A 57,487-nucleotide genomic window follows, 5' to 3' on the forward strand; every position below is an offset into this window, starting at 1 on the left:
CCAGTCGTCTTTGCCAACGTGTTGCCCTCTGCCAAGATCGCCCAAGAAGAAATTTTCGGGCCGGTTCTGGCTGTCATGAAAGCGCAGACGTTTGACGAAGCCTTGACGATCGCCAACAGCACGCCCTTTGCGCTCACAGGCGGACTCTATTCGCGAACGCCCTCCCACATTGAGCAAGCCCAAGCAGAATACGAAGTTGGCAATCTGTATATTAATCGCGGAATCACAGGGGCGATCGTCGCTCGTCAACCCTTTGGCGGCTTCAAACTGTCAGGCGTTGGCTCCAAAGCAGGCGGCCCTGATTATTTGCTGCAATTCCTGGAGCCTCGCGTCGTCACCGAAAATGTGCAGAGACAGGGATTTGCGCCGATCGAAGGAGCAGAGTAGAAGGGAGGAGGGAGGAGGGAGGAGGGAGAAGGGATGAAATAGATTCGGATTGGTGTTGGGATGGGGCGATCGCAGGTAAAGGTCATCTCTCCGTGGGTGTTCTGAATACAGGAAGAGGGGTAAGCACGGGGGCATTGCCCCTACAATGGATGCTCATTACACCCTGCCTGATAACTAGCCCTCTTTTTTCATCCCTCATCCCTCATCCTTTCCTTTTATGGCCGTGGCAAACTCTAAATCTTTTCCCGCCTGGGCGTTGATATCATTAGTGACGAATGGTTTGCTGCTGGCGACGGTGGCTTTATTGTTGTTGAGAAATGAGTCTCCGAGCAATTCATCGCGGATCAAAATTACGCCGCTTCCTGCTTCGACAACGGATGCTCAAGAAGCTGCTGACATCGTTTCTAAGCTGGAGTCACGACAACAATTGACCTATGAACAATGGGTTGATTTGTTAGACAAAGAAGCGAAGGCTGCGGTCAAAAATAAGCCCGATCGCTTAACCGTTTTGGTTGGGGATTCGCTGAGTTTGTGGTTTCCACCGGAGTTGTTGCCCAGCGATCGTACCTGGCTCAATCAAGGGATATCAGGCGAAACCTCTGCGGGATTGCTCAAGCGCTTGAATCTTTTTGAAAAAACAGAGCCTCAAGCAATCTTTTTGATGATTGGTATTAATGATCTTGTCAAAGGCGTATCTGACCAAGACTTGTTAGAAAATTATCAAAAAATCGTTCAGGATCTCAAAGAGGCTCATCCCAAAAGTAGAATTATTGTTCAATCAATCCTGCCTCACGCTAACAAGTCAACCAACGAAAAACGCGATCGCTTACTCGATATTTCTAACGAGCGAATTCATGACTTAAATCAAAAAATTGCTGCGATCGCTCAGTCCGCCAACGTTTCTTATCTGGACTTACAACCACTTTTTGTAGACAACGAAGGTTACCTGCGATCAGAACTAACTACTGATGGACTGCACCTGAGTTCTCAAGGTTATCTGGTGTGGCGATCGGCGATTCAAACCTTTAGCCAGTTGGAATTGGACACCTCAAAATCCGAAAGCTAGTCCCTACGCTCAATTCGTCCTATGATCATCACTAGTCGCGTCATCTCAAGGAAGCCCGATGGACACCAAAGCATTTAAGCGATCGCTCAACAGTTCTGAAAACTACCACCGCAAAGGGTTTGGTCACGATGCCGAAGTTTCAGACGTGATGGATTCTGAGTACCAGAGCGACCTGATTCAGCAGATTCGCGAGAGTCAGTACACCTTAAAACGCGGCAACGTGACGATTCGATTAGCGCAGGCGTTTGGGTTTTGTTGGGGAGTCGAACGAGCCGTGGCGATGGCGTATGAGACGAGGCAGCACTTTCCCACTGAGCGGATTTGGATTACCAATGAAATTATTCACAATCCCTCGGTCAATCAGCGTTTGCGCGAGATGAATGTGCATTTTATTGAATTGATCGCGGGTGAAAAAGATTTTTCTGGGATTGAGCATGGCGATGTTGTCATCCTTCCCGCGTTTGGGGCAAGTGTGCAGGAAATGCAATTGTTAAATGATCGCGGCTGTACGATCGTCGATACGACCTGTCCCTGGGTTTCAAAGGTCTGGAATACCGTCGAAAAACATAAAAAAGTTGCTCACACATCAATCATTCACGGCAAATATAACCACGAAGAAACGATCGCCACTAGTTCCTTTGCGGGCACTTACTTAATCGTGCTGAATCTGAAGGAAGCGGAATACGTCGCGAACTATATTTTGAATGGCGGCGGTTCGCAGAGCGAGAGGCTTCGCCAACGCACAGAATTTCTCAACAAATTCAAGAATTCAACGTCATTAGGATTCGACCCCGATCGCGATCTACAACAAATTGGTATCGCTAACCAAACCACGATGTTGAAGGGCGAAACAGAGCAGATTGGCAAGCTATTTGAACACACCATGATGCGGAAGTATGGCCCCGATCAACTCAGTCAACACTTCCTCAGCTTCAACACGATTTGCGATGCGACTCAAGAGCGTCAAGATGCCATGTTTGAGTTAGTGGATGAAAAGCTAGATTTGATGATTGTGATTGGCGGCTACAATTCTTCAAACACAACCCACTTGCAAGAGATTGCGATCGATCGTTCCATTCCCTCTTATCACATTGATTGTGTGGATCGAATTTTGTCGAGCGATCGTATCGAACACAAACCTTTGCATCGGGATCTCGAAGTCACCAAAAATTGGCTTCCCGATGGTGAAATCGTGGTAGGCATTACGTCTGGCGCTTCGACACCCGATAAAGTTGTGGCTGATGTGATTGAAAAAATCTTTGCGCTCAAAGCGGCTGTTTCGATGGTTTAGAAGAAGTTTGGAAAGTTGGGGTGATCCGGGGAAAATGAGTCTTGTCACCCCAATTTTTGCTGCATGAATGCTTTAGACTCGCCTCGATCGTTTTACACTCATGCCAATGGAGAAATTTGGTTAGGAGACGCGATCGTTTGGCTAAAATCGCTAGATTCCAACTCGGTCGATCTGGTGTTTGCTGACCCTCCTTACAATCTTAAAAAAGCAGAATGGGACACCTTTGAATCCCAGCAGATCTACGTCGAATGGTCACTAAAATGGATCGAACAAGTTGCCCGAATTCTCAAACCGACGGGCACCGTTTATATTTGTGGATTCTCTGAAATTTTGGCGGATTTGAAGTTGCCTGCTTCTCAATATTTTCAGGGTTGTCGCTGGCTAGTATGGCACTACAAAAACAAAGCAAATTTGTCTAACGATTGGGGGCGATCGCACGAAAGCATTCTGCATTTTAGGAAGACCAAAAAGTTTTATATGAATGTAGAAAACGTGCGGATTCTCTATAGCGAACACACGCTAAAGTATCCCGATCGACCTCAAGCCGAGACGAGTCAATATGGAAGTCATGAAAAAATTTGGCACCCTAATCCCAAAGGCGCAAAACCAAGAGACGTAATTGAGATTCCGACAACTTGTAATGGAATGGATGAAAAAACAAATCATCTGACTCAAAAACCAGAAGAATTAGTCAGAAAGTTTTTGTTAGCGTCTTCTCAAAGAGGCGATGTGATTGTTGATCCCTTTCTAGGCTCCGGAACGACCGCCGTCGTCGCCGAACAATTGGGACGAAAATGGCTAGGCTGTGATCTCAGTGCCGAATATTTAAGTTGGGCAGTTCAGCGTATTCAAATTGCAAAATCGATGTCAGATGAAGAGTGGTTCTGGTTCGATCGCAAAAATGAGGCGCGCAGAAAAAAGATCCGGTGAACGGTAAAGTGAGGGTAATCGATCGCATCCGGACTGCTATGGGCCCTCAAGACGCTAGAACGGTCAGAAGATTTATTTACAGCCTCATTTTTGCCTTTCTCTATTTGATCTGGAGTTTTCCGGCTCAGGCGGGTGTGTTGTCCGATCGAGTGGCTGCTTTTCCTCAATGGCAGTCCAAACCGCCCATCCAAACGGCTCAGGGCGATCTGATCTATCCCACCTGGCTTAAAGGAACCTGGCACGTCACCAGTACGCTCGTCGATTTGGTTGCACCCCTCGCTCCAGAAGTGGTCACTCCCGGCTTTGAGAGCAATCGTGACTATTTAAATCAGCCCGTTAAGTTTGATGTGCGGTTTGTTAAACAAGGGTCTGCCAAAAATCGCATTGCTGCCGCCCTCAAATCGCTGCAACAACGGTCACGAACCCCAGAAGTTGTCGCCGATCGCGCCTTCAATGGTTTGAATTTGGCAAAGGCTTATCTGGGCGATCGAGCGGTTTTGGCGGTCAAAGTCGATCCAGAGTCTCCCAATCGGCAAATTACGCTGTTGAGGGATGATCGTCAGCTAGTGTCGATCGTCAACGCCAGATCTGTTGAAACGCCTGCTTTAAATCAATTCATCACGACAGAAATCTTTCAGCAGATTTTTCGCGGCAGTTCCCAACCCTATCTCAATCAGGTCGAGACGACGACAGCCTATCGGAGAAGTGAGGAGAGAGGAGAAAGTGAGGAGAGAGGAGACAGGAGTGAGGAGAGAAGAACGCCTGCGATCTCTTCGAGTTACCCGCAAGGGGTCGTCGCTGACCAGATGACGGCGGTCTATTTGTCTTCTCAAGATCCTGATTACTTCAAAACGGGCGAAAGACCTGTGGCGCTTTATCGCTATCGACTGGAATTTGTGCCTGTAGAAGCGGTGAGTCTGCCCTCAGAGTGATTTTTTGTAACGTTAGAAATTTGACTCTGTAAGCAATTTACAAGCAATGATTACAGAAGTTTGCAAGAATCGTCAGCAAAGTAAACTTTATTGTCTTTCGAGTCCATCCCAGAAATGCCTTTGCTATTGTCAGAATATTGACGGGTAATTCATCCGGTTCATTTGCTGTCTGAGAATTTACGAGTCATTGCGGCTCTTCCTCAAAAGCAACTCAACACTTTAGACAATCTATCTCAGTCAGCATTTCTGAAAGTCAGGAATCGCTAATCTCCAAATCCGCTCACTCAAACCACCTGTATTCCCTCTTTTTTAGAACCCCAGATGACCTCTTTTCTTAAGCCCTGGAACATAAATCACTATTGCGAACAATGGATTGCTGATTGGTGCCAAGATAACGGCTGGACTGATTGGTTTGTCGAGCGATCGAGCTATTGGGCGTTTCCTCCAAATGCAGTGATGCCTGTCCCGATTCCCACTCAGGTACTCAAGTCCATCAAGGCAGAAAAAGGTCTTAGCACCGAGGAAAGAATCTGGTGTCTCAGCGCTCTTGTAAGTACCGTCATTGCCGCTGCGTCAGGCTATTTTATGTCGTCCCCAATGCCTTTTGTTTTGGCGTTTGCTTTCTGCGCGATCGTCGTTGCTCGAATGGATGACGAAGAATCTTTTCCTTGTTTTGAGGAAGAAGAAATCTAGAATTTCTTAGCAAGTTAAAGCTAAAAAAAGGGGTGAGCCTGGTAGCTTATCCCTCTTTTTTTGGAACAAATTTTATTAGACTAAAGAATGTTTTAACCTTCGTCCTTAATCTTCATCTTTACCCTTCATCAATGACTTGGGCTGACACTTCTACTGCTTCGACATCGATCGTACCCGAAGGAGTCATTCGCTTAAAGCGTCCCTGCTCGACCTGCAACGGCTCCCCACAGCTAGGACATTGAATGTCAGCCTGATTGATGCCCGCAAACTCATAGCTACAAACCGGACAAGCCGCCTGAACCAGGTTTTTCTTGAGCCACCACTGAAACGCAAAAAACGCCACCACCGGAGCCAACAACAGCAGACCCAACAAAACAAAAAACGACTTAATCAACCATCCCAACCCCAGCGCCGTCAGCAACCAGACAAACCCAATCAGGGTCAGCAGGCGACCAAAGCCAGTGATACTCAGTTGAAGATTGTTGAGGCTGTTCTGGTTCACAGCAGACTCCTGGAAATGAAATAAACTATCTTAATTGAAGCAGATCCCATCGTCGCTCAGGGGACGGCTATCTCTACTCAAAGGGGATCAGGTTTCCGACTTGCGATCGACACTCTCTACAGCATAAGTTATCTGATCGATGGGCACACAAAACTGCTCCAAAGTTTAATCAGCGTAACCTTTACCAGGAATTGAGCATGACAATTTTTTTAGCAGGAGCCAGTCGAGGAGTCGGTCGAGAAATTGCCAAGGGTCTGACGGCGCAAAATCTCAGCCTAAAGGCACTGCTCAGATCTCAAGCCGCCGCCCCCGAATTGCAAGCCTTGGGAATTGAAGTCACGATCGCCGATGCCATGAGTCTCGATCAAGTTGAGTCAGCCATGAGCGGAACTTCCATCGACACCGTAATCAGCACGATCGGCGGCAAGCCCCAGGATGGAGAACGCGCCGACTATCTGGGCAACAAAAATTTAATTGATGCAGCCGTAAAAGCGGGCGTTCGCAGATTCATCTTAGTCACGTCGATCGGCAGTGGTGAAAGTGCGGTGGCTCTGCCGCCTCAAGCTCTGCAAACCCTGGGTGAAGTTCTCAAAGAAAAGGAGAAAGCCGAACAGCATTTAATCCAGAGTGGATTGATTTACACGATCGTTCGACCAGGCGGACTCAAATCTGAACCTGCGACTGGCAACGGCATCTTGACCGAAGATCCCAAAATTGCGGGGACGATTCATCGGGCGGATGTGGCGCAGCTAGTCTGTCGCTGTGTGAGTCGCGATCAGTCAAACAATCGAGTTCTATCGGCGGTCGATCGCGAAATGATCTACGGCACTCCAGACTTTGAGGAATTCAAACTGGACTAGCGATCGAGGAATGAGAAATCAAGGAATCAAACTCATTCCATTTTAGAACTTGCAACTCTGGCGCAAATTTTTGTCGAGGTCAAAGGCGATCGCCGCTCATTTCCTCAAAATTCCTAAGCCATCACCATGCCGCCATCCACGTTAAAGACCTGTCCCGTGATGTAAGAGGCTGCTGGAGACGCAGCCAAAAATCGGATCATTCCGGCGACCTCTTCGGGCTGACCATAGCGACCTAGCGGAATGTATTTGAGAATCTCATCCGACTTCAGATCATTCGTCATGTCGGTTGTGATGAATCCCGGTGCGACCGCATTGACCGTAATGCCCCGACTAGCAAGCTCTTTAGCCACAGTGCGCGTAAAACCAATCACTCCCGCTTTTGCCGCACTATAATTTGCCTGTCCCGGATTGCCCATCTGGCCCGCGACCGACGTAATGTTGACAATGCGCCCCGATCGCTGCTTCAACATAATTTTGCTGACGGCTCTGGTGCACAAAAACACGCCCGTTAAGTTTAAATCCATGACTGCTTGCCAGTCTTCTAGCTTCATTCTCAACAGCAGCGTATCGCGAGTAATGCCAGCATTGTTGACTAACACATCCACTCTGCCCCACTTTGTCATCGCAGACTCGACCAGCGCATCGACCTGATCCGCTTTAGAAACATCCGCAGCGACCGCGATCGCCTCACTTCCCAATGCAGAAATCTCCTCGACCACTTTTTCAGCCGCCCCGCTAGAACTGGCGTAGTTAACGACCACCTTCGCGCCCTCCGATGCCAACGCCAGCGCCGTCGATCGACCGATTCCCCGTGACGCACCTGTGACGATCGCCACCTTCCCCGACAACTGTAGCTCTGTTGGCAATGCTTCCATAACGGCTTCCTCTCAGTTCTGTGCGGATCTGATCATATCGGCAAAGGAGAACTAGAGAAGAAGGGATGAGGGATGAGGGATGAGGGATGAAGACCAATGTTCACGTCGGGTGTTGTTCCAAGTTCAAAATTTAGAAACCGAACCTTAACACCCAGAGGACTCCTCATATCTTAAGTTCAGATCTTAAGTTCAGAGTCCAAAACTCAACACCTAAATCCCCCTCTCATCCCCTCCTCCCTCCTCCCTCCTCCTCCCATCCCTCCAAAGTTGGCTTTTTTTCAAGATGAAGAGTAGGATTGCATCTATTGCTTTGCGGTTTAAGATATCCTTGGCAATCGCGCAGTTTTTACGGTGGCTATGACTAGAGATCGCGGCATTCCTAATCGGCGGATTCCGAAACCTTCGCAGCCTCAGCCCCGCAGGAAGGCGGCCAACTCATCGTCTCAAAATCTAGACCGTTCGCACAAGGCCTCTACAAGGCAAACGTCTTCCTCAGAGACCGATTCCTCAAAGCAGACGCTTGATCGAGATAGTCCGCCTGACACTCCACCCGAAGCGACCTGGAAACGGCTCCGCAACTGGAAGACGGCTGTCATTTTGGGATTGGTCATGACGACGGGGTTGACCGCTTTCTCGATCGGGTTCCTGTTTAAGCTACCCGCCGTTCCCAACTGTCCCGCAATTTTTTGGCCACTGGCCTCGGCCTCGCTGCGAATGCACTGTGCCCAGCTTGCCGCTAACAAACAAACCGTTAATGATCTGCTCGAAGCGATTAAATTAGTCAACAGTTTGCCGCCTGACCATCCCCTTCATGACGAAGTAAACCGTCTGGTCGAGCAGTGGGCCGAAGATATTTTAGGGCTTGCAGATGAAGCATTTCACGCCGGAAAACTCAAGGAAGCGATCGACGTGGCTCGCAAGATTCCCAACAACACCAGCGCCCACGACCAGATTGAGAAGCGGATTGAGAAGTGGCAGGGCATTTGGGCTGAAGCAGAGACTATCTATGGTCGAGTTGAAGACGCGCTGCGAAAACAAAACTGGCGTAAGGCTTCTTCGGAGGCGGCCCGGTTGCTGTCGATCGACAATAATTTCTGGCAAACCACCAAGTATCAAGAACTCACCACCATCATTACAGCGACTCGTCAGGACATTAGTAAGTTAGCCAAAGCAAAAGACTTGATCGATCGCGGCGGCGTAACCAATCTACTCGAAGCGGTCAAACTGATTTCTAGCATTGATGAAAAGAGCTATGTCTACCAGGAAGCTCAAGAAACCGTTGCCAAGGTAGGTCAAGAAATGATGGATTTGGCTCAGTCCAGACTCGATCGCAAAGACCTGTCAGGCGCGCTGGATATCATTAGCAAGATTCCACCGAATACAAAGTTGCAGCGTGAGATCGAAGATTTTGATGTGATTGCACGAGCGCAGTCAAAAGCCTGGGGTGGTACGGCGGCAGACATTGAGGCGGCGATCGCTCAAGCCCAAGATCTCCAATTGGGCCGCCCTTATTACGATAAAGCCCAAAAACTGATCGCCCGTTGGCAGCTAGAAAAGAGTGATGTGGCACAACTAGAACGAGCGCGGCAACTGGCTCAATCGGGTAGATCAGATGATTTAGCGGAGGCGATCGCGCAAGCGTCTCTCGTTCCGTCTGACAATCCTCGGTCTAAAGAAGCGCAACAACTGGTCAGTCAAGTTTCGAGTCAGATGCAAGAGATGCAGGATCGGCCGATTCTCGACCAGGCAACTCAAATGGCAAGCGCTGGCGATGTGAATGGGTTACAGTCGGCGATCGACGAGGCCAGACGGATCACATCAGGACGATCGCTCTACGACGAGGCTCAGGGCAAAATTGGGCAGTGGCGATCGCAGATTGCTCGACTGCAAGACCAGCCAATTCTCGATCAGGCGGACACGTTGGCGGATGCCGGAGATTTGCTGAGTGCGATCGCGGCGGCTCAACAGGTCAATTCTGGCAGTGCACTTTACGATAATGCTCAGGCAAAAGTGCAAAACTGGCAAAACCGCATTCAAGCCCAAAGCAACCTGCAAGCAGCCAGAGATGCGGCCAATGGGGGCACGCCGGATGCGTTGTCACAGGCAATTCGATTAGCAGATGGGGTGCCAGGGACGACTTCTCTACGAACGGAGGCTAATCAGGCAATCACTCAATGGAGTCAGCAGATTTTGCAGGCGGCGATCGTTCAAGCTGACACAGACGTTTTGGGCGCGATCGCCACGGCTCAAAAAATCCCCCCCCGCACCGAGGCCTACGCAGCCGCACAGTTACAGATTCAGGCTTGGAGAAAAGCGATCGGGCGCTAGACTAATCTTTCTCTGCGATGATTACTCCGGGCAGCTTTCTAGATTCCCCACCCGTGAGGGACTTTGAACCGGAATACGAAACTCAAGACTCCTTGAAATCGATCGCTAAAATAAGAAGAACTCTCCTCAGTCTCAGTCAACTATGGACATCTCACTCACCCCCGAAACTGAACAGTTTATTCAACAACAAATCGCGATCGGTAAGTTCTCCTCGGTTAGTGAAGTGATTGATGCTGGGGTCAAGCTTTTGGAAGAACGAGAACGCATCTACAAAGGACGATTTGAAGAACTTCAGCGCGAGGTCATGATCGGCATTGAGCAACTCGATCGCGGTGAAACAGTAGATGGTGAAACTTTTATGCAGGAGTTAAAAGTCAAACTCCAAAAGAGACAGGAGAAACTCTCTTAATGAGCGCAAGATATATCATTGCTGTGCAAGCAAGCCGAGATATTGAGCGGATCAGTGGCTATATTGCTGATCAAAGTGGAATGAGAGCCTCTGAGAAATTTATTGACAAGCTCAATCAGAAGTTTTTAACGCTCACTCAGTTTCCAAATATCGGACGAAAACGGGATGAACTATCGTCGGGTTTGAGAAGCCTCTCATTTGAAGATTATTTAATTCTTTACCGCTCAACGACCGAGGAAGTGGAAATTGCACGGGTGGTGAGTGGCTATCAAGACCTAGAAGCACTGTTCTCAAGCCCCGATGATCAATGATTCACGAAACTCAAGACTCCTGTTGGTCGATCGCTCCCCAGAAACCAGTATCGTTTTTTTAGAGAAGATCCTAATTCTGATAAACCCAACAAAATGGCTGAATCCAATATTGAATCCACTCTGCACGAAGATCGCGTCTTTCCTCCCTCGGCTGAGTTCTCACAAAAAGCCACCATCAAAAGTTTAGAAGACTATCAGCAACTGGTCGATCGCGCTCAAGCCGACCCGCAAAAATTTTGGGCAGATTTAGCCACTCAAGAATTGCATTGGTTTCAACCTTGGCATACGGTGCTGGACTGGAGCAATCCCCCTTTTGCCCGATGGTTTGTCAATGGTAAAACCAATCTGTCTTACAACTGCCTCGATCGCCATCTCACTACTCGTCCTGACAAGCCCGCGATCGTCTGGGAAGGTGAACCCGGGGATACCCTGACGCTGACCTATGCCCAACTCCACCAGCAGGTTTGTAAGTTTGCCAACGTTCTCAAACACCTGGGTGTTAAAAAAGGCGATGTGGTCGGATTGTATATGCCGATGATTCCAGAAGCGGCGATCGCCATGCTGGCCTGTACTCGAATTGGAGCCGCCCACACGGTCGTATTTGGGGGATTCAGTGCCGAAGCGCTGCGCGATCGCTTGATGGATGGTCAGGTCAAAGTCGTTGTCACAGCGGATGGAGGCTGGCGAAAGGATGCGATCGTGCCGCTCAAAACTCAGGTAGACAAAGCCCTTTCTCATCCCAATGTGCCTGTCGAAAAAGTTCTTGTGGTCAAGCGCACCGCTCAACAAATCGAGATGAAAGACGGCCAGGATTTTTGGTGGCACGATCTCGAAACAGAGGTTTCTGCCGAATGCCCTGCCGAACCGATGGATAGCGAAGATATGCTGTTCATTCTCTACACGTCCGGCAGCACGGGCAAGCCCAAAGGAGTCGTTCATACGACAGGCGGCTACAATCTCTACGCCCACATCACCGCCAAATGGATCTTTGACCTCCAGGAATCGGATGTTTATTGGTGTACTGCCGACGTAGGCTGGATCACAGGGCATAGCTATGTCGTCTATGGGCCACTTTCCAACGGAGCCACCACCGTCATGTATGAAGGGGCCCCTCGCGCCTCAAACCCAGGCTGCTTTTGGGATGTAATTGAAAAACACAAGGTCACGATTCTCTACACCGCTCCTACAGCGATTCGAGCCTTCATCAAAATGGGCGACGAACATCCCAAAGCGCGCGATTTGTCTTCCTTGAGGCTGTTGGGAACGGTCGGCGAACCCATCAATCCCGAAGCCTGGATGTGGTATCACACCGTGATTGGAGGAGAAAAATGTCCGATCGTTGATACCTGGTGGCAAACCGAAACAGGCGGCATTATGATCACCGCTTTGCCAGGGGCCATTCCGACCAAACCAGGATCTGCAACGCTGCCTTTTCCGGGAATTTTAGCGGATGTAGTCAATTTGGACGGCGATTCTGTGCCGACGAATGAGGGGGGATATTTAGCGATTCGGCATCCCTGGCCGGGCATGATGCGAACGGTCTTTGGCGACCCCGATCGCTTCCGCAAAACTTACTGGGAACACATTCCAGTTAAAGAAGGGCACTACACCTACTTTGCAGGAGACGGGGCCCGACAAGATGAAGACGGCTACTTTTGGGTGATGGGTCGCGTGGATGACGTGATCAATGTCGCCGGACACAGGCTAGGCACAATGGAAGTTGAATCTGCTCTGGTGTCTCATCCTGCTGTCGCAGAAGCCGCTGTCGTGGGCAAACCCGACGAAGTAAAAGGGCAAGACATTGTAGCCTTTGTCACCTTGGAGGGCGATCATCAGCCCAGCGACGACCTGGCCAAAGCACTCAAAAAACACGTGGTCAACGAGATTGGCGCGATCGCTCGTCCGGGTGAAATCCGATTTGCTGACGCTTTACCCAAGACGCGATCGGGCAAAATTATGCGACGACTCCTCCGCGATCTGGCTAGCGGGGTCGAAATTTCGGGTGACACCTCCACGCTAGAAGACCGCAGCGTTTTAGAAAAGCTTCGTCAAAGCTAAGATTTCTAATCTCAAGAAGATCCAACTTCCCAATGGGTAGGCGATTCGTCTACCTTTTTTAATGTGAATTGGGTTTAATGTGAACTTGATGAAGTCTTTCGCTTTGGTTTCAGAGTCGGATTGTCTCCTAAATCCTCCATAAGTGAGAAATTTTGAACGAGAAACCTTATCTAAACGTCAATATCTAAACGTCAATTCGATGAAGTTTTTCACTGAGGTTTTCTGCTTCGTTGTTCAATTCTTCTGCCCCTCAACTCCTCATTCTGAGAAACTTTTGCATGAGAATTCTAGATTAAAGTCTCTCACTTGTGCTGGTCATTACCAAGATCTCCTACGACATTAAAGAGCGCAAAAAGATTCATCGAATTCAGGTCTACTGGGGTGGAAGTGGCGAAGGCTCTGTGTTGGGTTGAGTTCCGGAGCCTGGAGGAAGGGTTGGCTGAGGAGAAAGGGGAGTTGGAGTCGTTTGTAAGCCGCCGGGATTGGGTGCGATCGGGTTTCCAAACAGATCGGTGCCGCCGGGAGCGACAGGAGGTTTGATGCCAGGGGTTACAAGAGGCGCGGGAGTGGTTGGAGTGGGAGACGGTTGACCACTTGGAGGGGGGGCTGTGGAGAGAGCAGCCCGATCGCCCCCCACCGTTCGTAAAATGTCTAGCACTTGAATCACATCGTTATAGAGTGCCGTTTGAGAAGCACTAAGAACCAATAAGCCTTCGGGTTGCTGCTGGTGATAGTTTTGCACGACCTGGAAGAGTTGGGCACGATCGACGGGTTGTTTATCCACGTAAATCTGCCCTGCGGGATCAATGTAGACCATGAGGGATTCTTGCGTCTGCACGGTGCCTGTGGCTGCTTTGGGCAGATCGACGTTGATGCCTTGCTGACGGGTTAGTTGCAGCGCCGCCAAAATAAAGAAAACCAGAATACAGAAGATCACGTCAATCAACGGAATGATCTGGATCTGCGCCTCGTCGTTGGGAGAATCTAGGTTGAGCTTCATAAGGGATGAGGGATGAGGGATGAGGGATGAAATAGTCACTTTGGTCGATTCATGGGTTGATTCATGGATATCAACGGCATTGCTGAACCGTGGGATGAATTGCCCCAAAGCGGCGGGAAACCCAAGGTTCAAAGCCCCCCAATTTTGGGGGATTTAGGGCGCGAAAAGCTTGACACTTCCCACGCATTCATCCCTCATCCCTCATCCCTCATCCCTCCTTTGTTTTGCCATTTTTGACGGTAGAGCAGTTCTAGATCATTGCCAGCGCGACGGAAGACCTTGGCCTGATTGAAAATGAGTGCCTGAAAAATTCTGTAGAAGCCAGCCGCAAGAATCGCCACGATCAAGCCTGTTGCGGTGCTGATCAAGGCTTCGCCGATCCCCGTTGTAACGCCTGCTGTAGATGCGGTGCCAATGTCGCCCAGTCGAATCGACCCCAGTGACGTAATCAAGCCAAGAACCGTCCCTAGCAAGCCCAACAGCGGAGCCAGGGCAATCACTGCTTCGAGAATCTTGTCGCCCCGCCGCATGGAGACAATTTCTTCGTCGGCAGACGATTCGAGGGCTAGGCGAAACAGTTCTGGGTCAGGGTCTTGGAGCCGCAGGGCAGCATAGAGAAATCGGGCGATCGGTTGGTCATAAGCCTGCCGTGCAATCTCAGTTGACATCCCCCAGTCTTTACGAGAGGCATCCAGAATCCGATTGACCGTCTCTTTTTCTTTGTTGAGGACATTGAACCAAAACCACGATCGCTCAATAATGGCGCTCAATGCCAAAATCGAGAGCAGCAGCAGCGGCACCATTGTCACGCCGCCCTTTTGAAATAGTTCTACGATGTTCATCGTCTGTTCTCTCCAGTCATGCCTCACACCTGATGGTGAATTTCCAGCCTCTCACAAATCTGAGGCATTTTAATTTTAGAGACTCGATGGATGGTTGATGCAGGCCGATCGTAATTTAGTGTGAATGATCCGGGTAGATGATTCAATCTAGATGCTCCTTGAACTTTCTGGATGCTCCTCGAACTTTAAGGATGGTTCGGTGAAGTCCTTTCGCTTCGTTGATCGCGTCTTCTGCCCCCAAGCTGCCAATTTTGGGGAACTTCAAGACCAGATTTCCGGTGGAAAGTTCTTGATTGGTGGAAAATTTAGAAGCGACTAAACACTGTAACCAAATCGAACAAGACTATCGAATTGACATTAAAAAAAGGCGTTGCTGAATCAGGGGATGAATTGCCCCAAAGCGGCGGAAACCCCAAGGTTCAAAGTCCCCCAATTTTGGAGGATTTAGGGAACTGATCGAGTTGATAATCCTAGCGAAAGACTCATCGGATTCAGGTTGATTTAGGATCGCCGTATAAACTTTTGGGAGCCGAAATGCTGAAAAAGAGCTTATTCGCAGTGTTTTTGGGAGGCAAACTGGCAAGCGATCGGTTAGGTGAAGATCATGAAGTCGTGTTTGTGATCGCTGGAAGCCAAAAAGAAGCGAGAACCTTGGCAAAGGCAAAATGGAAAGGCATTGCAGATGGGATACATGTTGATGCCATTCAAAAGTTAGACATCGTTGACGGACATCGCATTCTATTAACGGAAACTGAGGAAAGCGATCGGGCAAAAATTGACGACCGATACTCAGCTTAGATTTGTTTTTACAAAAAAGTGACCTATCAAATAAAGTGAACCACACAAAACAATCAGTTCGTTGTGGGTGTTTTGTAGCGCTGCTTCTAATCCTGAAAACACGTCTGTATAAACGTTATAGTCACCCAAATCAGGACAGATCCGTAGGGCTAACGTCGATAGTTTTTCAGGCTCGGCAGAACTGTGACCCGGAACAGGAACGAGGTAGAGAAAATCGCCCGATCGCAGCAGTTCTTTAAACACGTCCGCATGATCTTTAGTCGAAAGCATTCCCATCACCCAATGCACAGGAGAAGCGTCTAACGACTCTACAAACTGACGCAGCACTTTAGCGCTAGCGGGATTATGGGCCCCATCGATCAGGATTTGGCGCTCTTTGTATCTAAACCACTGCAACCTTCCTGCCCACTGAGTTTTAGCGATTCCATCCCTGATTGCCTGATCCGAAATCTTCCATCCCTGCTGCTGGAGAAGTTGTAGAGCGGCGATCGCCAACGCTGAATTGTGTCGCTGGATCGCGCCTTGAAGGGGAAGCTGATAACGGAGGGAGGAGGGAGGACGGAGGAGGGAGGACGGAGGAGGGAGGAGGGAGGACGGAGGAGGGAGGACGGAGGAGGGAGGGGTGTACTCTGCCCAACCGTTGCCTGAATCTGTGGCAGGGTCGGGGTAAATGACGGGGCAGTTGACTTCGACGATGCGGCGATCGATGACCTGTTTTGCCTCTGGGGGAATCTGACCAATTACGGCGGGACAGCCGGACTTAAGGATGCCAGCTTTTTCTCTAGCGATGTCTGCAAGGGTTGGGCCGAGTCGTTGCCAATGTTCCAGACTGAGAGAAGTAATGATAGTGACAAGGGGACGATCGCAGACATTTGTCGCATCCAATCGACCGCCTAATCCCACTTCGACCACGGCAATCTCTACCTGCTGTTGAGCAAAGTAAAGCCACATCGCCGCCGTAATTACCTCAAATTGAGTTGGACAAAAAGCAGGATCAATTGCCGCCTCAACTTCTGACAAAACCTGCTGCAAATCTTCTGGAGAAATCGATCGGTTGTTAATACAAATTCGTTCACACCATCTAACTAAATGTGGCGATGTGTAGCGTCCCACTCGATAGCCCGCTTCGGTCAAAACCGATGACAAATAAGCACAAACGGAACCCTTGCCATTGCTGCCTGCGACATGAATAATTGGAACGCGATCGTGTGGATTGTTTAACGCAGACAAAAGCCGCTGACTCGCCTCCAATCCTAAGTGAATTCCAAACCGCTCAAACCGCTGCAAAGTTGCATCAATATCCACAAAAATATTACTCCTGGTTGTCACTCAATGCTCTCAGATCTTCCCTCAATAAATAGCCCCATGCTGGACTGTAAGGATGCACCCGCTGCACCCGCTGCCCTTGAGCGTAAATAGGTTTACCCTGATTTGCCCACTCAAAAATTGAGCCTTCCAGATTCATCACTTGAGTAAATCCTGCTTGCTGGAGTCGATCGACCACCCGCGCCGATCGATAGCCTATCGAACAGTACACCACGATCGAGGTTTCTAAAGACAGTTTCAAATCAGAAAAATCGTGGATATCTGGATTAATTCTCTGAGCATTATCCAAATGGCTAACATTGTATTCCGCTTCAGTTCTTGCATCCAGTAAATGAGGTTTGCGATCGCTCTCTAACCAATTTGCTAGTTCACCAACTGATAGGTGGCGCACCCTGGGAAACTGAGTCCGAATCAGCAGATTGAGCGCAGACCAACTGAGCCGATCAAAAGGATTCATTCACGACCACCTCGCGGAATCCTTACCGTAAAAGTTGTCCCCATTCCTTCCTGACTCTCTAAGGTCAATTCGCCATTTTGTAGTGCAACACATTTTTTAACCACAGCTAATCCTAATCCAGTTCCAGCGATCGTCGTGGCGTTTTGTCCCCGATAAAAAGGCTCATACAATCGAGAACGATCGCCTAAAGGAATTCCTAACCCTTCATCCTTAACCTGAAAAATGATCATTCCCAATTCACTCTTTAAGGTGAGTTTGATTCTGCCTCCCGTGGGTGAATATCTGATCGAGTTAGATATCAAATTTCCTAATGTAGAATAAAGCAGTTTTTCATCTAATTGAGCATGAGTGTAATAACAGTCACTTGTGAATTGAAACGAATAAATTGCTGGTGTTGCACATTCAAAATCTTCAATTAAGTTGAGACAAAAAGCTTCTAAGTCCAACAGTTCTAGACTACACTGCAACTTTCCAGCTTCTGCCCGCGTTAAGGTGAGAATATCTGTTAGTAATTGAGTCATTGATTTTGCAGAAGATTGAATTCGCTTTAAGTTTTTCTGTTTACGATCTTCCGTCCAATACTGCTGACTTTCAATGAGTAGTTCAACAGATCCCAAAATTACACTTAAAGGCGTTCTAAATTCATGCGAAACCATTGAGAAAAACTTTAACTTGAGTTCGCTTAACTCTTTTTGTTGAGATAGTTTTTGTTCAGAAGCTTCAGCTTGTTGACGTTTGACTAACTGTGAGTAAAATCCTAAAAACCCTAGGATCAAAATTGAAAATCCAGAAAGAGTCAGCCAGGTTTCGATTAATTTTCTTTCATAGATACTCACCTGAGACTGCTTGATCGACTTCTCTAGCTCTTGTTCTTCCTGAGTTCGCATTTCATTAATCACAGCTTGGATTTGCTCTCGCAAAACGACACTACGATCGGTCATCAAAGCTTGAGTGTCTAACGCGGACTGATCTCGCTGGTAGAGAGCGATCGAGTCCCTAAGAAGTACCAACCTCTGACTAAGTAACCTTTCTAATTTAACTAATTGCTGAGACTGCGTTGGATCAGCGGATACTAATATCCGAAGCTCAGTCAACTCCGGCTCAAACTGAACGATCGCAGTTTCATATCGCGCTAACTCTTTGCGATCGCCCGAATAAATGTAGCCTCGCCGCCCCGACTCAACCACTGTCATCGTCGCAAATACATCAACTAATTTTCTAATAATTTGATAAGTTTGTTGAGATTTTTTGTTATTCTCAATAAGCTGTGTCGCGTTTTGATAAGAAACTGTACTCCCCAAGCCCATCAACAGCGTCAATGCTAAAAACCCTACAATCAACCCTTTATCTTCGGGCGACTTTTTTAAGAAAAACATGGAACTCTTCTTTAAGAAACGTGAAGTGTAAGAATCAGATTTACAAAATTAAAAATGATAGCAATTCATCACCTTACTCTATTTACAATAGCCAGAAATTACCCCGAAAATCGCGTCCAAATCTTGCTCAACCATGCGAATTTTAGTCGTTGAAGATGATATTCAATTAGCCGACGTTCTCAATGAGGCACTGACCGATCGCCAGTATACGGTTGATGTTGTTCAAGATGGCGAAATGGCGTGGACGTGGGTCTCTGCCCTCCAATACGATCTGATTGTTTTGGATCTGACGTTACCCAAACTGGATGGGGTCAACTTTTGTAAAAGACTGCGCGATCGCAACTTTACTTTTCCAGTCTTGATGTTGACAGCCAGGGATACGATCGCAGACAAGATCATCGGTCTGGATGCGGGCGCTGACGACTATATGGTAAAACCCTTTGACCTGCAAGAACTGATGGCTAGAATCAGAGCTTTACTGCGTCGAGGCAGTAGCCTATCGTCCACAGGATTGGTTTGGGGCGGTCTACGAATGGACTCCAGCACCTACGAAGTTTCCTATGAGGGCAAGCCGCTTCAACTCACGCCCAAAGAATATTCGCTTTTAGAACTGCTCGTTTCCAATGGACGGCGCGTTTTGAGTCGGGCAGGCATCATCGATCGCCTCTGGTCACTCCAAGAGCCACCCACTGAGGAGACGGTCAAATCTCACATCAAAAGCCTCCGTCACAAGCTAAAAGCCGTCAATGCTCCCGAAGACTTTATCGAAACCGTTCACGGATTGGGATACAGGTTGATGAAGAGTGAGGAGTGAGGAGTGAGAGGTGAGGAGTGAGGAGAACTTGAAAGCTCAAACTTAGGATTCAAAACTCTTTTCATCCCTCCCCGCAAAGCAGATTACGAACAGATCATCGAAGTTCTCCCTCCTCTCTCAAACCCTCTCCCCGATTTCTCCCCGATTTCTCCCCCTTGTCTCCACGTCAAAGCAGTAACGTTTCAAGTTAGAGAAATTTGATCGGCTTTGCGATCGCTCTCAGATGTGAAACCTTGACTCGGTTGGGTCGCGCTCCCTAAGACCTTTTCGAGGTAAAGATTTCTATCTAACTGGCTTATCGCACCTGATCAAGAGGCTTCGGTTAGCTGGGAAAGGGGAAATCTTGGCTTGCGATCGGACACTCCGACAACAAGCCAGGAAATCAACCGAAGGCAATTATGTCTGTGGTTAGTTGTGGCAGACCTCTAATCACAGGCACCTTCTTATAGAGATTGTCACGAATGGCAGCTTTCAACTCAGCGCACTCTTGGCTGCTATTTCTGCAAAGTTGTTTATCTTCATGAAACTCCCCAGGTTCTCAATTTTTTTGTCCGTTGATTCATTCTCTTTTGTTAGATGAAAAAAGAACTCTACAACGGCTGGCTGATTGAATTTATCTCAGAACCAGCTGGTTATTCGTATCAATGTTGGCTTCCAGGCGATCGAGTGGCGGTGAGCGATCGTAACCTCTATATCACGCTAGAGAGTGTCCAGAATGCTGCACGAAAACGGGCAGATTTGGAGGCTGTCAAATGGGCGCTCAAACACTGCTACTCTACCTACATTCAGGGCAGTCTTAGCGCCGATGAATACTTAACCTTAGAAGGTCTAATCACAGGTGCCTTAACGCCCGTTTAACCTTCGACAAAATCCTTCGCTGCAATTCTCAACCCAGGCAAACCCTAAATCCCCCACAAGCGAGGAACTTCTCCCCAGAAATCTGGTTTGATGCCCCTAGAGTTGGAGGGCAGAAGCACCCAACAAGGCAGCGAAAAGACTTCATCAATATTTGTGTTCATTCAAAAAGTCTATTTGGTGCTGCAAGCTAGAAAAATCCTGAATGATGAGTAGCTAGGCGTAAAACTGAAGATGGTTTTCAAGCTGTGCAAGGGGTTCAGGCGAAGCCATCTTTAACTTGACCTGTCTACTTCAAAGTGACTTTCCACAATCAAACAATTCTCCTAGATCAGCGTCCTCAAAGCAAAAACCCCTTGACTGACGGGATCAAAGGGTTTTGAAAAAATATTCGAGTGCCGCGAAATCTCGATAACTTTGAAAAACTAGGCTTGACGTGAATAGTACTCAACGACCAGCAGTTCATTAATTTGAAGGGCAATCCATTCGCGCTCTACAACGCCATTGACCTTGCCTTGCATTTTGTTTTTGTCGAACTCTAAGTGGCTCGGCAGGTTTGCCAAACCGGGATACTGCAAGTTTTGTTGCACCAGTTTACGCGAAGCATCCCGATCTTTAACTCCGATCACTTCTCCTGAACGGCACTGATAGCTGGCAATGTCTACCACTTTGCCGTTGACAGTGACGTGTCCGTGGTTGACCAACTGACGAGCGCTCGGAATCGTAGGAGCCATACCCAAACGGAAAATGGTGTTGTCTAACCGCATCTCAAGCAGTTGGAGTAGCACCTGTCCCGTGGAGCCTGCTGCCCGACGAGCTTTTCTGACGTAGCGGAGCAGTTGACGTTCGGTAACGCCGTAATTAAAGCGGAGTTTTTGCTTTTCTTCTAAACGGACAGCATACTCAGAGCGCTTTTTGCGTTCTTGACCGTGTTGTCCGGGGGGATATGCTCGTCTGGGAGATTTGCGGGTTAGACCAGGTAAATCTCCTAAACGCCGCACAATTCTAAGGCGCGGGCCTCGATATCGCGACATGAATACTTCCTCTGTTGCTCGAATTTTTAAACGGCTTATTTAGTATAGTCGCCAAGCTGCTAACTTCAAAGAAGATGCAGTGGTTTTTTTGAGATGAAGGTTTTACTCATCGGGTTGGTACGGGGCTATCGAGTTTTTATCTCGCCGTTGTGGTTGCCGTCCTGTCGGTTTCAGCCAACTTGCTCACAGTACGCGATCGAAGCCCTCGATCGTCATGGGGCCCTCAAAGGCACTTGGCTGGCAACTCAACGTATCTGTCGCTGTCACCCCTTTAACCCTGGGGGATATGATCCGGTGCCAGAGAGAAAGTGAGGGATTGATAGAAATGGAGACGATCGGGCTATGGCTGGCAATAATCCAGGGACGTTTTTGGATGACCAGTTGTAGGGAAGCACTTTACTGGCGAAGCATTTTATTGAATTTGCACTAAATTTCGCTCAATAGGTTCGATCGATGCAGGGATCACATGTTCTGCATTCCAAAGCTGCATGATCCTTGTAAACAGACCTGAAAGCTTGCCAAAAGACGTTTAGAATAAGAATCAAATCCTTTACGTTCCGCTACAAAAACTGGCTGTTTACTTTGCACGATCGACACATTTGGTAAGTTAGACTATCAGAGGTAAAGCGCTACAGGTCTCTAAAGTTCAGTAGTTTCTCGCATTTACCCTGCCGAAACATAAGGCAGTATTGGTACGGCAGGTTACAGACTGTAACATCAGTTTTAGTCTATACTTCAAGCTGTCCCTGCTGAAGTTTGTACTCTCAAGGTTTTAGGCTTCCGGGAGTGCTGCCAGTCACGCTGTATTCAACTTCAGAATCACTAAAGTCTTTATTCATCTCCCTCATTCCCTTCACGCACTACAAGTTGAGGCTACGCAAGAATGAAATCTCAACAGACCAACCGAAGAATCGCCTTAGAAGGTTGGGTCAGGCTTTCTCCCGCAGTACACTCTACCGATGCTGCTACCGTCACCGACTCTTCTGCCCGGAAAAATATTGATTGGTTGCTTCCTTTGCGGAAACAGATCGATCGTGTTCAGGTTCGTGATGCAGGCTTGGCTCATCGCCTCTGCAAAGTGATCCCAGCTCAATGCCCATTTGAACGCGATGTCAAAGTTTTGGGCAAGATCCTGTTTCATATTCCGCCCATGTGCAAGCTCAACCCTCTCTATGATGAGGTGGTTGCTCTACGCTTTCGCGCATTGTGCTATTTAGCGGATGAGTGCGGTGAAGATATTAGCTGTTACTGCTAATTTTCAAAGGTTTAACCCTACCCACTGCACGAAAATAGCTTGAGCGACGATTTAACTGATTCTTAACTAGATGCTGTGATGCCAGTTTAGCGAGTCGGTCGTTCTAGCGCTCATAATTGCAACAAACCTTATCATTTTCCTCTGAGCTTTGCCTCAGACTTTTATAGAGATGCCTACTGTTAAGGGTCTCTATTTTTTTGAGTCCTTATTTGAGTCCTTATGAACGTGGACATTATTTGCAGCCAGCCTTTCCTGTTACAGCGTTTCTCGGTTTAAGTAAGGCTGTAACACTTCTGGTAGGCACACTGTCCCGTTAGGCTGCTGGTAATTTTCTAGAATGGCGGCCATCGTTCGACCGACGGCCAACCCCGATCCGTTGAGCGTATGAACGAACTGAGTGCCTTTTTGTCCGGCTTCTTTAAATCGAATGCTGCCGCGTCGAGCTTGAAAATCAAGGAAATTGGAGCAGCTTGAGATTTCGCGGTAGGTGCCAGCGGCAGGGAGCCACACTTCTAAGTCGTAGCATTTGGCGGCACCAAAGCCGAGATCTCCGGTACAGAGTTCGATCGTTCGATAAGGCAGCTTGAGGGCTTCTAAAATCGCTTCGGCATTTTGGACGAGGGCCTGATGTTCTTGCTCAGAAGTGCCAGGGTGAACGATTTTGACGAGTTCGACTTTGTTGAATTGGTGCAGACGAATCAGTCCACGGGTATCTCGGCCATAGCTGCCCGCTTCGCGGCGAAAACAGGGCGTGTAGGCACAGTGACGAATCGGTAACACTTCGGACGACAGCACTTCTTCGCGATAAAGGTTAGTCACCGGAACTTCGGCCGTGGGGATCAGCCAGAGATCGTCCTCGCTACACTTAAAGCTTTCTTCGGCAAATTTGGGTAGCTGACTGGTGGCGGTGAGCGATTGGCTATTGACTAAAAGGGGTGGCAAAACTTCGAGGTATCCAGCGGCGATCTGGCGATCGAGCATAAATTGAATCAGCGCTCTCTCTAAGGCGGCTCCGGCTCCCAGCAGGGTAATAAATCTGGCCTGGGCGACTTTGGTGGCTCGTTCGGTGTTGAGAATGCCTAGCTTTTCAGCGATTTCCCAGTGGGGCAGAATCTCTGTGTGCTGCGGTTTGTATTCATCGCCCCAGCGCCGGACTTCTATATTTTCGGTTTCATCTTTGCCGATCGGCGTACTGTCACTCGGTAGATTGGGCAGGGTTAGCAACAGCGCTTCGATTTGGGTTTTGAGGTCTTTTTCGGCTGGCTCTAACTCGCTCAATTGGGCTTTAATCTGGTTGCCTTCGTCGCGCAATGCCTGAATTTCTTCGCCCTTGGGATCGCTGCCCGATTTGATTTTCTGTCCGACGAGTTTGCCGATTTCGTTGCTGCGGGCCTGGAGGTGCGATCGCGTTTTCTCCAAGTCGCGCTGTTGGAGGTCAAGCTGCACGATCGGCTGAATGTCATAACTGCCGTTTCGATGGCTGAGTTTTTCTTGAACGAGTTCTGGATTTTCGCGAATTAGCTTCAGGTCAAGCACAAATCTTTTCCAATCAGGTTGAGTTATGAGTTTAGCCCAATCTGAAATTGAGCGATCGCCCATTCATCAGGATACATCGCACACGAGAGGATGGTGGAATCTGCTGTCAGAAGCGCTGCAATTTCACGGTTAGAGTACGCTGCTGGGAGGCGTGGGGTTTGAGTTGGGCGATCGTTCCGTTTTGACTAGCGACTTCTAGATCGAAGGGAATGGTTGTAGCAGGCTCCATCACCAGGACGTAGTGATCGCGCCATCCGCCATAACTTTGAAAGAGCCAAACGTAAGGGAAATCGGCCGTATCGAAGCTCATGAGAAAGGTTGACTGTTTGCTGCGAATGCCACACTCGCCGATCGCTAAATCTGAACAGTAGTAAAATTCTTGCAGCTTTGAGGATTTGGGTGGGATCTTCTGCACTTCGATTTCTCGTCCGTCAGCGGCAAAGGCTTTGGGAAAGCGAGTTTTCTGGTTTTGTCCGATGATTTTGCTGAATTCGATGAAGGCGGGTTCGATTAGGCAGTCGGGTAGCAGAATTTCGTCGTCGGCTTGAATGGCGATCGCGCAGTGTTGTTTAAACAGAAAGGGAATCGTTTGATCAGATTGATTTTGGAAGGTGTAGGCGATCGTCACTTCCGGTTGGGTTGCGTTGAGTTGAATAGTTTTCTCGACGCTGACGGGCACCGTTTGGCAGTCGTAAGTTAATTTGACGCTCAAAGGAGAAGCGTCGGCAACTCTCCAGCTTTGTGACCAAAATTCACCATGATCGACGAGTTGATAGCCGCGAAATTCACCTGCGGCATCGTTGGGAAAAATTTCGTCCCAGCCGCCTGTCCAATTGTCGTCAAATGAGGCACCAAGGGAGAGCGACCCCTTGCGGGTATCTCGAAGAGATTGCGTTTCTGAGTCGTCATACTCTAAAGGATGCCACAGCCACTCTTTGCCTGTTTTGAGATCCTGGAAGCGATCGAGACGACCTCCCAAATCAGGACGAATGTTCAGCTTAATTTCGGCATTTTCTAGCGTAATCATGGACTTTGAACCGGGTTTTTTTGCGTTGCTTGTAGCATTCGTTCAGTGAAGCGCAAGCGCATTTATTCTACGATTTGCACGTAAGCAAAATAAATCGTCCGTAGGGATTAAATTCTCTTAGCGAATGCCTTCAAACTGCCCCAAAAAGGTGGGCTTGGGATGCAATAAATGCACTTGTAAAGTTGCTTTCATCGTCGAGGCGATTTCGCGCAGGGCGTAGGGCACCATCACCTGATTTCCGTAGCTTTCCCAGTCTGGCGTTCCGAGTCCGATCGCATCGATTCCGAGTTGACGACAGGTGTAGACAGCGCGCGGCAGATGATAGTGCTGAGTCACCAAAACAGACTGCGTAACGCCAAAAATTGCTTTAGCACGATAACAGCTTTCATAGGTGCTAAACCCGGCATAGTCGAGCGTGATGTCTTTTTCTGGGATTCCTAATGTGATTGCGTATCGCTTCATCGCCGTAACTTCGTCATAATTCGTGGCGCTATTGTCTCCGGTCATCAACAGCTTGCGAACGCGGCCCTGACGGTAAAGATCAACTCCTCCCTGTACTCGATCCGCTAGCATTGGTGTAGGCGTTCCGTTTGTATAAATTCCAGCGCCGAATACGATCGCCACAGGTTTAACGGGTACATTCTTAGCAGCGTTGTAACGATCGCTTCTCGTCATAAAACTCACGTATTGCATTAATAGAAGCGGCAGTATGAGTGTTCCGATTGCCAAACTGAGTAAAAGAATGCGATTTTTCAGGATGGGTTTGAGCCGATTCATGGATTTTGGGACGATTTTCAACAAATTAGAGATTGCTACAGACTGACTGATCAGCTTTCCGCATTAAATCTTGAATGGTATACTCAGAGGACGTTTTATCGATTTACCTTTATCGTTTTATCCTTTATTTTTTTGTACAATGACGATCGCTGCATTAATCACGGGAGCAGGACAAGGCATCGGACTAGAATTTGTGCGTCAACTGCTGCAACGCGATCGGGCTGACCTTCTCTACGCGACTTATCGCAATCCGGAGTCAAACTTATTGGCGCTTCAAGATTCTCGCTTGCGCTGTCTGCCGATGGACATTACAGATGAATCTCAAATCGCCAGCGTGATCCAAAAAATTCAGACAGAAACGACCACACTTGAGTTAGTTGTTAACTGTGTAGGCGTGTTGCATACCGAGACGATGCAGCCAGAAAAGAGTTTGCGCCATATTAACTCAGAACAACTGCTGGACTATTTTCGGACAAACAGCATGGGTGCAGTCCTTTTGGCGAAACACATCCAACCGTTACTTAAGCATCAAAACCGATCCATCTTTGCCACGATCTCAGCAAAAGTTGGCAGTATTGGCGACAATCAACTGGGTGGCTGGTATGGCTATCGGGCCTCTAAAGCCGCGTTGAATATGTTGATGAAAAACACGGCGATCGAATACAAACGCACTTGTCCCAAAGCGATCGTCGTCACGCTACATCCTGGCACCACGGACACAAATCTGTCTCGCCCCTTTCAGCGCAACGTGCCGCCCGAAAAGCTGTTTAGCGTCGATCGTACCGTTCAGCAATTACTCACCGTTTTAGACAAACTACAAGCCCACGACAGCGGCGAATTCTTTTCTTGGAACGGCGATCGCTTGCCTTGGTGAAGCGCGTCTGGCTTAAAATAGCAGTAATTCTCAGTGAGCGCGATCGATGAACGATCATTTTTTGATGCCCTCCGAAAATTGGCTAGAGTGGGTAACGGTATTGGGCTATCTCAGCTTTGCGGGGTTTATTGCATGGCGTGTGTTGAGCAGCAAGTAGAGGCAGGTTGAGTAAGGAACCCCACGCCTAAAGGCGGAGGCTTTCAAGACTGTCCTGCTCTTTGAGCGGGATTGAAGCGAGAGCCTACCTTACCAGCCTAAGACTTTTGAGGTCTACGTTTCAACAGTCACGATACCGGGGAATGCGACGCTAGTTCCTCGCTCTATCGCTAGTCGTTAAACATCCCTACAAGGGTTAAGGACGTGCGACTAGCCTGACAAGCTCTTCAAACATTGGCGAAGCGAACATGACTTTTAGGAAACAACGCAACCATGTTGAAACCCAATCTCGTTCTCGTTCTAGACACCCACAAAACTCCGCTCACCCCTTGCAAGCCAACCATTGCTCGTAAGTTGTTGAATGCGGGTAAGGCTGCTGTGTTTAGACGGTTTCCTTTCACCATCATTCTCAAAGAGGAGGTCATAGCTACGCCAGAATCTATCACGCTCAAACTAGATCCCGGTTCTCAGACAACGGGCATTGCGTTGGTTCAGGGTTCTAGAGTGCTGTTTGGGGCTGAACTCACCCATCGGGGTCAAGCCATCAAAGCAAGCTTAGAATCGCGGCGTTCATTGCGTCGGGGTAGGCGTGCTAGACATACCCGCTACCGCCCTGCTCGGTTCCTTAACCGCCCCCGCCCCGAAGGTTGGTTAGCGCCTTCCTTACAGCACCGGGTTGAAACGACAATGACTTGGGTGAATAAATTTATTCGACTTGCCCCCATCGGTTCAATCGTTCAAGAGCTTGTCAGATTTGACTTGCAGCAACTTGAGAATCCCGAAATCTCAGGGATTGAGTATCAGCAGGGTGAACTCGCTGGCTACGAAGTTCGCGAATACCTCCTCAACAAGTGGGATAGAAAGTGTGCTTATTGCAGCGCTGAAAACATCCCGCTTCAAGTGGAGCATATCCAGCCCAAAGCAAAAGGCGGTAGCAACCGGATTTCTAATCTCTGTCTTGCCTGTGAGAAATGCAATCTCAAGAAAGGCACTCAAGATATCAAGGTTTTCTTAGCGAAGAAGCCCGACCTCCTAAAGCGTGTCTTAGCTCAAGCTAAACGTCCTCTTAAAGACGCAGCAGCCGTTAACTCGACCCGTTGGGCACTGTTCAGCCGACTGAAAGAAACGGGGCTACCTGTCAGCACAGGATCGGGTGGTTTGACCAAATTCAACCGGACTCGGTTAGACCTGCCTAAAACTCATTGGCTCGATGCTGCCTGTGTGGGTCAAGTTGACGGACTGGAAGTGTTGAGCGATAAACCGTTGCAGATTAAAGCCACGGGGCACGGTTCGCGCCAAATGTGTCGCACTGACAAGTTTGGATTTCCATCTCGTTATGTGCCCAGGTTCAAGTTTGTTCAAGGCTTTCAGACAGGCGACATCGTGAGAGCGATTGTCACGTCTGGGAAAAAGGTTGGCGAATATATCGGGCGCGTGGCGGTTCGTTCAAAAGGCTCGTTCAACATCTCTGATAGGTCGGGATTGGCGCAAGGCATTCATCACAAGTGTTGCCAATCTATTCACAAAAAGGACGGCTATAGTTATGCCTATTGAATTGGAAATCTCAGGAGTGTTGAACCCCGTCGATTTCCGCTCCTATCCCTCCCCATGTCTGAAGCTAGGGGTTTCCCGGAGGTTCCGATGAATTTGAATCGATCGTTTGTGTCACTCGATTTTGAAACGGCCGATTATGGGCGAGATAGTGCCTGTGCGATCGGTCTGGTGCGGGTTGAGAATCATCGGATTGTACGATCGGTTCATGCGCTGATTCGTCCACCGCGTCGTGCGTTCAAGTTTACCGACATTCACGGGATTACCTGGGACGATGTAGCCGAGGAGCCGACCTTTGGCGAAGTTTGGGAAACATTGCAACCCATGCTGGAGAATGTTGACTTTATCGCGGCTCACAATGCTTCTTTTGACCAGGGAGTGCTGTATGCCTGCTGCGATGCTCATGGTATGGTGCGTCCCTCTCAAAACTTTGTTTGCACTGTACAACTAGCCCGTAAAACCTGGAGAATCTACCCTACCAAGTTGCCCAATGTTTGTGACTACTTAGGAATCGATCTAGTGCACCATCACGCCTTATCAGATGCAGAAGCCTGCGCTCGAATCGTGATAGCAGCTAGTCGTTAATAAAGCTCAGTCGATCTCAAAGTAATGTTGTTTTGTAGATTATTGGATCTCGATTGTTTAAAGTGTCGTCGATCGCAGGTCTCTCACGCTTGTTAGCTTTAATTCCGGTTCCATCCCTTATCCCTCATCCCTCTCTTACCGAAGTACTCGTCGCAGGCAACCGAAAGGCAAACAGCGCCCCGTGAGGAGACCGATTTTCTGCCCAAATTGTCCCGCCGTGCGCTTCGATGATTTGCCGAGTTAAATAGAGTCCCAGTCCAGATCCTTTGGCTTGTCGATCGCTGTGTCCCTGATAAAATCGCTCAAACAGATGAGGCAGTTCTTCGGGGGTAATGCCGGGCCCCGTGTCGAGAATTTTGACAATTTGGTGTGAGGAATAGGATTCTAGACTGACTTCGACTTTGCCGCCCCTGGGTGAGTGATTGATACTGTTAGCCAGCAGGTTCGTAAAAACGCGCTGAAGCTGCAAGCGATCGCCCATCACCCACAACGCCCGACGAAAATCAGAATCGCCATGACAGGTACTCAGATAAACGCGCCGAGTCGCCGCCAAATCTCGCAGCGTCACGATCGCATCTTCTGCGCTGTCTGTGAGGTTGAGTGGCTCCAGGTCAAGCTGCAATCCTTCGGCATCGTTGCGATAAACATCAAGCATCATCTCAACCATTTGCAGTGTTGTTTGATGACTGCGCGCCATCATGTCAAAAATCTTTTGCTGCGTTGAGCTAACAATCCCAAACTCGTGCCGCTGAAAGGCTTTGATGGTCTCGATCGCGCCCAATAGCGGCGTTTTTAGATCGTGGGTCAGCGTCGAAACAAAATCTTCTCTCAGTCGAGACAGTTGCTCTTGGGCTTGAAGTTGGCTTTGCTGTTGAGCGATCGCATCTTGATAATCTCGATTTCGGATTTCTAACAATCCCGTTACCACCAGTGCGATCACAGTAATGATGCGATTGGCAATCGTAGAAGACTCAACTAATTGACCTGACGGAAACCACAAATTAGAAAAAGTCAGTATCGCTGAAACAACCATTACTTGAAAAATTTCTGATCGTCTCAGCTTAGAACTTGCGAGTAAAATTGCACCGATGTAGAGATAGCCAAACACATAGCTAGGCAGCGTAAGATACTCCAACATCAACACAATCGCGCAAAAAATTACAATCAGCCAACGAGTAGAATCAGCCCGATCGAGACTAGAAAACACAGAACGACGTAACATATTCACTGGTCTGTACGATCTAATTTTCTGTACTCGACCCCTCCGTCTTGAGCGTACCGCAAGCGCGATCGAATGGTTTCGAGCGGACAGTATGATCACAGTAAAATCCCAGCTTCCCAGAGAGAGCGGGGATCTTAGTTTTGGAGCGAAATTAACACCAATCAGGCTAATTAGTTTTCGTCAAACCAAACCGATTTAAGAAGTCATTGACCCACTGTTTTGTTTGCTCAACTCTGACACTTTCAGGTGACTGTGACCATGCCTTGTGTAATGCTCATCATTGTCAATCTGAACGCGATCGTATTAGGTCGTATTAGGTGTCCTTCAAGTCTTAGCACTTGAACTGCCTCAAACGGTTTGGAACGGGTTCCCCCGGTTTCGCACTTTCCCGGAACATGGCTATCCGACCGAGCAGATTGTGCACCTGACACTTCAGCATCAACAGCCAATGATTTTTTCGAGAAGTAGAGTGCGTCTACTTCTGCCTCAATTGATTGCCTATAAAACTGGGTGATCTACATCACTGAATATGCTTGTTAAACGGGCGTTGCTGATTGGAGGGATGAATCTGTGAGAAGTGTCCATCTTTTCGCCCCCTAAATTCCCCAAAAATGGAGGACTTTGAACCTGGGGTTCCCGCCGCTTTGGGGCACACCCCCTGATTCAGCAACGCCGTTAAACGTTAGTTTGATGAAGCTTTAAAGTTCTCCAGAATCAGCAGCTTGGGGGGCAGAAGCTTGACAACAAAGCGAAAAAGTTTCATCGAATTCATCTTAATTAAAATTGGTCGATGCACAAAAAGTAGAACACAAAATAATGGGACGATCGCTCCCAGAGATTTCTCAACCCCTGACCTCGATCGCCCCATCACTTTTATGAGTCCAGATATAAATCCAGAACGCTAAAATCTAGCTGGTTTACTGAACATGAGATCCCGAAACCCAGCCGCCTGAGACCCGATACCAACCGCCAGAAGTGCCAAACGTTGAGACTCTCGCCCCACCGCCAAGACCGCCGACGATCGCATAATTGGTGCCCGGCCCGCTGCGAACATTCACCCCGATCGCAGGAATGACGGTAACGACACCAGTCGATGGGCTGCTCCCCCCACTGCCGCCACCAATGCCACCTGTATACGCGCTCGAAATCCAGCCACCATTGACTCTGAGCCAGCCATTAGAAGACCCGAAGGTACTGACTCGCGCGCCGTTGCCTAAGCCGCCGACGATCGCATAGTTGGTGCCCGGCCCGCTGCGAACATTTACGCCGCTGCCTGCTGTGATGGTGACCGTTCCCGTCTGAGAGCCACCGCCAGTGCCGCCGCCTGATGATGATACGCCTAGCGCCGATGCTGTGGCAGAGCCAACAATGCCATCCGCGACTAGACCCCGATCGCGCTGAAACGCCCGGATGACAGATTCGGTTTGGACACCAAAAACGCCATCTACACCCAAGCTATAGCCTCGATTTCTCAAAGCAGATTGCACCTGAGTCACGGCTGCACCCGTATTGCCGCGCACGATGAGCGCCATTGCTTGATGAGTCGTTGCCACAATTGACACCGCAATCATCAAACTCGCCACGCCGACCCAAGTGGAGTTGGGCAACGTTAGGCCCAGTTCTTTGAGCGATCGCACCGCTGGCTCTGGACTGGGGTCTTCATAATCAACTGCTACATGAAGGTATGCAAAGTTTTCCATAATGGTCTCCCTGATTCAATCAGCACAAAATTGAAGTGGTTTGTAACGATCGACTTGCCTTAGCAGATTTCCCTTTTGCCTTCAAGAGGAGAAATCTCTATTCCGCAAGCGGCGATCACGGAATGTCAGAATTTCTACTAACACGGGGACTGTATGCGTAGAAAAAGGTTGGTTTTTAGAAGGGGTCAGTAATTTTGCTGAATCTTCAGCATTTGTATCATCCTCCTTTTTTCATTGAGGGTAAAGTAAAATTACCAAATCAGCGAAAAAAGTTAAGAATTGACTTACAAAGGGCACCGCCAGACGTTCAGATTGCAGTCGATCGCGAATTGACGTTGCTTGGTGAATCGTCGAATCTCGCTTGTTGTGAAGCAGGTTTGATCTTAGGCTGAGGTCTTGAAGCTCCTCACTAACCTCCCTTAAAAAAACGTCAGTTCGATGAACGCTTCGCTTTTAGATCCAGGAACGCCCCCTAAATCCCCCACGAGTGAGGGACTTTGAACCAGAATTCCTCTCTTAAAGTCCCCCAAAATTGGGGGGTTGGGGGGCAGAAGCCGTGAACAACGAAGCGAAAAAACTCTCATCGAATTCACGTTAAAAAGAGAAAATCAGCAGAGTGCAAATTGCTGTGACCATGTGGATTGTCTCATCCTCATTTCTCTCACCTCTCTAAGCGTAGTGACTAACTAAAAATGTTTACTTGCGATCGACGGAATCTGTAATCAGGCGGGACAGCTACTTTTTAGTTAGATTATCCGTCAAATCAGACGGTTTCTCTCAGGTGTTCTTCAGCGATCGCGGCTTCACTAAACACAGCCGAGTACAGCCACCCCGCCAGCACCGCTCCTAAAATAGGCGCAACCCAGAATAACCACACTTGTCCCAGCAGTTCTCCGCCTGCAAACAGAGCAGGGCCAAAGCTTCGAGCCGGATTGACCGAGGTATTGGTGACCGGAATGCTAATCAAGTGAATCAGTGTCAAAGCAAGCCCGATCGTAATTGGAGCAATCCCTTGAGGGGCGCGGCGATCGGTGGCTCCCAAAATAATCATCAAGAAAAAGAACGTCAGCACCACTTCGATGACCAGACAAGCAAAGAGGGAATAGCCTCCGGGTGAGTGTGCGTCAAATCCGTTGGTTGCTAGGGGGTTTGAGCCACCTAACGAAAATCCAGGCTTACCGCTGGCAATTAGATAAATCAGACCCGAAGCTGCGATCGCGCCCAAAACCTGAGCCACAATATAGCCCAACAGATCGGGGCCTCCTCGAAATCGCTTGGCGGCATACAGTCCAAAGGAGACCGCCGGGTTGAGATGACAGCCAGAAATATGTCCGATCGCGGATGCCATCGTTAGCACGGTCAAACCAAAAGCCAACGACACGCCGACCAGCCCGATCCCCAATGGAAACGACGTGTTCTCTCCAATTTTTGCTGCGTCTGCGGTGTAAGCGGCGGCCAAAACTGCACTGCCACAGCCTCCCAAAACTAGCCAAAAGGTGCCAATAAATTCTGCTACACAGCGGGTTATCAAAGGCATTTCAACAGACTCCGTGACGTTAGAATATGTGCTGCAAACGATTAGTATCAGATGGGTCTGATCGTAAATTTTGCAACATGATCCCTGATGTTAGAACTCTGTTATCCACTAATCTAGTTTTATAAAGAAAAATTAATGAATCAAGCGTTTATGACTCAAACTTTTCGATTAATAAGCTCATGAATTGATTTCAAAATTAGAGTTAGAGAGGAATCTTTCAGGCTGGTCTACCTAGCTCACGGTTTGCCCATTTTTGAGTAAGGTCGTGAGATTGAGCTGATGCCCAGATGCAGGAATATCTCAGCCACGCTCAGAGCAAACAGGTGGAGTTAGAGCGTATTGACTATGACTACGCGGATGGCAAAACACTGCTGATTGCTGAGGGCTATGAACACCAACACGATTGTTCGATGCCAGTCGATGCAACCGAATCGGCAAAAAACCATGACGCGACCTCGAAAGTTTGACGACTGCAACTGAGCAAGTGATGGCGAAGCATCGGGTGGCATCTTTGTTCCAGTTGAACTATCCAGTACAATTGACCCAGATTACCCAACGGAAATATGGTGATAGACCTGCACGGGTGGTCGAACACCGCCGCTTTCAAGTGGGCTTTTCCTTAGACCTTGCAGCAGTAGAGCAACAAATGCAGCAGCTGGGCTGGCGGGTCTATGCGACCAATCATCCTCAAGCTCAGTTATCGCTGTCTCAGGCAGTCATTGTCTATCGACAGGAGTATGGAGTGGTTAAATCTTCAACTAGGCGATCGGGTGCCAGAGAAGTCCCAGTTAAAGCATTGCCCAGGATCATACCCAACATTGGAATGATGTATTGCGGATTGTACCAAGGCTCAACTCGAATAATTCCAGTCACTGTTATAGAACCCATTTGGTATCTTTTAATGTGTTTCAAAGCTAATATTTTTCTGGATTTTATGTTCCTTATAGTTCCAGAACAATGATTTTCCTTCTAAATTCAGGCTCTGCTTGAAACGGCTCTCCTACACGCCTTGTATATCAACAAGAGATCTCAAACGGGTTCTATAGAATGCGGTACACTCAGGTAAAAACTTTTTATTGACAGAGATTCTCACTAGGCTTATGCTACAGCAATATTGGCTCTGAAGTTGCTGTCGATTGTCATGACGATTACGATCTCAGGTGAGGATTTTTTTGATCTACTGAATGCAGAAAAGCCTAAATTCGTTGATCCGTCTGATCCGAGCGATCAAACTCAACAGTACTCCAATCAACTTGGTCAGGGTTGTGTGAGATCGATTGAGTTGCGGGAAGGGTTAGCGATCGAGATTAATCAGATTCGGTGGTTTGATCAAGTCGCGATTTATGGCTGCGAAGAACCCGCTTACCTGAGACATCATTTTCATCTATTGGGTCAGCATCAGGATCAGCAAACCACTGTGGGCGATCGCGAATATGCACTCTACGGACGTGGGCTATATCCGAAGCAAACAATGCTCGCACCAGCGCAATCAGCATTAGAGGTGCAGGTCTACCTTGAGCCAACCGCGCTGCGATCGCTCGTCGGGGATCAGGATGGAGAATTGCCGATCGCGATTCAGAATTGGATACGTCCAGAAGATCAGGTGCAGTATGCGCGATCGGGGGTGCTTTCGCCAGCGATGCAAACGGTGTTGTGGCAAATTGTGCGATGTCCCTATCAAAGCACGACCAAGCGATTGTTTATAGAAGGCAAAACGCTGGAACTGATGAGCCTGGCAATCGAGCAAGAACAGGCAATCTATTGCGATCGCGTTGGGACGATTCCGGTGCAAAAGCTATCGCCCGGAACCATCGAGCGAGTTCACCACGCGAGAAATCTGCTGCTGCAAAATCTGCATGAGCCGCCATCGATCGCTACTCTCGCCAAGCAGGTGAAGCTGAATGAGTGTACGTTGAAGCGGGGATTTCGCGCCTGTTTTGGCACAACGCCGTTTGATTATCTGCGCGAGTATCGATTGGAGCAAGCGCGGCAACTGTTGGAGTATGGCGAAATGAAAGTTGAGGAAATTGCCGCACGGGTGGGGTTTTCCAGTCGCAGCCATTTTGCGATCGCGTTCAAAAAGAAATTTGGTCAAAATCCTAAAGACTATCAGCAGCGCAAGTTTTTCTGAAAACCGTTCAAACAAAATTCCAGCAATCGTTCGTTTTGCTTTCTTTACAAGTTGTAGTTCGGTAGTCTTACTGACATTGATTCTTAAGTGGTGTGAGTGAGATGACGAGGAAAGCTTCTATTCTGGGATTGCAACTGAGTGCGATCGGTGTTTTGGCGGTTTTGGCAGCGCCTTGGACTGTTGCACAAGCGACAGAAGAGAACTCTGTGTCTCAGTTGAGCCAAGTTCCTCGTCCGGCTACGACGGTGAAAGAATGGATGGCACAGGTGGAAGCGGCAACGGTTCGGGTGACGGGCGTTCGGGTGGAACCTGCGGCGGGAACGATTCGGGTGATTTTGGATACTAGCGCGGGAATCAGTGCGGTTCCGACTCGGCGGAGTGAGGGGAATACATTGATCACAGAGTTAGAAGGGGCAGTGTTGGCGTTGCCGGAGGGAAATCGAGTTGCGATCGACAAACCGGGAGAGGGAATTAGTGCGATCGAGGTGATTCAAGCAACACCGACAGCGGTACAAGTGAGAATTACCGGAGAAACAGCGGTTCCAGTGGTGGAAGTTGTGCCGAGTGCGGCGGGGCTAGTGCTAAGTGCAGAAGCAGATGAGGATGTAGCGGAAGAAGAAATTACAGTCACAGGGGAAGGGCAACAAGGCTATCGAGTGCCGAATGCGAGTACAGCAACTCGGACAGATACACCGATTCGGGACATTCCTCAATCGATTCAGGTTGTGCCGCAGGAGGTGTTGCGCGATCGCAATGTGAGAACAGTGACGGAAGCAGTAGAAACTGTTAGTGGCGTAAGTGAAAATTTCTACTTCTATACTCCACTTGCGGGCAGTAGAGTGATCCGAGGCTTCAGCCAGTTTGGAAATTTCCGCAATGGATTTCGTGAAGGTCCTTTTGCTAGTAGTTTAGCTGTGCCTGATGCGATCGAGCAAGTAGAAGTACTCAAAGGACCTGCTTCAGTTTTGTTTGGTGATGTAGAACCGGGTGGGATCATTAATATTGTTACTAAGCAGCCGCTGAGCGAACCTTATCGGAAACTGGCATTTGAAGCAGGAAATTCTGGATTGTACAAACCTAGCATTGATTTATCAGGTCCATTAACAGCAGACAGGAATGTGCTTTATCGCCTCATTGCTGCTTATGAAAATGCGGGTAGCTATCAGGATTTTGCCAATTCGGAGACTACAATCATTGCACCTTCAATCACGTTAAAATTAGGAGATCGAACAACTCTCAACCTCTATTACGAGTTCAGCCGCTTCTTTGGTGATCCTCCTACTTATGATGTGCCCCTCCTCAGCGATGGTAGCTTGCCTCCTCGAAGTTTTTTACCTAACTACCCCTCTTTGCTGCTAGTCGATCTTGAGAGTCAGAAGTTTGGCTATTCTCTAAATCATAAATTTGATGACAATTGGCAAATTCGTAATAATCTTGCTATTACTTTGATAGACAATATGCGACAGGAACCTTTTATTGCGAGTGTCGTGGATGATCGCTTTTTAACAGGTTTCCAGTTCTTTGGTGATGAAACTACAGAGAGCAACTACTTTGGACAAATCGACTTAGTTGGGAAATTTAAGACTGGATCGATTGCTCATCAGCTCGTAATTGGTTTTGATTTCAACCGTTTCAACACAAGGTCTGAAAGCTTAACCAACACAAGCCCGAACTTGCCCGATTTAGATATTTTTAATCCAATCTATGATGTTACAAGACCTGATCTCCCAGCAGATTCTCTATCTGTTTTCGAGCAGCGTACTCAAGCTTATGGAATTTATTTACAGGATCAGATTGCTTTCAGCGATACCCTGAAGCTACTCATAGGAGGTCGTTACGACTGGATCTCCAATGAGTCCGGCTCTGGTGATAATAATCCAGAGCAGAACGATGGAGCATTCAGTCCTCGCATCGGCACTGTATATCAGCCCAGCAAAAATGTTTCACTCTATGCCAGCTACAGCCGATCATTCGCTCCAACCACAGGGCGAAATGTAGACGATACACCCTTTGAACCAACGAAAGGAACTCAATATGAGATTGGTGTCAAAGCTAATTTTTTAGATGGCAGACTCTCAACTACGCTATCCGCATACAATCTGACTCGATCGAATGTGACTACCCCCGCATCCGATCCTGCTCTAGCTGTTCGCGGCTTTCAGGTTCAGGTTGGGGAACAACGCAGCCGTGGCATTGAGTTAGATGTTGCAGGTGAGCTTTTACCAGGTTGGAAAATTATTGGTTCCTATGCACTCACTGATGCGACAGTCACAGTTGATAACTCTATTCCAGTTGGAAATCGCCTGAAGAATGTCCCACAAAACCAAGCAAGCCTCTGGACAACCTATGAGATTCAGAAGGGGAATTTGAAGGGATTTGGATTTGGATTGGGACTATTCTACGTCGGTGAGCGACAGGTAGATTTAGCTAATTCGGCTACAATAGGCTCTTATCTGAGGACTGATGCAGCACTTTATTACCGTCGCGGTGGCTTTAATGCCGCGATCAATGTCCGTAATCTTTTTGACCTCGATTATGTCAGTTCAGCTAACTTCGCACCACTGTATGTCAAGAGGGGGAACCCGCTCACCATTGTTGGTTCCATCAGTTGGGAATTCTAGCTTGCGTTTTCGGCAATTTCTGCCCAGGCAGGAAATCATAGCACAGTCAACCTTGTGAGCAAGTAGCGAAATAGCTATGAAGAGAACCCCAATAGTTTCCAAGGTAACAAAGCTCTTTCTTCTAATGATTTTGTCATTCTTCCTCATTACGGCTTGCAGCAGTTCAGGAGTTCAAAGAAGCAACATTTCCGTAGAATGGACGAAAACAAAATCTGAATGTCGAGTTGTGCAACACTACCTCGGCGAGATCTGCATTCCTGCTAACCCTCAGCGCATCGTCACGTTAGATCCATCTGCTATTCTTGATCCCTTGATAGCAATTGGATTTAAAGACAATATTGTGGGTATGTTTTGCTATGGTTATGGCATTAATGGGTGTATTGCTCCTGGTTTGTCGCCTGATGAGTTAGAAGGCATTAAAGATGTTGGCATTGGCTATCAACCTTCCTTAGAAAAGATCATGATGCTCAAGCCAGATTTAATTCTTGGACTTTACGAATACACACAAGATTACAAATTGTTGTCAGAAATTGCTCCCACCCTGCTTTTCAAATATGACGATATAAAGCTTTCCTTCAAGAATCACTTCAAAAAAATCGCTCAACTCCTTGACCGTAAGAAAATTGCGGAAGAAATTCTTATTCAATATCAAAGTCGAGTTGCAGAAGTACAGAAACAATTAGGCGATCGCCTGAAAGATAAGCAGATTTCTGTACTCATTTACACCGGAGGGCAATTCACAACATCAGCAAGCTACGCGATTTATTTTCAATTTCTAAAAGATATTGGTGTAAAAATTAAACCTATATTTCAAACTCAAGAAAATTACTTTCCACTTAGCATCGAAACAATAGATGATTATGATGCTGATATCTTATTTATTGCAAATCAAGACCGGAAACCAGCATCTTTCTTTCTCAATCATCCTCTAATCTCTTCGCTCAAAGCGGTGAAAAATGGACGAATACATATCATAGAGAGTCGAGAAGTATGGGATGTATTCGGTCCAATAGGAATAAACAGACTATTAGATAGGCTTTCTCAGTATTTGTTAGAAGATGTATGATGTCTATGTATTCTCAGTTATTGTTCTTTTAACTTCAAGGTGCGATCGCGCTTTGATGGTTGATCCCTTGATGGTTTGTGCGATCTCATCCCAGAGGTTTTGTGAAGTGCGATCGCGCTCTGATTGTCGATCGCTCAATGACTTCGTGCGATCGCTCTATCATTTCTCAAGATATCGATCGCTCAGTGACTCAGTGCGATCACGCTCAATTGTCGATCGCTCGATGGTTTTGCGATCGCGTTTGATTGTCGATCGCTTGATGGTTTATGCGATCGCTCTATTATTTCTCAGGATGACGATCGCTGGATGGTTTGTGAGATCGCGTTTGATTGTCGATCGCTTGATGGTTTGTGCGATCGCTTGATGATTTCTCAAGATGTCGATCGCGCTTCCAACCAAGCCTCTAAATCTGCCAACGTGGTGAAATCGAGTAAGGATTCGCTGAGGTCTTCTAGGACAGGTAAAGGTAGGGATGAAAGGCGCGATCGCATCTCCTCAGAAAGTTCTTGCCCTAGTCGTCGGGTTAATTGCCGAGTGATAAGCGCGATCGCTTCCTCTTCTTTTGCCTCCCGAATTGCTCGTGGCTCCTGAGTTAAATCGAGTCCCAACATCGCTTTTACCTCTGACCGACTTAGGTTTGCAAACTTGTACACCATGATGGATGTCACTATGTCTATTATGTCGCGTCTTTGAGCTACGGTGAAATCTTCCTGCTCCGTTCGTACGATTAGCTCTCTCGCGACTTCTGGAGCTTCATCTTCTTCCACAATGGTAAGTACGATTGCGCCCACTGTCACTGGAAGGGAGCGCACGTCCCCTAGTTCATTCAAATACACCCGATGGACTTGCTCTCCATTCAGTAACGAGCGATGCGGGTACACCTTACTCTGCTCTACTGCACGAGATGGATAAATAATCACCGCTTGCCAATCTGAGAAGCGAGAACTGTTTCTGTAAAAGTACAGCGCAGATTCACTAAACAATCGCTCGTACAATTCATCGTCTTTCTGCATTTGCAATTCGCAGAAATAGATCGTCCCCGGTTCATCGGTTTCAGGTGGCAGAAACACCCCATCAATCTCAAGCTTTGGTTCCTTCACCGCTACTGAGTCAAACCGATAGTTTGCCGCATTGCTCGGTCTGCTGCCAATCAAATCAAACAGCAGTTCAGGAGATTGTTGAAATAGTTTGTAAAAGAGCGGATCACGACGCATTACATCAGGTGAAAGACAATACGATCAAGTGTACTTAAGTCGCGCTCAATTGTCGGTACCTTCGGTAAGCTTCGCTAGCGCTTGATGGTTTGTGCGGTCAGCTTTGCTGTGCCGAAGGCAACGCACTTCAGACCCTTTTCAAGATGCAACCGCGCCTAATTGTCTCACGATCGCACCCTAGAAGTCTTATGAAGTGCGGTTACGCCCAAAGCCCAACGCTGCGCTAGACGTGCTTCAAACGAACAGTTAGGGACAGCAAATGCTCATCTAGACAGTGGCGTTAGCCGTTCAGCCAGCTACACCTTAACAATCGCCTCACGGCTCACCCCCAAGCGGACTGCTTCGCGATCCAACGCATCCAGCATCCACTGCGGAAACGCGATCGTCACAGACTGTGATTTATGTCCCGGACGGTGTGCGTTTGCCAAGTCCAAAAACTCGGTCATATCCTCACCCTGATCGAATCGTTGATCAAATACTTCCGCCTTCATAAAGCTTTTCCTCCAAGATGCGTGAGCGTCGAACTGAGATGATTCGGACGATTTCCCCCCGATAGGTGATCACTGCTGACCATCACACTTCAGACCTTTTGCGAGGTGTGAACGCTCTATCATTTCTCAAACGGTCGGTACCTTCGGTAAGCTTCGCTAGCGCTCAATGACTTAGTGCGACCCTTGCGGTATCTGCAAAGCAGCGCGCGCTCAATTGTCGGTACCTTCGGTAAGCTTCGCTAGCGCTTGATGGTTTTTGCGGTCAGCTTTGCTGTGCCGAAGGCAACGCAGTTCAGGTAATCGACCAAAAATCACAGTGGAATGTAGACAATGCGATCGTAAAATTCAGCGATCGCATCAACTTCAGCAATCAAAATCAAATCATCCAGAATTTCCCCCAAAGATGCCTTGGGTCTGAGCGCGAAAATCCCAGGAATATGCTGCCCACGATCGAGGTGTTCAACCCAGTGAGTTGGCATCGATCGACGATTGTTCGTGATCAGAATAAAGTCATGCTGTTCACACCATTCGAGGATTACTGGATCGAGTGTTCCTTTCGGTGGAGTTCCAGGATCGCCAACCGCCCAAACCGTCATATCTGGTTTACGTCGCAACAACTGCATTTGATAGCTCGGTGGCGGGTTTTCATCGATCAAATATCTAACCATGCGCGGTCAAACTGCGTTCCGCCTTAATCTGTTTCAGACGAACCACGATCGCCAATGGATTCTCGTCCTGTTCCCGCTCCACTTGAGTACAATAGTCCAACCAATCTGCCAAATACTGAGTCACCTGAGCTTGGTTATGCAGATAGTAGAGAATCGTTGCGTAAATCTGTTCAAGCGTGATCTGAGGATAAATTTGAGCAATCTCTTCAGCCGTGCGCTGTTGATGAATATAAGCATAGAGAATCGTTTCGATGCCCATGCGCGTCCCTTTCAGACGAATATCATCCGCACAAACGAAGTCAAAGTAATGTTCTAGTTCCACTGTAAAATCCTGCTTGCCGTCTTCTAAATTTTGGCACAGAATTGCTCTACCGCTAATCTTGCTCTGATGGTCGGTACCTTCGGTGAGCTTTGCGCTTCGCTTGATGGTTTGTGCGGTTCCTGCGGAGTTGCGTTTTGCGCTAATCGCTCTATTATTTCTCAAGATGTCGGTACCTTCGGTAAGCTTCGCTAGCGCTCAATGACTCAGTGCGACCCTTGCGGTATCTGCAAAGCAGCGCGCGCTCAATTGTCGGTACCTTCGGTAAGCTTCGCTAGCGCTTGATGGTTTGTGCGGTTCCTGCGGAGTTGCGCTTTGCGCTAATCGCTCGATCATTCCTCAAAGCGATCGCTCCCATCCTCATGGTACACAGATGATCTTCAGCCCTGCCATTTGACGAATAGACTTCCTGCACGAATCATAGATGCCCTCCGACTAAAGTCGGGGCTACAAGAGCAAAGTGTGCCTTCGCACACTAAAGAGGCGATTTTAACCGTTAGTCCACGGAGGTGGACTTTGTTCTGATAGCAGCGTTGCCGAAGGCTCTTGCGAAGCTAACATCAATCGCCAGGTATTCATGCAGGAAGTCTAATATACTGATCAGACGAAAGAACCATAGGAATCTCCAAGCGTTGAGCCATGCTAGCAATGAACAATCTGTATCGCTCCAAAGCTTATCATCATACTGACAAAGGCTTCCCATACTGCCTGACCTGCCCCTGCGATGCCACCCTTCCACAAGCTTCGTCGGTTCCTACGGAGTTGCGCTTTGCGCTAATCGCGCTTCACCAAAAAAGTCCGTCTAGCATTCAAAAAAAGTTCCGCTAACCGTCAAAATAGGCTTTTACGATGTGCCGTGACTCGGTAGGCTAGCAGAGGAATACTTTTATCATCGCCCTATGCCGACTTCTAAGCCACCCAAGTCTACAACTCCCTTAGTTCGATTGTTAAATTATGGCAGACGATATCGATCGCAGATTTGGATGGCAGCAAGTTGCTCGATCGTCAACACACTGATGGATCTCGCTCCTCCTGCGCTGATGGGAGCCGCGATCGATGTCCTCATCCAACAGCAAAACTCATTCTTATCTCGATTCGGAATGGCTAACGTTGTTCACCAGTTCTTTCTACTTGCTTTCCTTACGGTAGCAATTTGGGGACTCGAATCACTCTCGAACTATGGCTACGATCTACTCTGGCGCAATCTCGCCCAAGATATTCAGCATGACTTACGATTAGATACTTACACTCATTTACAAGAACTCGAAGCGGCATATTTTGAGGAACAAACAACAGGCGGCTTGATTGCAATTCTCAGCGATGACATCAATCAGCTAGAGCATTTTCTCAATACGATCGCAAACAATATTATTCAGATTATCAGTGCAGTGATTATTCTGATGATTGGCGCATTCTTAGTTTTGCCGATTGAGATTGCGATCGCTTCAATGCTACCCATGCCGTTCATCTTAATCGGTTCGTTGCGCTATCAGAAATTACTAGAACCTCGCTATGATCGCGTTCGTGAGCAAGTTGGAGATCTCAATGCCAGGTTAGAGAACAACATTAGCGGCATTATCACAATTAAAAGCTTTACGGCAGAACGATATGAGCGCGATCGCTTAAAAGCCGAAAGTAATGCTTATCGTCGCAGTAACTCGAAGGCGATTCGATTGTCTGCGGGCTTTATTCCGCTCATTCGCATCTTAGTCTTGATTGGATTTACAACACTGTTAGTATTAGGTGGAATTGCAGCATTTTCGGGAAGATTGTCGATCGCAAGTTACAGCGTTGCTCTAATCTTGATTCAGCAATTGCTCTGGTCACTGGTTGATTTAGGTGAAATCTTCGATTCCTATCAACGGGCGATGGCATCAACCAGACGAATTATGGATCTGCTCGATACGCCTGTGCAGATTCAGACCGGAGAGATTTCGCTCTCGACTGTGCAAGGTGAAGTCAACTTTGAGCAAGTAAAATTTGCGTACCCAAATCGAAATTCAGTGCTAACTAACCTATCACTGCATATTCCTGCTGGGAAAACCACCGCGATCGTCGGCTCTACCGGATCAGGAAAAAGCACCCTAGTTAAACTACTAATGCGACTGTATGAAGTCGATTCTGGCAGGATTACGATCGACCATCTCAACATTCGCGATCTCAACCTCTACGATTTACGACGCAACATTGGGCTAGTCAGTCAAGATGTGTTTCTATTTCATGGCACAGTTGCCGAAAACATTACTTACGGAACCTTTGACGCGACTGAACAGGACATCATTGCAGCGGCAAAAGTCGCAGAAGCACATGAGTTTATTGAACGGTTGCCAGAAGGCTATCAAACCATTGTGGGTGAGCGCGGACAGAAACTATCGGGAGGGCAACGGCAAAGAATCGCGATCGCTAGAGCCGTGATCAAAAATCCACCAATTCTGATTCTCGATGAAGCGACTTCTGCGGTAGATAACGAAACTGAAGCGGCAATTCAGCGATCGCTCTCTCGGATTACGCAAAACCGGACGACGATCGCGATCGCACATCGACTTTCAACGATTCGTCATGCAGACTGCATTTATGTGATGGAGCATGGGCAATTTGTCGAATCTGGAACCCATGAACAGTTACGCTCGCTCAACGGGGTTTATGCGAAGCTCTGGTCGGTGCAGTCTGGCGATCGGGTGTTTATCGAACAACACGGCAAGGAACCGAAACAAATCATCCTGGATCTGGATGTGAGCGATGATCCGGTGCAGGGGACACAGGAGCAAGCGTTCTTCAAGGGAGATGGAAAATCGCATTAAAGGGCATCAACTTGACCATTGAAAATTATTATCAATAAGTCTAGGATTTAGGCAATAGAGGGTGTTGATGCTGATGGAATCTGGCGTTGCTGAATTGCAGTATGAAAGGCTAAATTCGCCCTCACCCTAACCCTCTCTCAAGGGGCGAGGGAACCAGAGTTCTGGCTCTCTTCTCCCTGGGGATGAGGGCAATTCATACCTACATTCAGCAACGCCTGGAATCTCTCTTCAACAGGTGATCCCCGGAGGTTTAAATTGCAACTAACAATCACGGTGCAAGATTTGCTGGATATGTTTGAGGAGATTCAGTCTCAGACGGGCATTGGCTTTCAAGTAAATGGGTGTGAAACCTCTTTGCACTTACCCAGTGAATTTGGTAAAAGTTTAATCCGAAATTGGCATCTGCGCGATGGGCTGGAACTGTATGTCCAAACCCATGACCTGACCGAAGAAATCATGATCGCATCGCATAATCACTATGCCATGTTTGGCTTGTGCTATGGCATCGCTGGTACAGTCAATATGGTGGCAAATCAATCGCGATCGGAAGTCGCCATTCGCCCCGGATCTTGCTTGTCTGTAAACATGACGGACGCTCAAACCGTTGGGCAACTACCCGCTAATCAATCAATTTGCCTGGTAGAACTGGCGATCGCGCCCCATCTACTCCAAGATTTTCTAAAAGATGAACTGGACACTTTCCCAGCTAGTTTGAGACACTGCTTTCAAACCTCTGACCATTTTTACTGGCAACAGGGAGCCACAACCTCAGCAATGAGGACTACATTGCACCAGATCTTACAATGTCCTTACCAGGGGGCAACCCAGCGATTGTATCTAGAAAGTAAGGCGCTAGAGTTGATCACCTTTCAACTGCACCAACTCAAGGAAACACACACCCCATCCAGTCAGCGGGGCTTAAAATCAGACGAAGTAGAGCGGATTTATCAAGCGCGAGACATCTTGATCCAACGGTTGCACAATCCGCCTACCCTGATAGCCTTGGCGCGACAGGTCGGGCTAAATGACTGCAAACTCAAACAAGGATTTCATCAAGTATTTGGAACTACTGCCTTTGGATGTTTGCACCAGCACCGGATGGAACAGGCGCGCCAACTGCTGGAAACTCAGCCGATTCAGGTGGCGATCGCTGCTCATACTGTCGGCTACAGCAGCTTAAGTTCCTTTCACCGGGCATACAAAAAATATTTTGGCGTAAATCCTGGTGAGCATCGGTATGAGAATCGTTCTTAAAAACTCCGTTTGGGACATCCGAAAATTCCGTTTGGGACAAATCGTCCTGGGTTGACCGCTCTACAATCACTCTCAGATAACTCATGCAAATGAGAATTAGTTGCGACAGGTCGTCGGACTTTTTGAATTGAGGAGTGTATTGTGTCGCGAATTTCTCAACCCGATTTGAATCACCTGATGGGGTTCTCACTCATCCTGGCGATGGTCATGCCCATTCCAGACGTGGCGAATGCGGTTTCGATCGGCGATTCCACAGAACAGGCAACCAACAGCGTTGAGCGCTTAAAGGATGTGCAGCGTCCGGCTACAACGGTTGAGGAATGGCTGTCTCAATCTCCGACGTTGACAACCATTACGAATATTCGCCTCAAGCCAGCCGAGGATGAACTAGAGATTGTGCTAGAAACTGCCGATGGCAAGCTGTTGCAGGGTGAGGTTAAGCAGGAACGAGATCGCCTGATTGTCACCATTGCCAACGCCCAACTACAATCTGCCTTTCAGCAAGACAATCCAGCTACTGGGATTATCAACCTGACCGCCAGTAATGCAACAGCAACCACGGTTCAAGTCGTGATCACAGGTGCGCCAGGAGTGCCCCTGGAAGCCGATATTGTGCCTGGTACGACGGGCTTGACGGTGAGTGTCTTGACCGAAACTGAAGAAGAAATCACCGTCACGGCTGAAAAGCGAGAAGACAGTCCGCAAAATGTACCCATCAGCCTGACTGTCATTCCTAGACGAGAGCTAGAAGATGCTCAGATTGATTCGCTGCAAAGCATTGCCAACAACACTCCCAACTTCACTTTTTTGCGTGGTTCGACAGGAGCTTCCCACTTCAACTACTACAGCATTCGGGGACTCAGTAACTTCAACTTTTTGGCTTCTCAAGACAACGTGGCGTTTTACGTCGATGACGTGCCCTATGATTACGGCGGTTTTTTGGATGGGGTTCTGTTTGATTTAGAGCGAGTGGAAGTGCTGCGGGGGCCGCAAAGTACACTCTATGGCAGAAGCTCACAGGCGGGAGTGGTCAACATCATTTCGCGTCCGCCCAGTAATCAGCCAGAAATCCGCACGGCTGCCAGCTATGGCAACAATAATTTTCGCAATCTGCAACTATCGTTGAGTGATGCAGTACTGCCAGACAAACTATTTTTCCGACTGGCAGGCATTTACAAAGCGCGGGATGGCATTGTAGAAAACACGTTTTTGAATCGAGAGGTCGGCGAAAAAAATGGGTTAGCTGGACGCGCTGAGATCCTCTGGACACCTGCTAAAGAGTGGAACATCTCCTTTAATACCACCATCAACTCTGACGATGACGGTAGCCCCCTATTTGCCCCACGAGATACTCCCAACCCCTTTAAAGTTGCTCAAGATTTTGATGGCTTCTATCGCCTGGACAACAATACTCAAGCCTTGAAAGCTGCTTATGAGGGTACGGGGTTTCGAGCAGTTTCGGTGACGACGCGGCGATCGACCCAACAGGCTTTTGCCACCGAAGCGGACTATACCGAAGTGAATCTGTTTAACGGAATCGGGGCATTTGATTCTACGGTATGGACTCAGGAACTTCGATTTCAGTCTCCTAATACAGCCGATCGTCTGCGCTGGGTGGTGGGTGGCTATTTTGAGTCTCGCGAGTTTAATACCCTTCAAGACGGCATTACTCTAAGCAATTTGGGAGCCGCCGCGTTTGGGGCACCCTTCGCAGGCACGAACAATGTTTCTGCCGAACAGCAGCGCTATACCTATGCCGCGTTTGGACAATTGGACTACAAGCCAATCGAACCATTAACGCTGTTTGCAGGTTTGCGCTATGAGTCTTCTCAGGTAGAGATGGCGCGGCGACGAATTTTCACTGTTCCAGGGTTGGGAGATGTGCCTCTAAGTCCCACGATTAGTGGCTTAGAAGAAAGCAGTAATGCCCTCATTCCCCGGTTTGGAGCGCAGTATCGGTTTAGTCCAAACGTCATGGCTTATGGCACGATCGCCAAAGGCTATCGCCCCAGTGGGTTTAACTATCGGTCTGATACCGAAGCCACTCGCCGATTTCAGGAGGAAAGCTCCTGGAACTACGAATTGGGCGTGAAAACCTCCTGGCTAAATAACCGCTTAACAGCCAATCTAGCAGTTTTTCAAATTGATGCCAGTAACTATCAAGTTGCTTTGCCTGATGTAACAGGATTTTTCAACAATATTGCCAATGCTGACATCAAAAGTACAGGATTTGAACTAGAACTACGAGCAGAAGTAACAAAGGGACTCAGCCTGAGTGCTGGATTGGGCTACACCAACGCCACATTCAAAAACTACACCAACCCCTTTACAGGGCAAAGCTTCAACAATAATCGCGTCCCCGTTTCGCCCAGTCTCACTTATAACCTGGCGATGCAATATCGCAGCACAGGGGGCATTTTTGGTCGCTTAGAACTGGTGGGATTAGGCAACACCTTTTTTGATGATGCCAACCAAATCGAACAAAAACCCTATGCTCTGGTAAATGCTCGTCTGGGCTATGAATGGAAAACTGGAGGAATTTATGTGTTTGCTAATAACTTATTGGATACCCGCTACATTACTCAAGGCTTTGTGTTTCCGCCCCCCAATGTGATTGCTGCGTTTGGTGAACCCGTGACTTATGGAGTGCAGATTCGAGCAAATTTTTAAGGAGTCCTGTGATGACAAATCAATTGGAACCAACCCAACAACTAACTGGCGTTGCTGAAACTCTAATGATCACCCTGTATGCACGAGTGGTAGAAACGCAGCGATCGGATAGTTTACTCCAAGATCCAAAAGCCGTTGAAATTGCTCAAAAAACAGATTACGACTTCAGTAAATACCAGAAGGGATGGGCTTCTCAGTTGGGAGTCGTGATTCGAGTCAGAGAGTACGATCGCATTGTCACAAGCTTTTTAGAAGCTCATCCTGGTGCAGTCGTGATTAACTTAGGATGTGGATTATGTACCCGGTTTACGAGAATTGGTCACAGGGAAGTTCATTGGTATGAAGTCGATTTTCCTGAAGTCATTGAACTCCGACGCAAGTTCTTTGAAGAAACCGATCGCTACCAGTTTATTGCAAAATCTATTCTCGACTTTACCTGGATTGATCAGATTCAAAGAGCGCCAAATCAACCGCTGATCGTGTTGATGGAAGGGGTTTCTCCCTACTTGAGTGAAGCTGAAAATCGCAGCATTATTTTGCAGTTGCGCGATCGCCTTGCTCCTGTCGAAATTGTTCTTGATGTACTCGATCGTAAGGCAGCAAAAAATTCCAAGAAGCATGATACTGTCTCCAAAACCAATGCCGAGTTCAAATCAGGCTTTGATGCTGGGCAAGAATTAGAAACTTGGGGAGACGGCATCCGCCTCAAAGATGAAATCTATTCGCTCACCCAGTTTGCGGATTATCCCGATCGCTTGCCTATTTGGGCAAGATACATCCGATTTTTGCTTGTCCCTGTGTTCAAAAAATCTGCTCGTATTTTGCGTCTACAACTTACCAAGTAACCACTATTTTTAGTCACTATTTTCACAATGAAAATTCTCATTTCTGGTGGTGGCATTGCTGGACTCACACTCGCCTACTGGCTACAGCAGTCTGGCTTTCAGCCCATTGTGATTGATAAAGCAACAGAATTTAAGCGCGTGGGCTATCCGCTAGGAACCTATGGAGCGAGTGTGCAAATTCTCGAAAAAATGGGACTGTTGGAAACATTGGTTCAGAAGAGTATTCCCTTGACTGAATCAGCTTTTGTAGATAGCACCGGACGCATCATTCGCAAGCTAAACATGAGTCAGGTTTTTACTGTAGAGCAGCGTAACCTGGCACTAAATCGCGCCGACCTGCATTTAGCTATTTACGAAGTGGTCAAAGATCAGGTTGAAATCCGCATGGGTCACATGATTCAGACCGTCGAACAACAGAGCGATCGCGTCACCGTCGCATTTAACAATGGCAGTTCTGAGTCTTTTGACTTACTCATCGGTGCTGATGGAGTACATTCTCAGACGCGCCAACAGGTATTTGGTGATGGCTTTGAGAAGTTTTTTAACGTCGCTTACATGACTTTTTTTAGCCAATATACTCCCCCAGATTTGGGCGATTGTAACTATAACATTACGCTGCCTCGCCGCTACGCTGGCATTGGTAAATATGGCTCATCCGGTGTTGGGGCATTTCTACTTTACCAATCGCCGCCCGGTCGCAAAATTCCACCTCAAGAACGAGTGCCCCATCTACTTCAAGAATTTAGCGATGCTGATTGGTTGATTCAAGACGTGATTTGCAGTGTTCAAGATCTAACCACTATTTTTTATGATGACATGCTGCAAATTGTTATGCCCCAGTGGTCAAAGGGGCGAGTTTGCCTGATTGGAGACGCTGCCCATACCCTAACACTGATGTCTGGACGCGGCGCAGGCACGGCAATTTTGGGTGCCTATCTCTTAGCAAAAGCACTCACTCAGCAAGATTACTCTCATGCATTTGCGACCTACGAAAATCACCTGAGAAAAACAGTGAATGACTTGCAAAAAGATGCTTTTAAGCTAACTCAAATGATGCTACCAGAAACCCAATGGTCGATCGCGCTAACCAACCTCTACATGAAATACATTCCAGAATCCTGGCTGCTAAATCGATTCACAAAGTCTGCTGCACTCATTGAGGCATTGTAAACGCTATGTCTAAATCATCCATCCCTAAATTGAGCCTACTAGCGAGTTTATATGTTTCGCAGTACATTCCGATCGCTTTCTTCTATCAAGCACTCCCCACTTTCCTCCGGCAGCAAGGTGCTTCTTTAGAAGTCATTGGCATGATTGGCTTCCTCGCTATACCCTGGATGCTGAAGTTCCTCTGGGCCCCTTACATCGATCGCATTCGCTTTCGTTGGGGACACTATCGGATCTGGATTATCCTGTTTCAAAGCTTGTTAATCTTCAATCTTGTTCTGTGTGCATTTCTAGATCTAAAAGCTCAACTACCACTCATGCTGGTCTGTATGTTTTTAGTCTGCTTTTTTGCTGCCAGTCAAGATATTGCCACGGATGCTCTCGCGATCGGGCTGCTAAATCCAAATGAACGGGGCATCGGCAACGGCATTCAATCCGGCGGCAATTTTCTGGGGTCGATCATCGGTGGAGGCATTCTTCTCATTCTGCTCGATCGCCTTGGTTGGACAGTTAGCTTACTGCTACTAGCAAGTTTTATGGGACTGTCGCTTTTTCCCGTCATTTTTCACACAGAAACAATCCTCCCTCCCCCGACCCAAAAACCTGGTTTACTGACGCTACTGCAATTTTTCCGCCGTCCGGGGCACTGGCAATGGTTATTGATGTTATCGCTGTATATGGCAGGGGGCAGTATGGCGAGTGCTATGATTCGTCCCTTGATGGTCGATCGCGGATTCTCACTCACCGACATTGGTTGGATCTTAGGCGTTGTTAGCTTTAGTGCAGGGCTAGTCGGCTCATTGCTCGCTGGATGGCTCATCAGTCATTGGGGACGCAAACGATCGCTGATCCTGTTTGGTCTTCTGTCGGCAGTTGCGATCGCAACGTACTTACCCATTGCCTTCGGATCATCCAGCCTGACTTTAATGTATGGCTCCAATATTCTAGTTGCGATCGCGGCTGGCATGGCATACACCGCAACGCTGACAGTGATGATGGATTACAGCCGCCCAGAAACTGCCGGAACCGACTACACCTTGCAGGTTTCCACAATCTACTTCACTGGCATTTTAGCAATGGTATTGGGCGGATTTGTCGCAAAAGCATTTGGCTATGCGGTCATGTTTGCGATCGGGATTATCTTAACGTTGTCCAGTGTTGCCCTGATCGCGAAAGGCTTTTCTAGCCGAGAGGCTGCCCCTCTAACGGCACCTGAATCGATTGCTCATCTGTGATCTGTTAAACCCCAATTACGCCAAATGACTGATCAACTCTACCCAAAGCCACCCCTAAACATCTGGGAAGTCATGGCTCCAGTGCAAGGCAGAATCATGGTGGCGATCGCGCTTTCTGTGATCAGCACTATTGCAGCGATTGTGTCTTTGTTGGCAGTTCCACCCATTGCGTCTGAGTTGCTCAAGCCTGCTCCTGATGGTGACCAAATCTGGATGTGGGTAGCAGTTTCCGCGATCGCAGTGGCCATTTCTTTTACCACTAAAGTATTTGCCTCCAGTACTTCCCATTTAGCAGCATTCAAGTTAGAAGTAATCGTGCGAACCGCCATCACTGAACATCTGGCAACAGTACCGCTCGGATATGTGATCACAACGGGTTCTGGTGCGATTAAAAAGATTGTTCAGGATGATGTTAAATCGCTCCATGCCTTTGTTGCTGACAGTACTCCTCTCCTGGGACGAGCATATACTACACCTGTGATCTCGCTGATTGCGATGTTAATTGCCGATTGGCGGTTGGGATTGGTGACAGTGGCTGTGTTGCCGATCGGACTGATTTTTATTCGGTTAGCATTGCAAGATTATGCTGAAAAACGAGGGGAATACGATCGCGCTAATGAGCAGATCAACAGTGTTGTGATTGAGTTTGTTCAAGGGATGCAGGTCGTTCGCACCTTTGATGATGGGAGTAGCTCCTTTGCTCGATTTCAGCGATCGCTCGATTCTTTTACGCAATCGATTCGAGACTGGAACAAAACCACGGGCACATCTGGACGCTTGGGCACACTCCTGTTTGAACCCTTACCCACGCTGATTATTATTTCAATCGTAGGAGCCTGGCTCATGATCCAGGGATCACTAAAATTTCCGCAACTGTTGGTGTTTTTGCTACTATCGCCTAGATTGTGTGGAGCCTTCAAACCGATTTTTACCCTGTCCTATTTCATCAATCAGGCAAATGCGGGAGCAAAACGGATTGGGACAATCTTGGCAGAGCCGCCGCTACCGCAGCCAGAACAATCCAAACAACCCACAGAGGCTTCCATACAGTTCCACGCAGTCACTTTCTCTTATGGAAACCGTCTAGCCCTGCAAGATGTCAGCATTGAGATGCCCGCAGGGAGCGTTACCGCTTTGGTTGGTTCCTCTGGTGCAGGTAAAACTACGATCGCCCGATTGATTCCGCGCTTTTGGGATGTGGAGGATGGCGCGATTGCTATTGGGGGTGTGGATGTGCGAGAAATGACCTCTGACACTCTGATGTCCTGGGTTTCTTTTGTATTTCAAGACACCTTTTTGCTGTATGACACGATTCGCAACAACATTAAATTAGGCAAAATCAATGCTACCGATGCCGAAGTAGAAGCTGCTGCTCGTGCCGCACAAGCCCATGAATTTATTCTGGCGTTACCACAGGGATACGACACGATCGCCGGAGAGCGCGGCTCCTATCTATCTGGGGGGCAACGACAGCGAATCACGATCGCTCGTGCCATTCTGCAAGATAATCCCATTGTGGTATTAGACGAAGCAACCGCCTTCGCTGATCCTGAAAATGAGGCATTGATTCAAGCGGCGATCGCTTCTCTAACAACGGACAGAACCTTAGTCATTGTTGCTCATCGGCTACCTACTATCATGAGCGCAGATCAAATTGTTGTATTAGATCAAGGGCAAGTCGTGGAGCAAGGTAACCATGATGAATTGGTGAATGCAAATGGCGTGTATGCCAAACTTTGGGAGCGGCACGAAGAAGCCCAACAGTGGAAACTCCAGTTGAAAGTAAGAGAAAGCACTACTCTTGAGGCACTTTAGGTGCGGGCATTGCTGAATCAGGGGATGAATTGCCCCAAAGCGGCGAGAAACCCAAGGTTCAAAGTCCCCCAACTTTGGGGGATTTAGGGGGCGAAAAGATCGACACTTCCCACAGATTCATCCCTCCAATCAGCAACAGGTGTAGGTGCGTTCTATCTAAGTTAATCTCTCAAAATAGCAGAAGTTTTATGCTAAAAACCTATCGTCGGATGTTGGATGTTGCAGGCTCCTATCAACCTCAGTTAAAAACGGCATTGTTGCTATCGGTGATTGCTTCTATTCTGCAAGGCATTATTTTTGCATTGTTTTTCCCACTGCTATCGGCTTTGCTGACACAACCGATCGATACACAACCGATTGGGATACTGCTGGCAATCATGGCAATACTTGTTCTGATCGAGGGCTTCATTCGCTGGCAAGAACTTGATTTTGGCTGGAACACCTCCAACGATGTTGCTCACGAAACCCGATTACGACTGGGAGAACAACTGCGACGAATGCCACTAGAAGAACTCAACCGTCGGCGATCGGGTGACCTCAATGTTGTTCTGAGCGGCAATGTTAGCGAGATTGTTTTGTGGATTGGTAGCCTATGTACATTGGTGATTCAAACGCTGATTGTTCCATTGACGATCGGGCTGGTAACGCTGTTCATTGATTGGCGATTAGCCGTGGCGTTATTCGTTGCCTTTCCGTTTGCAATTCCGCTCTATCGCTATTTCCGCACGCTGACGGCTAAAGTGTTTCGTGAGGTGGCAATGGCTGATGCAGAGGTTGCCTCTCGCGTGGTGGAATATGCTCAAGGATTGCCTGTACTAAGAGCAACCCAACAAACGGGGCAACAGTCGCAGCGATTGCAAGCAGCATTGATCACTCAGCGATCGGTTCAGTCCACCGCACAACGTTTGTTTAACTTGCCGTCTATCGCGCTCTCCACCCTGGTCGAAGCGGGAATCTTACTCGTGCTGGCTTTAGGAACACTGTTTATTTTACAAGGAAGTTTGTCTGTCCCCGCTCTGTTTGCGCTGATTGTGATTGCTCTGCGATTTAGCGAACCTTTGGCACAACTGACTGGGTTAACTAGCATCTTTGACCTGATGGAAAGTGGGCTAGAACGCATTGAAGCGGTGATGAATATTCCTCCTCTCCCTGTGCAATCTACATCAATTCAACCGACTCGATTTGAGATTACGTTTGAGCAAGTCTACTTTCACTATGCTGATCAGAGCGACTGGACGCTGCAAAATCTCTCCTTTCAGTTGCCAGAGCGATCGCTGACGGCTTTAGTCGGATCATCAGGGAGTGGCAAATCAACGATCGCGCGTCTGATCAGTCGCTATGCCGATGTCCAGCAGGGCAGCATCAAAATCGGTGGTATCGATGTGCGTCAGGTTAACCCCGATGAATTGATGCGATCGATTTCCGTTGTATTTCAAGATGTGTATCTGTTTGATGACACCATTTTGAATAACATCCGCATGGCAAAGCCAAATGCCACCGATGCCGAAGTGGAAACGGCTGCCCGTGCTGCTAATTGCCACGAGTTTATTACACGCTTGCCCAACGGCTATGAAACTTGCGTCGGCGAAATTGGCGGCGCATTATCGGGCGGTGAACGGCAGCGAATCTCGATTGCCCGTGCCATTCTCAAAGACGCGCCGATCGTACTGCTAGATGAGCCAACTTCAGCCTTGGATACCGAAAGCGAAGTGGCAGTCCAACGGGCGATCGATCAACTAGTAGCAAACAAAACCGTGATTGTGATTGCTCATCGCCTCTCTACTGTCGTAGGTGCTGATCAAATTCTAGTGTTAGAGAATGGGCAGATTGTAGAGCGAGGAACTCACACAGAACTAATGTCCAACGGCGATCGCTATGCCTTGCTCTGGCAAACTCAACAACAGTCTCGTCAATGGCATATCGCTGCGTAAGATGATTTCGCCTCAAACTACATTTCTTACAGAGCAGCAAACCCACGACTTTTACCATATCGCACCGTTCTAAATTCAATTTGATTGGTGTTCGGACTGTAGAGCGTGTAGGTTGCCTGTCCGGGAATGCGTCCGACATTGCCCACACCAATCACCTGCCGAGGTTTAACCAGGGTGGCTTGCGATGAGGTTGCCTGATCTAAGGTTGTGACGCTGGAGGTTACACTACCCTGCTGAATTTCGTATTGGAACGTTAATCCCGATCGCCCACAGAACAGTATGTTCGCATCCATTCGCATCAGGCGATCGAGCATTTGAATGGGCGATGTATCCGGTGTTAATTCATCACTGACACTAACGCTGCTGCCATGAATCAGTAAGCAATCGAGTTCAAAGAAACCAAAGTCAAGCGGTTGCTTCGCAGTTGCGCTTTGCGCTAAACGCACCCATTCAACCATTTCTCGTGGAATCGCGTCCCACAAAGTTTTCACCATTTCTATTCCATATTGCTCAATCAGTTCAGTCGGTTCTCCCGTTCGTCCCAAACAGTGTAAGATGAACAACTGTTCTTCCCACCAACCCTGACAAACCTGGGGTACAGGTTCATAGTCGCGAGGCGATCTGACTCGTTCAATCACTTTTTCAGTTTCGGGTGTCGGTGCAATCACATCACCCAAGATATAGAGTTCTTCGACTGGCGATCGCTGCCGTTTGATGTCTGCCAGTACTGCTTCATAAGCAGCTAAATTACCTTCGATTCCGCTCAAGATTACCCAGTAAGTCATTATTGCTGCACTACAAACTTTGTAATTTTGGATCACTGCAACTAGGCTGCAAACGCTACCCAGCCTGCAAAAATAAAAGCAGTATAGAAGCGGGTTATGTTGACGAAACCCGCTTGAGCCAATAATTCCAGGGTTCGTTCTTCTGGAATGCATTGGATGTGTTGCCACACTCCGTCAGCAAGTTCGCTGAGCCGCTGTGATTCCATCCCTACCATTTGCGCTCGTTTCTGCCATCCGTCAACCAATCGCTTAAACACCTCTGCTTGCTTATCTCCATGCAAATCTACTAACACAAATGGACTACCTGGTTGAAGACGAGCCGCGATCGCCTTGAGGTAATCCAGTTTTGTGCCATCGTCCGGGAGAAAATGCATCACAAGTAGGCTAGTAGCAGCGTTGAAGAGGTGTATTGGAAGTTCTTGCACAACTCCATGATAAAGTCTGACGCGGTTCTCAATTTCTAAGGAGTCAACCTTTGACTGAGCCACTGTCAGCATTTTCTCAGAGGGATCAACCCCTGTGAATTGCCAGGTTAGACGAGTTTGACTCAAAGAACTAATCTCATTACCACCGCCTGCCCCAACCACAAGAATATGAGCATCATCGGTCAAATAAAGCTGGAATAAAGCCGCCAGCATTGCGAGCATGGCATCATATCCCGGAATACTTTGCCGTACTGCGATGTCGTAGTCAGCCGTTGGCAAATTGGGATTCTGATCAAAATCAAATGGGTTTTCACTCATGGCTACCGCTCACACACATGAGTTGGATCATCGGCGCGTTCAGCGTACTCTAGCCCTTTAGACAACTTGCCGCGCTTTTCTGCCAACACTGATGGATAACTACATTCACAGGAATTCAACCCTTCCACAATGTCTTCATCCCAACATCCCTGACAAGTGGGAATATCGAGCGCGCGAATCATTTCTACTACGGCATTTGGATGGGGGCCATACCCCACGAGATCACCGAGACAGTAGACCTTATCGGCATTGTGATCGTCAATGTCAGACAGTACCGCATTCAAGGCTTCATAGTTGCCATGAATGCAAGACATTACCGCAATCTTCATCTGCTTCCTCTCCTGGTTCTAATGAGTCTTTAATTTGT

The 57,487-nt window shown here is 48.0% G+C and carries 56 protein-coding genes (2 of these 56 cut by a window edge); 33 read left to right on the forward strand and 23 right to left on the reverse strand.

Translation table 11 applies throughout. The annotated features are described in order from the left end of the window. From pruA to ACKFKF_RS01735, 6 genes are all read left to right on the forward strand, one after another. Positions 1–387 carry the 3' end of an L-glutamate gamma-semialdehyde dehydrogenase gene (gene pruA / locus ACKFKF_RS01710; RefSeq protein WP_446866087.1) on the forward strand. It extends 2,610 nt beyond the left edge of the window, so 387 of the gene's 2,997 nt are visible here — the last part of the coding sequence; its start codon lies off the left edge, out of view; its stop codon occupies positions 385–387. 223 nt (positions 388–610) lie between these two features. Then, positions 611–1,453, forward strand: a complete 843-nt coding sequence (locus ACKFKF_RS01715; protein WP_446866088.1) for an SGNH/GDSL hydrolase family protein — start codon at positions 611–613, stop codon at positions 1,451–1,453. 58 nt (positions 1,454–1,511) lie between these two features. After that, positions 1,512–2,744, forward strand: a complete 1,233-nt coding sequence (locus tag ACKFKF_RS01720; RefSeq protein WP_446856669.1) for a 4-hydroxy-3-methylbut-2-enyl diphosphate reductase — start codon at positions 1,512–1,514, stop codon at positions 2,742–2,744. Between the two features lie 63 nt (positions 2,745–2,807). After that, the gene (locus tag ACKFKF_RS01725) at positions 2,808–3,674 is read left to right on the forward strand and encodes a DNA-methyltransferase (RefSeq protein WP_446856670.1); all 867 of its coding nucleotides are present in this window, start codon (positions 2,808–2,810) and stop codon (positions 3,672–3,674) included. 38 nt (positions 3,675–3,712) lie between these two features. After that, positions 3,713–4,606 carry a DUF6816 family protein gene (locus ACKFKF_RS01730; protein WP_446866089.1) on the forward strand — a complete coding sequence of 298 codons (894 nt, stop codon included), beginning with the start codon at positions 3,713–3,715 and terminating at the stop codon, positions 4,604–4,606. A gap of 321 nt (positions 4,607–4,927) precedes the next feature. Beyond that, on the forward strand, positions 4,928–5,299 hold the full coding sequence (locus ACKFKF_RS01735; protein ID WP_446866090.1) for a slr1957 family protein: 372 nt from the start codon (positions 4,928–4,930) through the stop codon (positions 5,297–5,299). Between the two features lie 118 nt (positions 5,300–5,417). On the opposite strand, the gene ACKFKF_RS01740 is transcribed toward ACKFKF_RS01735, so the two are convergent. After that, complete coding sequence (locus tag ACKFKF_RS01740; protein ID WP_446856673.1) at positions 5,418–5,801, reverse strand: DUF2614 family zinc ribbon-containing protein; 384 nt, start codon at positions 5,799–5,801, stop codon at positions 5,418–5,420. A gap of 197 nt (positions 5,802–5,998) precedes the next feature. On the opposite strand from ACKFKF_RS01740, the gene ACKFKF_RS01745 reads away from it, so the two are divergent. Further along, entirely contained in the window at positions 5,999–6,661 is a 663-nt protein-coding gene (locus ACKFKF_RS01745) for an SDR family oxidoreductase (protein ID WP_446866091.1), read from the forward strand. A gap of 113 nt (positions 6,662–6,774) precedes the next feature. Here the strand turns inward: ACKFKF_RS01745 and fabG are convergent, their stop codons facing one another. Further along, a complete protein-coding gene (gene fabG, locus ACKFKF_RS01750) occupies positions 6,775–7,536 on the reverse strand; it encodes a 3-oxoacyl-[acyl-carrier-protein] reductase (protein ID WP_446856675.1) in 762 nt (253 codons plus the stop codon). A 351-nt stretch (positions 7,537–7,887) separates the two neighbouring features. On the opposite strand from fabG, the gene ACKFKF_RS01755 reads away from it, so the two are divergent. The 4 genes from ACKFKF_RS01755 to acs all read left to right on the forward strand — a co-directional run bounded on the left by ACKFKF_RS01755 (position 7,888) and on the right by acs (position 12,642). Next, a complete protein-coding gene (locus ACKFKF_RS01755) occupies positions 7,888–9,864 on the forward strand; it encodes a hypothetical protein (RefSeq protein ID WP_446866092.1) in 1,977 nt (658 codons plus the stop codon). A gap of 142 nt (positions 9,865–10,006) precedes the next feature. Next, positions 10,007–10,273, forward strand: coding sequence for a type II toxin-antitoxin system ParD family antitoxin (locus tag ACKFKF_RS01760; protein WP_446866093.1), 267 nt, complete (start codon positions 10,007–10,009; stop codon positions 10,271–10,273). Next, entirely contained in the window at positions 10,273–10,584 is a 312-nt protein-coding gene (locus ACKFKF_RS01765) for a type II toxin-antitoxin system RelE/ParE family toxin (RefSeq protein ID WP_446866094.1), read from the forward strand. The genes ACKFKF_RS01760 and ACKFKF_RS01765 overlap by 1 nt, the downstream gene beginning before the upstream one ends. A 93-nt stretch (positions 10,585–10,677) precedes the next feature. After that, complete coding sequence (gene acs / locus ACKFKF_RS01770; RefSeq protein WP_446866095.1) at positions 10,678–12,642, forward strand: acetate--CoA ligase; 1,965 nt, start codon at positions 10,678–10,680, stop codon at positions 12,640–12,642. A gap of 373 nt (positions 12,643–13,015) precedes the next feature. Here acs and ACKFKF_RS01775 read toward each other — a convergent pair whose 3' ends face one another. Beyond that, complete coding sequence (locus ACKFKF_RS01775; RefSeq protein ID WP_446866096.1) at positions 13,016–13,642, reverse strand: ExbD/TolR family protein; 627 nt, start codon at positions 13,640–13,642, stop codon at positions 13,016–13,018. A 194-nt stretch (positions 13,643–13,836) separates the two neighbouring features. Next, positions 13,837–14,484, reverse strand: coding sequence for a MotA/TolQ/ExbB proton channel family protein (locus tag ACKFKF_RS01780; RefSeq protein ID WP_446866097.1), 648 nt, complete (start codon positions 14,482–14,484; stop codon positions 13,837–13,839). A 534-nt stretch (positions 14,485–15,018) separates the two neighbouring features. On the opposite strand from ACKFKF_RS01780, the gene ACKFKF_RS01785 reads away from it, so the two are divergent. Further along, positions 15,019–15,282 (forward strand): DUF1543 domain-containing protein, encoded by a 264-nt coding sequence (locus ACKFKF_RS01785; protein ID WP_446856683.1) that lies wholly within the window; start codon positions 15,019–15,021, stop codon positions 15,280–15,282. Here the strand turns inward: ACKFKF_RS01785 and ACKFKF_RS01790 are convergent. From ACKFKF_RS01790 to ACKFKF_RS01800, 3 genes are read right to left on the reverse strand one after another with little or no spacing between them, the layout of a single operon-like run. Then, positions 15,274–16,611 carry a bifunctional folylpolyglutamate synthase/dihydrofolate synthase gene (locus ACKFKF_RS01790; protein ID WP_446866098.1) on the reverse strand — a complete coding sequence of 446 codons (1,338 nt, stop codon included), beginning with the start codon at positions 16,609–16,611 and terminating at the stop codon, positions 15,274–15,276. The two genes, ACKFKF_RS01785 and ACKFKF_RS01790, sit on opposite strands and share 9 nt — an antisense overlap. Continuing rightward, on the reverse strand, positions 16,595–17,065 hold the full coding sequence (locus ACKFKF_RS01795; protein ID WP_446866099.1) for a rhodanese-like domain-containing protein: 471 nt from the start codon (positions 17,063–17,065) through the stop codon (positions 16,595–16,597). The genes ACKFKF_RS01790 and ACKFKF_RS01795 overlap by 17 nt, the downstream gene beginning before the upstream one ends. Next, complete coding sequence (locus ACKFKF_RS01800; RefSeq protein WP_446866100.1) at positions 17,062–18,441, reverse strand: sensor histidine kinase; 1,380 nt, start codon at positions 18,439–18,441, stop codon at positions 17,062–17,064. Before ACKFKF_RS01800 ends, ACKFKF_RS01795 begins: the two co-directional genes overlap by 4 nt. Positions 18,442–18,574: 133 nt before the next feature. On the opposite strand from ACKFKF_RS01800, the gene ACKFKF_RS01805 reads away from it, so the two are divergent. Beyond that, a complete protein-coding gene (locus ACKFKF_RS01805; protein WP_446866101.1) occupies positions 18,575–19,255 on the forward strand; it encodes a response regulator transcription factor in 681 nt (226 codons plus the stop codon). A gap of 576 nt (positions 19,256–19,831) precedes the next feature. Next, positions 19,832–20,113, forward strand: a complete 282-nt coding sequence (locus ACKFKF_RS01810; RefSeq protein WP_446866102.1) for a hypothetical protein — start codon at positions 19,832–19,834, stop codon at positions 20,111–20,113. A 422-nt stretch (positions 20,114–20,535) separates the two neighbouring features. Here ACKFKF_RS01810 and rpsD read toward each other — a convergent pair whose 3' ends face one another. Then, entirely contained in the window at positions 20,536–21,144 is a 609-nt protein-coding gene (rpsD, locus tag ACKFKF_RS01815) for a 30S ribosomal protein S4 (protein ID WP_446856689.1), read from the reverse strand. Between the two features lie 93 nt (positions 21,145–21,237). Here rpsD and yidD point away from each other — a divergent pair, with 93 nt between their 5' ends. Both yidD and ACKFKF_RS01825 read left to right on the forward strand, forming a co-directional pair. Then, positions 21,238–21,456, forward strand: a complete 219-nt coding sequence (gene yidD, locus ACKFKF_RS01820; RefSeq protein WP_446856690.1) for a membrane protein insertion efficiency factor YidD — start codon at positions 21,238–21,240, stop codon at positions 21,454–21,456. 571 nt (positions 21,457–22,027) lie between these two features. Then, positions 22,028–22,399 carry a Mo-dependent nitrogenase C-terminal domain-containing protein gene (locus ACKFKF_RS01825; RefSeq protein WP_446866103.1) on the forward strand — a complete coding sequence of 124 codons (372 nt, stop codon included), beginning with the start codon at positions 22,028–22,030 and terminating at the stop codon, positions 22,397–22,399. A gap of 255 nt (positions 22,400–22,654) precedes the next feature. Here ACKFKF_RS01825 and serS read toward each other — a convergent pair whose 3' ends face one another. The 3 genes from serS to ACKFKF_RS01840 all read right to left on the reverse strand — a co-directional run bounded on the left by serS (position 22,655) and on the right by ACKFKF_RS01840 (position 25,739). Then, positions 22,655–23,935, reverse strand: coding sequence for a serine--tRNA ligase (serS, locus tag ACKFKF_RS01830; protein ID WP_446866104.1), 1,281 nt, complete (start codon positions 23,933–23,935; stop codon positions 22,655–22,657). Between the two features lie 106 nt (positions 23,936–24,041). Next, positions 24,042–24,962, reverse strand: coding sequence for a hypothetical protein (locus ACKFKF_RS01835; RefSeq protein ID WP_446866105.1), 921 nt, complete (start codon positions 24,960–24,962; stop codon positions 24,042–24,044). A gap of 117 nt (positions 24,963–25,079) precedes the next feature. Continuing rightward, positions 25,080–25,739 (reverse strand): SanA/YdcF family protein, encoded by a 660-nt coding sequence (locus tag ACKFKF_RS01840; RefSeq protein WP_446866107.1) that lies wholly within the window; start codon positions 25,737–25,739, stop codon positions 25,080–25,082. A gap of 139 nt (positions 25,740–25,878) precedes the next feature. Here ACKFKF_RS01840 and ACKFKF_RS01845 point away from each other — a divergent pair, with 139 nt between their 5' ends. From ACKFKF_RS01845 to ACKFKF_RS01855, 3 genes are all read left to right on the forward strand, one after another. After that, entirely contained in the window at positions 25,879–26,613 is a 735-nt protein-coding gene (locus ACKFKF_RS01845) for an SDR family NAD(P)-dependent oxidoreductase (protein ID WP_446856696.1), read from the forward strand. Positions 26,614–27,042: 429 nt separating this feature from the next. After that, a complete protein-coding gene (iscB, locus tag ACKFKF_RS01850) occupies positions 27,043–28,323 on the forward strand; it encodes an RNA-guided endonuclease IscB (RefSeq protein WP_446866108.1) in 1,281 nt (426 codons plus the stop codon). Between the two features lie 87 nt (positions 28,324–28,410). Further along, positions 28,411–28,905 carry a 3'-5' exonuclease gene (locus ACKFKF_RS01855; RefSeq protein ID WP_446866109.1) on the forward strand — a complete coding sequence of 165 codons (495 nt, stop codon included), beginning with the start codon at positions 28,411–28,413 and terminating at the stop codon, positions 28,903–28,905. Positions 28,906–29,029: 124 nt separating this feature from the next. Here ACKFKF_RS01855 and ACKFKF_RS01860 read toward each other — a convergent pair whose 3' ends face one another. The 3 genes from ACKFKF_RS01860 to aqpZ form a co-directional block, all read right to left on the reverse strand. Further along, positions 29,030–30,127: a sensor histidine kinase gene (locus ACKFKF_RS01860; RefSeq protein WP_446856698.1), complete on the reverse strand. Its 1,098-nt coding sequence runs from the start codon at positions 30,125–30,127 to the stop codon at positions 29,030–29,032. 917 nt (positions 30,128–31,044) lie between these two features. Next, positions 31,045–31,827 carry an SH3 domain-containing protein gene (locus ACKFKF_RS01865; protein WP_446856700.1) on the reverse strand — a complete coding sequence of 261 codons (783 nt, stop codon included), beginning with the start codon at positions 31,825–31,827 and terminating at the stop codon, positions 31,045–31,047. A 763-nt stretch (positions 31,828–32,590) separates the two neighbouring features. After that, positions 32,591–33,364: an aquaporin Z gene (gene aqpZ, locus ACKFKF_RS01870; RefSeq protein WP_446856701.1), complete on the reverse strand. Its 774-nt coding sequence runs from the start codon at positions 33,362–33,364 to the stop codon at positions 32,591–32,593. Between the two features lie 287 nt (positions 33,365–33,651). Here aqpZ and ACKFKF_RS01875 point away from each other — a divergent pair, with 287 nt between their 5' ends. Next, entirely contained in the window at positions 33,652–33,831 is a 180-nt protein-coding gene (locus ACKFKF_RS01875) for a hypothetical protein (RefSeq protein WP_446866110.1), read from the forward strand. Between the two features lie 256 nt (positions 33,832–34,087). Here ACKFKF_RS01875 and ACKFKF_RS01880 read toward each other — a convergent pair whose 3' ends face one another. Further along, complete coding sequence (locus ACKFKF_RS01880) at positions 34,088–34,252, reverse strand: ABC transporter permease (protein WP_446866111.1); 165 nt, start codon at positions 34,250–34,252, stop codon at positions 34,088–34,090. Positions 34,253–34,505: 253 nt separating this feature from the next. Between ACKFKF_RS01880 and ACKFKF_RS01885 the strand changes: the two genes are divergently transcribed. From ACKFKF_RS01885 to ACKFKF_RS01900, 4 genes are all read left to right on the forward strand, one after another. Beyond that, complete coding sequence (locus tag ACKFKF_RS01885) at positions 34,506–35,495, forward strand: helix-turn-helix domain-containing protein (RefSeq protein WP_446866112.1); 990 nt, start codon at positions 34,506–34,508, stop codon at positions 35,493–35,495. A 101-nt stretch (positions 35,496–35,596) separates the two neighbouring features. Next, a complete protein-coding gene (locus tag ACKFKF_RS01890; protein ID WP_446866113.1) occupies positions 35,597–38,116 on the forward strand; it encodes a TonB-dependent siderophore receptor in 2,520 nt (839 codons plus the stop codon). A 76-nt stretch (positions 38,117–38,192) separates the two neighbouring features. Beyond that, positions 38,193–39,182 (forward strand): ABC transporter substrate-binding protein, encoded by a 990-nt coding sequence (locus ACKFKF_RS01895; RefSeq protein WP_446866114.1) that lies wholly within the window; start codon positions 38,193–38,195, stop codon positions 39,180–39,182. Continuing rightward, the gene (locus ACKFKF_RS01900; RefSeq protein WP_446866115.1) at positions 39,175–39,546 is read left to right on the forward strand and encodes a hypothetical protein; all 372 of its coding nucleotides are present in this window, start codon (positions 39,175–39,177) and stop codon (positions 39,544–39,546) included. Before ACKFKF_RS01895 ends, ACKFKF_RS01900 begins: the two co-directional genes overlap by 8 nt. Positions 39,547–39,553: 7 nt before the next feature. Here the strand turns inward: ACKFKF_RS01900 and ACKFKF_RS01905 are convergent, their stop codons facing one another. From ACKFKF_RS01905 to ACKFKF_RS01920, 4 genes are all read right to left on the reverse strand, one after another. After that, the gene (locus ACKFKF_RS01905) at positions 39,554–40,396 is read right to left on the reverse strand and encodes an Rpn family recombination-promoting nuclease/putative transposase (protein ID WP_446866116.1); all 843 of its coding nucleotides are present in this window, start codon (positions 40,394–40,396) and stop codon (positions 39,554–39,556) included. Positions 40,397–40,692: 296 nt separating this feature from the next. Beyond that, positions 40,693–40,887, reverse strand: coding sequence for a type II toxin-antitoxin system BrnA family antitoxin (gene brnA, locus ACKFKF_RS01910; protein ID WP_446866117.1), 195 nt, complete (start codon positions 40,885–40,887; stop codon positions 40,693–40,695). 311 nt (positions 40,888–41,198) lie between these two features. Next, a complete protein-coding gene (locus ACKFKF_RS01915; RefSeq protein ID WP_446866118.1) occupies positions 41,199–41,555 on the reverse strand; it encodes a DUF5615 family PIN-like protein in 357 nt (118 codons plus the stop codon). Continuing rightward, positions 41,548–42,039: a DUF433 domain-containing protein gene (locus tag ACKFKF_RS01920; protein WP_446856715.1), complete on the reverse strand. Its 492-nt coding sequence runs from the start codon at positions 42,037–42,039 to the stop codon at positions 41,548–41,550. Before ACKFKF_RS01920 ends, ACKFKF_RS01915 begins: the two co-directional genes overlap by 8 nt. A gap of 474 nt (positions 42,040–42,513) precedes the next feature. Here ACKFKF_RS01920 and ACKFKF_RS01925 point away from each other — a divergent pair, with 474 nt between their 5' ends. From ACKFKF_RS01925 to ACKFKF_RS01965, 9 genes are all read left to right on the forward strand, one after another. Continuing rightward, complete coding sequence (locus tag ACKFKF_RS01925; protein WP_446866119.1) at positions 42,514–42,702, forward strand: hypothetical protein; 189 nt, start codon at positions 42,514–42,516, stop codon at positions 42,700–42,702. Positions 42,703–42,773: 71 nt separating this feature from the next. After that, entirely contained in the window at positions 42,774–44,675 is a 1,902-nt protein-coding gene (locus ACKFKF_RS01930) for an ATP-binding cassette domain-containing protein (RefSeq protein WP_446866120.1), read from the forward strand. A 255-nt stretch (positions 44,676–44,930) separates the two neighbouring features. Further along, a complete protein-coding gene (locus ACKFKF_RS01935; RefSeq protein ID WP_446866121.1) occupies positions 44,931–45,929 on the forward strand; it encodes a helix-turn-helix transcriptional regulator in 999 nt (332 codons plus the stop codon). A 141-nt stretch (positions 45,930–46,070) separates the two neighbouring features. Then, complete coding sequence (locus ACKFKF_RS01940) at positions 46,071–48,599, forward strand: TonB-dependent receptor domain-containing protein (protein ID WP_446866122.1); 2,529 nt, start codon at positions 46,071–46,073, stop codon at positions 48,597–48,599. Positions 48,600–48,610: 11 nt separating this feature from the next. Continuing rightward, the gene (locus ACKFKF_RS01945; protein WP_446866123.1) at positions 48,611–49,444 is read left to right on the forward strand and encodes a class I SAM-dependent methyltransferase; all 834 of its coding nucleotides are present in this window, start codon (positions 48,611–48,613) and stop codon (positions 49,442–49,444) included. A 27-nt stretch (positions 49,445–49,471) separates the two neighbouring features. Further along, entirely contained in the window at positions 49,472–50,614 is a 1,143-nt protein-coding gene (locus ACKFKF_RS01950; RefSeq protein WP_446866124.1) for an FAD-dependent monooxygenase, read from the forward strand. Between the two features lie 5 nt (positions 50,615–50,619). Then, the gene (locus ACKFKF_RS01955; protein WP_446866125.1) at positions 50,620–51,846 is read left to right on the forward strand and encodes an MFS transporter; all 1,227 of its coding nucleotides are present in this window, start codon (positions 50,620–50,622) and stop codon (positions 51,844–51,846) included. 24 nt (positions 51,847–51,870) lie between these two features. After that, positions 51,871–53,661, forward strand: coding sequence for an ABC transporter ATP-binding protein (locus ACKFKF_RS01960; RefSeq protein WP_446866126.1), 1,791 nt, complete (start codon positions 51,871–51,873; stop codon positions 53,659–53,661). A gap of 188 nt (positions 53,662–53,849) precedes the next feature. Next, the gene (locus tag ACKFKF_RS01965) at positions 53,850–55,592 is read left to right on the forward strand and encodes an ABC transporter ATP-binding protein (RefSeq protein ID WP_446866127.1); all 1,743 of its coding nucleotides are present in this window, start codon (positions 53,850–53,852) and stop codon (positions 55,590–55,592) included. Between the two features lie 26 nt (positions 55,593–55,618). On the opposite strand, the gene ACKFKF_RS01970 is transcribed toward ACKFKF_RS01965, so the two are convergent. The 4 genes in view from ACKFKF_RS01970 to ACKFKF_RS01985 are tightly spaced (at most 41 nt apart) and all read right to left on the reverse strand, a layout consistent with a single transcriptional unit that may run on beyond the window. Continuing rightward, a complete protein-coding gene (locus ACKFKF_RS01970) occupies positions 55,619–56,377 on the reverse strand; it encodes a metallophosphatase (RefSeq protein ID WP_446866128.1) in 759 nt (252 codons plus the stop codon). A 41-nt stretch (positions 56,378–56,418) separates the two neighbouring features. Further along, a complete protein-coding gene (locus ACKFKF_RS01975; protein WP_446866129.1) occupies positions 56,419–57,120 on the reverse strand; it encodes a class I SAM-dependent methyltransferase in 702 nt (233 codons plus the stop codon). A 2-nt stretch (positions 57,121–57,122) separates the two neighbouring features. Further along, on the reverse strand, positions 57,123–57,449 hold the full coding sequence (locus ACKFKF_RS01980; protein ID WP_446866130.1) for a metallophosphoesterase family protein: 327 nt from the start codon (positions 57,447–57,449) through the stop codon (positions 57,123–57,125). Beyond that, positions 57,409–57,487 carry the 3' end of a GTP-binding protein gene (locus ACKFKF_RS01985; protein ID WP_446866131.1) on the reverse strand. The gene runs 731 nt beyond the window's last position, so the window shows 79 of its 810 coding nt (coding positions 732–810); its start codon lies off the right edge, out of view; its stop codon occupies positions 57,409–57,411. Before ACKFKF_RS01985 ends, ACKFKF_RS01980 begins: the two co-directional genes overlap by 41 nt.

The sequence above is a fragment of the Phormidesmis sp. 146-12 genome (genome assembly GCF_052939495.1).

Bases quoted from the DNA above. Each gene is read 5' to 3' on its own strand.
- ACKFKF_RS01720 (WP_446856669.1), top strand. From the start codon at position 1,512: ATGGACACCAAAGCATTTAAGCGATCGCTCAACAGTTCTGAAAACTAC.
- ACKFKF_RS01725 (WP_446856670.1), top strand. From the start codon at position 2,808: ATGAATGCTTTAGACTCGCCTCGATCGTTTTACACTCATGCCAATGGA.
- ACKFKF_RS01730 (WP_446866089.1), top strand. From the start codon at position 3,713: ATGGGCCCTCAAGACGCTAGAACGGTCAGAAGATTTATTTACAGCCTC.
- ACKFKF_RS01735 (WP_446866090.1), top strand. From the start codon at position 4,928: ATGACCTCTTTTCTTAAGCCCTGGAACATAAATCACTATTGCGAACAA.
- ACKFKF_RS01745 (WP_446866091.1), top strand. From the start codon at position 5,999: ATGACAATTTTTTTAGCAGGAGCCAGTCGAGGAGTCGGTCGAGAAATT.
- fabG (WP_446856675.1), bottom strand. From the start codon at position 7,536: ATGGAAGCATTGCCAACAGAGCTACAGTTGTCGGGGAAGGTGGCGATC.
- ACKFKF_RS01760 (WP_446866093.1), top strand. From the start codon at position 10,007: ATGGACATCTCACTCACCCCCGAAACTGAACAGTTTATTCAACAACAA.
- ACKFKF_RS01765 (WP_446866094.1), top strand. From the start codon at position 10,273: ATGAGCGCAAGATATATCATTGCTGTGCAAGCAAGCCGAGATATTGAG.
- acs (WP_446866095.1), top strand. From the start codon at position 10,678: ATGGCTGAATCCAATATTGAATCCACTCTGCACGAAGATCGCGTCTTT.
- ACKFKF_RS01775 (WP_446866096.1), bottom strand. From the start codon at position 13,642: ATGAAGCTCAACCTAGATTCTCCCAACGACGAGGCGCAGATCCAGATC.
- ACKFKF_RS01780 (WP_446866097.1), bottom strand. From the start codon at position 14,484: ATGAACATCGTAGAACTATTTCAAAAGGGCGGCGTGACAATGGTGCCG.
- ACKFKF_RS01785 (WP_446856683.1), top strand. From the start codon at position 15,019: ATGCTGAAAAAGAGCTTATTCGCAGTGTTTTTGGGAGGCAAACTGGCA.
- ACKFKF_RS01795 (WP_446866099.1), bottom strand. From the start codon at position 17,065: ATGAATCCTTTTGATCGGCTCAGTTGGTCTGCGCTCAATCTGCTGATT.
- ACKFKF_RS01800 (WP_446866100.1), bottom strand. From the start codon at position 18,441: ATGTTTTTCTTAAAAAAGTCGCCCGAAGATAAAGGGTTGATTGTAGGG.
- ACKFKF_RS01805 (WP_446866101.1), top strand. From the start codon at position 18,575: ATGCGAATTTTAGTCGTTGAAGATGATATTCAATTAGCCGACGTTCTC.
- ACKFKF_RS01810 (WP_446866102.1), top strand. From the start codon at position 19,832: ATGAAAAAAGAACTCTACAACGGCTGGCTGATTGAATTTATCTCAGAA.
- rpsD (WP_446856689.1), bottom strand. From the start codon at position 21,144: ATGTCGCGATATCGAGGCCCGCGCCTTAGAATTGTGCGGCGTTTAGGA.
- yidD (WP_446856690.1), top strand. From the start codon at position 21,238: ATGAAGGTTTTACTCATCGGGTTGGTACGGGGCTATCGAGTTTTTATC.
- ACKFKF_RS01825 (WP_446866103.1), top strand. From the start codon at position 22,028: ATGAAATCTCAACAGACCAACCGAAGAATCGCCTTAGAAGGTTGGGTC.
- ACKFKF_RS01835 (WP_446866105.1), bottom strand. From the start codon at position 24,962: ATGATTACGCTAGAAAATGCCGAAATTAAGCTGAACATTCGTCCTGAT.
- ACKFKF_RS01840 (WP_446866107.1), bottom strand. From the start codon at position 25,739: ATGAATCGGCTCAAACCCATCCTGAAAAATCGCATTCTTTTACTCAGT.
- ACKFKF_RS01845 (WP_446856696.1), top strand. From the start codon at position 25,879: ATGACGATCGCTGCATTAATCACGGGAGCAGGACAAGGCATCGGACTA.
- iscB (WP_446866108.1), top strand. From the start codon at position 27,043: ATGTTGAAACCCAATCTCGTTCTCGTTCTAGACACCCACAAAACTCCG.
- ACKFKF_RS01855 (WP_446866109.1), top strand. From the start codon at position 28,411: ATGAATTTGAATCGATCGTTTGTGTCACTCGATTTTGAAACGGCCGAT.
- ACKFKF_RS01860 (WP_446856698.1), bottom strand. From the start codon at position 30,127: ATGTTACGTCGTTCTGTGTTTTCTAGTCTCGATCGGGCTGATTCTACT.
- ACKFKF_RS01865 (WP_446856700.1), bottom strand. From the start codon at position 31,827: ATGGAAAACTTTGCATACCTTCATGTAGCAGTTGATTATGAAGACCCC.
- aqpZ (WP_446856701.1), bottom strand. From the start codon at position 33,364: ATGCCTTTGATAACCCGCTGTGTAGCAGAATTTATTGGCACCTTTTGG.
- ACKFKF_RS01875 (WP_446866110.1), top strand. From the start codon at position 33,652: ATGCAGGAATATCTCAGCCACGCTCAGAGCAAACAGGTGGAGTTAGAG.
- ACKFKF_RS01880 (WP_446866111.1), bottom strand. From the start codon at position 34,252: ATGGGTTCTATAACAGTGACTGGAATTATTCGAGTTGAGCCTTGGTAC.
- ACKFKF_RS01885 (WP_446866112.1), top strand. From the start codon at position 34,506: ATGACGATTACGATCTCAGGTGAGGATTTTTTTGATCTACTGAATGCA.
- ACKFKF_RS01890 (WP_446866113.1), top strand. From the start codon at position 35,597: ATGACGAGGAAAGCTTCTATTCTGGGATTGCAACTGAGTGCGATCGGT.
- ACKFKF_RS01895 (WP_446866114.1), top strand. From the start codon at position 38,193: ATGAAGAGAACCCCAATAGTTTCCAAGGTAACAAAGCTCTTTCTTCTA.
- ACKFKF_RS01900 (WP_446866115.1), top strand. From the start codon at position 39,175: ATGTATGATGTCTATGTATTCTCAGTTATTGTTCTTTTAACTTCAAGG.
- ACKFKF_RS01905 (WP_446866116.1), bottom strand. From the start codon at position 40,396: ATGCGTCGTGATCCGCTCTTTTACAAACTATTTCAACAATCTCCTGAA.
- brnA (WP_446866117.1), bottom strand. From the start codon at position 40,887: ATGAAGGCGGAAGTATTTGATCAACGATTCGATCAGGGTGAGGATATG.
- ACKFKF_RS01915 (WP_446866118.1), bottom strand. From the start codon at position 41,555: ATGGTTAGATATTTGATCGATGAAAACCCGCCACCGAGCTATCAAATG.
- ACKFKF_RS01925 (WP_446866119.1), top strand. From the start codon at position 42,514: ATGCTAGCAATGAACAATCTGTATCGCTCCAAAGCTTATCATCATACT.
- ACKFKF_RS01930 (WP_446866120.1), top strand. From the start codon at position 42,774: ATGCCGACTTCTAAGCCACCCAAGTCTACAACTCCCTTAGTTCGATTG.
- ACKFKF_RS01945 (WP_446866123.1), top strand. From the start codon at position 48,611: ATGACAAATCAATTGGAACCAACCCAACAACTAACTGGCGTTGCTGAA.
- ACKFKF_RS01950 (WP_446866124.1), top strand. From the start codon at position 49,472: ATGAAAATTCTCATTTCTGGTGGTGGCATTGCTGGACTCACACTCGCC.
- ACKFKF_RS01955 (WP_446866125.1), top strand. From the start codon at position 50,620: ATGTCTAAATCATCCATCCCTAAATTGAGCCTACTAGCGAGTTTATAT.
- ACKFKF_RS01960 (WP_446866126.1), top strand. From the start codon at position 51,871: ATGACTGATCAACTCTACCCAAAGCCACCCCTAAACATCTGGGAAGTC.
- ACKFKF_RS01965 (WP_446866127.1), top strand. From the start codon at position 53,850: ATGCTAAAAACCTATCGTCGGATGTTGGATGTTGCAGGCTCCTATCAA.
- ACKFKF_RS01970 (WP_446866128.1), bottom strand. From the start codon at position 56,377: ATGACTTACTGGGTAATCTTGAGCGGAATCGAAGGTAATTTAGCTGCT.
- ACKFKF_RS01975 (WP_446866129.1), bottom strand. From the start codon at position 57,120: ATGAGTGAAAACCCATTTGATTTTGATCAGAATCCCAATTTGCCAACG.
- ACKFKF_RS01980 (WP_446866130.1), bottom strand. From the start codon at position 57,449: ATGAAGATTGCGGTAATGTCTTGCATTCATGGCAACTATGAAGCCTTG.